General features: G+C 55.9%; 61 protein-coding genes and 1 tRNA gene. 34 read left to right on the top strand and 28 right to left on the bottom strand.

Translation table 11 applies throughout. From position 1 onward, the window contains the following. Positions 1–139: 139 nt before the first annotated feature. From ACESMW_RS10465 to ACESMW_RS10345, 25 genes are all read right to left on the bottom strand, one after another. A complete protein-coding gene (locus ACESMW_RS10465) occupies positions 140–1,420 on the bottom strand; it encodes an Arm DNA-binding domain-containing protein (RefSeq protein ID WP_372986988.1) in 1,281 nt (426 codons plus the stop codon). Next, positions 1,417–1,635, bottom strand: a complete 219-nt coding sequence (locus tag ACESMW_RS10460) for a DNA-binding protein (protein WP_372986987.1) — start codon at positions 1,633–1,635, stop codon at positions 1,417–1,419. The genes ACESMW_RS10465 and ACESMW_RS10460 overlap by 4 nt, the downstream gene beginning before the upstream one ends. Positions 1,636–1,648: 13 nt before the next feature. Continuing rightward, a complete protein-coding gene (locus ACESMW_RS10455) occupies positions 1,649–2,089 on the bottom strand; it encodes a hypothetical protein (RefSeq protein ID WP_372986986.1) in 441 nt (146 codons plus the stop codon). Continuing rightward, positions 2,086–2,460 carry a hypothetical protein gene (locus ACESMW_RS10450; RefSeq protein ID WP_372986985.1) on the bottom strand — a complete coding sequence of 125 codons (375 nt, stop codon included), beginning with the start codon at positions 2,458–2,460 and terminating at the stop codon, positions 2,086–2,088. The genes ACESMW_RS10455 and ACESMW_RS10450 overlap by 4 nt, the downstream gene beginning before the upstream one ends. After that, a complete protein-coding gene (locus ACESMW_RS10445) occupies positions 2,453–2,722 on the bottom strand; it encodes a hypothetical protein (RefSeq protein WP_372986984.1) in 270 nt (89 codons plus the stop codon). The genes ACESMW_RS10450 and ACESMW_RS10445 overlap by 8 nt, the downstream gene beginning before the upstream one ends. Further along, positions 2,722–3,651 (bottom strand): hypothetical protein, encoded by a 930-nt coding sequence (locus ACESMW_RS10440; protein WP_372986983.1) that lies wholly within the window; start codon positions 3,649–3,651, stop codon positions 2,722–2,724. Before ACESMW_RS10440 ends, ACESMW_RS10445 begins: the two co-directional genes overlap by 1 nt. Next, the gene (locus ACESMW_RS10435) at positions 3,651–4,148 is read right to left on the bottom strand and encodes a hypothetical protein (protein WP_219495804.1); all 498 of its coding nucleotides are present in this window, start codon (positions 4,146–4,148) and stop codon (positions 3,651–3,653) included. The genes ACESMW_RS10440 and ACESMW_RS10435 overlap by 1 nt, the downstream gene beginning before the upstream one ends. Then, positions 4,145–4,813, bottom strand: coding sequence for a hypothetical protein (locus ACESMW_RS10430; RefSeq protein WP_372986982.1), 669 nt, complete (start codon positions 4,811–4,813; stop codon positions 4,145–4,147). Before ACESMW_RS10430 ends, ACESMW_RS10435 begins: the two co-directional genes overlap by 4 nt. Further along, positions 4,810–5,262, bottom strand: a complete 453-nt coding sequence (locus tag ACESMW_RS10425; protein WP_372986981.1) for a hypothetical protein — start codon at positions 5,260–5,262, stop codon at positions 4,810–4,812. Before ACESMW_RS10425 ends, ACESMW_RS10430 begins: the two co-directional genes overlap by 4 nt. Continuing rightward, complete coding sequence (locus ACESMW_RS10420) at positions 5,259–6,305, bottom strand: DUF5131 family protein (protein ID WP_372986980.1); 1,047 nt, start codon at positions 6,303–6,305, stop codon at positions 5,259–5,261. The genes ACESMW_RS10425 and ACESMW_RS10420 overlap by 4 nt, the downstream gene beginning before the upstream one ends. Beyond that, positions 6,283–6,624 (bottom strand): hypothetical protein, encoded by a 342-nt coding sequence (locus ACESMW_RS10415; RefSeq protein ID WP_372986979.1) that lies wholly within the window; start codon positions 6,622–6,624, stop codon positions 6,283–6,285. Before ACESMW_RS10415 ends, ACESMW_RS10420 begins: the two co-directional genes overlap by 23 nt. 2 nt (positions 6,625–6,626) lie before the next feature. Further along, positions 6,627–7,022: a hypothetical protein gene (locus ACESMW_RS10410; protein WP_372986977.1), complete on the bottom strand. Its 396-nt coding sequence runs from the start codon at positions 7,020–7,022 to the stop codon at positions 6,627–6,629. A 17-nt stretch (positions 7,023–7,039) separates the two neighbouring features. Next, positions 7,040–7,612, bottom strand: a complete 573-nt coding sequence (locus ACESMW_RS10405) for an exonuclease domain-containing protein (protein ID WP_372986976.1) — start codon at positions 7,610–7,612, stop codon at positions 7,040–7,042. 2 nt (positions 7,613–7,614) lie between these two features. Then, positions 7,615–8,010, bottom strand: a complete 396-nt coding sequence (locus tag ACESMW_RS10400) for a helix-turn-helix transcriptional regulator (RefSeq protein ID WP_372986974.1) — start codon at positions 8,008–8,010, stop codon at positions 7,615–7,617. A gap of 77 nt (positions 8,011–8,087) precedes the next feature. Beyond that, positions 8,088–8,951: a DUF2303 family protein gene (locus ACESMW_RS10395; protein WP_372986972.1), complete on the bottom strand. Its 864-nt coding sequence runs from the start codon at positions 8,949–8,951 to the stop codon at positions 8,088–8,090. Between the two features lie 3 nt (positions 8,952–8,954). Then, positions 8,955–9,314, bottom strand: coding sequence for a hypothetical protein (locus ACESMW_RS10390; protein WP_372986971.1), 360 nt, complete (start codon positions 9,312–9,314; stop codon positions 8,955–8,957). Further along, positions 9,311–9,556 (bottom strand): hypothetical protein, encoded by a 246-nt coding sequence (locus ACESMW_RS10385; protein ID WP_372986970.1) that lies wholly within the window; start codon positions 9,554–9,556, stop codon positions 9,311–9,313. The genes ACESMW_RS10390 and ACESMW_RS10385 overlap by 4 nt, the downstream gene beginning before the upstream one ends. Beyond that, the gene (locus tag ACESMW_RS10380) at positions 9,556–9,867 is read right to left on the bottom strand and encodes a hypothetical protein (RefSeq protein ID WP_372986968.1); all 312 of its coding nucleotides are present in this window, start codon (positions 9,865–9,867) and stop codon (positions 9,556–9,558) included. The genes ACESMW_RS10385 and ACESMW_RS10380 overlap by 1 nt, the downstream gene beginning before the upstream one ends. Next, positions 9,864–10,205 carry a hypothetical protein gene (locus ACESMW_RS10375; protein WP_372986967.1) on the bottom strand — a complete coding sequence of 114 codons (342 nt, stop codon included), beginning with the start codon at positions 10,203–10,205 and terminating at the stop codon, positions 9,864–9,866. Before ACESMW_RS10375 ends, ACESMW_RS10380 begins: the two co-directional genes overlap by 4 nt. A 116-nt stretch (positions 10,206–10,321) precedes the next feature. Continuing rightward, a complete protein-coding gene (locus tag ACESMW_RS10370) occupies positions 10,322–10,504 on the bottom strand; it encodes a hypothetical protein (protein WP_372986966.1) in 183 nt (60 codons plus the stop codon). Positions 10,505–10,514: 10 nt separating this feature from the next. Continuing rightward, positions 10,515–10,763, bottom strand: coding sequence for a hypothetical protein (locus ACESMW_RS10365; protein WP_372986965.1), 249 nt, complete (start codon positions 10,761–10,763; stop codon positions 10,515–10,517). Further along, a complete protein-coding gene (locus ACESMW_RS10360) occupies positions 10,763–11,065 on the bottom strand; it encodes a phage antirepressor KilAC domain-containing protein (RefSeq protein WP_372986964.1) in 303 nt (100 codons plus the stop codon). The genes ACESMW_RS10365 and ACESMW_RS10360 overlap by 1 nt, the downstream gene beginning before the upstream one ends. Continuing rightward, complete coding sequence (locus ACESMW_RS10355; RefSeq protein WP_372986963.1) at positions 11,062–11,508, bottom strand: helix-turn-helix transcriptional regulator; 447 nt, start codon at positions 11,506–11,508, stop codon at positions 11,062–11,064. The genes ACESMW_RS10360 and ACESMW_RS10355 overlap by 4 nt, the downstream gene beginning before the upstream one ends. 92 nt (positions 11,509–11,600) lie before the next feature. After that, positions 11,601–12,401, bottom strand: a complete 801-nt coding sequence (locus ACESMW_RS10350; protein ID WP_372986962.1) for a hypothetical protein — start codon at positions 12,399–12,401, stop codon at positions 11,601–11,603. A gap of 26 nt (positions 12,402–12,427) precedes the next feature. Next, positions 12,428–12,844 carry a hypothetical protein gene (locus ACESMW_RS10345; protein WP_372986961.1) on the bottom strand — a complete coding sequence of 139 codons (417 nt, stop codon included), beginning with the start codon at positions 12,842–12,844 and terminating at the stop codon, positions 12,428–12,430. A gap of 87 nt (positions 12,845–12,931) precedes the next feature. On the opposite strand from ACESMW_RS10345, the gene ACESMW_RS10340 reads away from it, so the two are divergent. The 8 genes from ACESMW_RS10340 (at position 12,932) to ACESMW_RS10305 (ending at position 18,130) form a co-directional block, all read left to right on the top strand. Then, positions 12,932–13,168, top strand: coding sequence for a YdaS family helix-turn-helix protein (locus ACESMW_RS10340; RefSeq protein WP_014577335.1), 237 nt, complete (start codon positions 12,932–12,934; stop codon positions 13,166–13,168). Positions 13,169–13,234: 66 nt separating this feature from the next. Beyond that, positions 13,235–14,131 (top strand): toprim domain-containing protein, encoded by an 897-nt coding sequence (locus ACESMW_RS10335; RefSeq protein WP_372986960.1) that lies wholly within the window; start codon positions 13,235–13,237, stop codon positions 14,129–14,131. Next, positions 14,118–15,731 carry a DUF5906 domain-containing protein gene (locus ACESMW_RS10330; protein WP_372986958.1) on the top strand — a complete coding sequence of 538 codons (1,614 nt, stop codon included), beginning with the start codon at positions 14,118–14,120 and terminating at the stop codon, positions 15,729–15,731. Before ACESMW_RS10335 ends, ACESMW_RS10330 begins: the two co-directional genes overlap by 14 nt. Positions 15,732–16,060: 329 nt before the next feature. Continuing rightward, a complete protein-coding gene (locus ACESMW_RS10325; protein ID WP_372986956.1) occupies positions 16,061–16,381 on the top strand; it encodes an antiterminator Q family protein in 321 nt (106 codons plus the stop codon). A gap of 260 nt (positions 16,382–16,641) precedes the next feature. Continuing rightward, entirely contained in the window at positions 16,642–17,025 is a 384-nt protein-coding gene (locus tag ACESMW_RS10320; RefSeq protein ID WP_372986955.1) for a M15 family metallopeptidase, read from the top strand. A 12-nt stretch (positions 17,026–17,037) separates the two neighbouring features. Next, positions 17,038–17,418, top strand: a complete 381-nt coding sequence (locus ACESMW_RS10315; protein WP_372986953.1) for a hypothetical protein — start codon at positions 17,038–17,040, stop codon at positions 17,416–17,418. Further along, positions 17,418–17,663: a hypothetical protein gene (locus ACESMW_RS10310; RefSeq protein WP_372986952.1), complete on the top strand. Its 246-nt coding sequence runs from the start codon at positions 17,418–17,420 to the stop codon at positions 17,661–17,663. The genes ACESMW_RS10315 and ACESMW_RS10310 overlap by 1 nt, the downstream gene beginning before the upstream one ends. Then, on the top strand, positions 17,660–18,130 hold the full coding sequence (locus tag ACESMW_RS10305; RefSeq protein ID WP_372986951.1) for a hypothetical protein: 471 nt from the start codon (positions 17,660–17,662) through the stop codon (positions 18,128–18,130). Before ACESMW_RS10310 ends, ACESMW_RS10305 begins: the two co-directional genes overlap by 4 nt. A gap of 115 nt (positions 18,131–18,245) precedes the next feature. Here the strand turns inward: ACESMW_RS10305 and ACESMW_RS10300 are convergent, their stop codons facing one another. After that, positions 18,246–18,773 carry a hypothetical protein gene (locus tag ACESMW_RS10300; protein WP_372986950.1) on the bottom strand — a complete coding sequence of 176 codons (528 nt, stop codon included), beginning with the start codon at positions 18,771–18,773 and terminating at the stop codon, positions 18,246–18,248. A gap of 143 nt (positions 18,774–18,916) precedes the next feature. Between ACESMW_RS10300 and ACESMW_RS10295 the strand changes: the two genes are divergently transcribed. From ACESMW_RS10295 to ACESMW_RS10175, 25 genes are all read left to right on the top strand, one after another. After that, positions 18,917–19,843: a hypothetical protein gene (locus ACESMW_RS10295; RefSeq protein ID WP_372986948.1), complete on the top strand. Its 927-nt coding sequence runs from the start codon at positions 18,917–18,919 to the stop codon at positions 19,841–19,843. Between the two features lies 1 nt (position 19,844). Further along, on the top strand, positions 19,845–20,966 hold the full coding sequence (locus ACESMW_RS10290; RefSeq protein WP_372986946.1) for a hypothetical protein: 1,122 nt from the start codon (positions 19,845–19,847) through the stop codon (positions 20,964–20,966). Further along, the gene (locus ACESMW_RS10285; protein ID WP_372986944.1) at positions 20,966–22,027 is read left to right on the top strand and encodes an Ig-like domain-containing protein; all 1,062 of its coding nucleotides are present in this window, start codon (positions 20,966–20,968) and stop codon (positions 22,025–22,027) included. The genes ACESMW_RS10290 and ACESMW_RS10285 overlap by 1 nt, the downstream gene beginning before the upstream one ends. Positions 22,028–22,032: 5 nt before the next feature. Next, positions 22,033–22,383 (top strand): hypothetical protein, encoded by a 351-nt coding sequence (locus ACESMW_RS10280; RefSeq protein ID WP_372986942.1) that lies wholly within the window; start codon positions 22,033–22,035, stop codon positions 22,381–22,383. Between the two features lie 116 nt (positions 22,384–22,499). Further along, complete coding sequence (locus tag ACESMW_RS10275) at positions 22,500–23,018, top strand: terminase small subunit (RefSeq protein ID WP_372986941.1); 519 nt, start codon at positions 22,500–22,502, stop codon at positions 23,016–23,018. Beyond that, positions 22,903–24,930: a phage terminase large subunit family protein gene (locus tag ACESMW_RS10270; protein ID WP_372986940.1), complete on the top strand. Its 2,028-nt coding sequence runs from the start codon at positions 22,903–22,905 to the stop codon at positions 24,928–24,930. The genes ACESMW_RS10275 and ACESMW_RS10270 overlap by 116 nt, the downstream gene beginning before the upstream one ends. Further along, entirely contained in the window at positions 24,927–25,133 is a 207-nt protein-coding gene (locus ACESMW_RS10265; RefSeq protein ID WP_219495874.1) for a phage head-tail joining protein, read from the top strand. Before ACESMW_RS10270 ends, ACESMW_RS10265 begins: the two co-directional genes overlap by 4 nt. Continuing rightward, complete coding sequence (locus ACESMW_RS10260) at positions 25,130–26,725, top strand: phage portal protein (protein ID WP_372986939.1); 1,596 nt, start codon at positions 25,130–25,132, stop codon at positions 26,723–26,725. Before ACESMW_RS10265 ends, ACESMW_RS10260 begins: the two co-directional genes overlap by 4 nt. A 5-nt stretch (positions 26,726–26,730) precedes the next feature. Then, positions 26,731–26,806: transfer RNA gene (locus tag ACESMW_RS10255), tRNA-Met, on the top strand. 46 nt (positions 26,807–26,852) lie between these two features. Continuing rightward, positions 26,853–28,178 (top strand): S49 family peptidase, encoded by a 1,326-nt coding sequence (locus tag ACESMW_RS10250; RefSeq protein ID WP_372986938.1) that lies wholly within the window; start codon positions 26,853–26,855, stop codon positions 28,176–28,178. A gap of 63 nt (positions 28,179–28,241) precedes the next feature. Beyond that, positions 28,242–28,610: a head decoration protein gene (locus tag ACESMW_RS10245; RefSeq protein ID WP_372986937.1), complete on the top strand. Its 369-nt coding sequence runs from the start codon at positions 28,242–28,244 to the stop codon at positions 28,608–28,610. Between the two features lie 61 nt (positions 28,611–28,671). Next, on the top strand, positions 28,672–29,691 hold the full coding sequence (locus ACESMW_RS10240; RefSeq protein WP_372986936.1) for a major capsid protein: 1,020 nt from the start codon (positions 28,672–28,674) through the stop codon (positions 29,689–29,691). A 93-nt stretch (positions 29,692–29,784) separates the two neighbouring features. Next, positions 29,785–30,048, top strand: coding sequence for a hypothetical protein (locus ACESMW_RS10235; protein ID WP_372986935.1), 264 nt, complete (start codon positions 29,785–29,787; stop codon positions 30,046–30,048). Next, positions 30,048–30,362 (top strand): hypothetical protein, encoded by a 315-nt coding sequence (locus ACESMW_RS10230; RefSeq protein WP_372986933.1) that lies wholly within the window; start codon positions 30,048–30,050, stop codon positions 30,360–30,362. Before ACESMW_RS10235 ends, ACESMW_RS10230 begins: the two co-directional genes overlap by 1 nt. Further along, entirely contained in the window at positions 30,352–30,969 is a 618-nt protein-coding gene (locus ACESMW_RS10225) for a phage tail protein (protein WP_372986932.1), read from the top strand. The genes ACESMW_RS10230 and ACESMW_RS10225 overlap by 11 nt, the downstream gene beginning before the upstream one ends. Then, the gene (locus tag ACESMW_RS10220; protein ID WP_372986930.1) at positions 30,969–31,379 is read left to right on the top strand and encodes a hypothetical protein; all 411 of its coding nucleotides are present in this window, start codon (positions 30,969–30,971) and stop codon (positions 31,377–31,379) included. The genes ACESMW_RS10225 and ACESMW_RS10220 overlap by 1 nt, the downstream gene beginning before the upstream one ends. A 57-nt stretch (positions 31,380–31,436) precedes the next feature. Next, the gene (locus tag ACESMW_RS10215; protein ID WP_372986929.1) at positions 31,437–32,408 is read left to right on the top strand and encodes a hypothetical protein; all 972 of its coding nucleotides are present in this window, start codon (positions 31,437–31,439) and stop codon (positions 32,406–32,408) included. Continuing rightward, entirely contained in the window at positions 32,405–32,911 is a 507-nt protein-coding gene (locus ACESMW_RS10210) for a hypothetical protein (RefSeq protein WP_372986928.1), read from the top strand. Before ACESMW_RS10215 ends, ACESMW_RS10210 begins: the two co-directional genes overlap by 4 nt. Positions 32,912–33,075: 164 nt before the next feature. Next, positions 33,076–33,489 carry a DUF4124 domain-containing protein gene (locus tag ACESMW_RS10205; protein ID WP_372986927.1) on the top strand — a complete coding sequence of 138 codons (414 nt, stop codon included), beginning with the start codon at positions 33,076–33,078 and terminating at the stop codon, positions 33,487–33,489. A gap of 67 nt (positions 33,490–33,556) precedes the next feature. Then, positions 33,557–36,316, top strand: a complete 2,760-nt coding sequence (locus tag ACESMW_RS10200) for a phage tail tape measure protein (RefSeq protein WP_372986926.1) — start codon at positions 33,557–33,559, stop codon at positions 36,314–36,316. Next, a complete protein-coding gene (locus ACESMW_RS10195) occupies positions 36,313–36,666 on the top strand; it encodes a hypothetical protein (RefSeq protein WP_372986925.1) in 354 nt (117 codons plus the stop codon). The genes ACESMW_RS10200 and ACESMW_RS10195 overlap by 4 nt, the downstream gene beginning before the upstream one ends. Continuing rightward, positions 36,663–37,070, top strand: coding sequence for a hypothetical protein (locus ACESMW_RS10190; protein WP_372986924.1), 408 nt, complete (start codon positions 36,663–36,665; stop codon positions 37,068–37,070). The genes ACESMW_RS10195 and ACESMW_RS10190 overlap by 4 nt, the downstream gene beginning before the upstream one ends. A gap of 288 nt (positions 37,071–37,358) precedes the next feature. Next, positions 37,359–38,231, top strand: a complete 873-nt coding sequence (locus ACESMW_RS10185; protein ID WP_372986923.1) for a hypothetical protein — start codon at positions 37,359–37,361, stop codon at positions 38,229–38,231. Further along, positions 38,231–40,864 carry a hypothetical protein gene (locus tag ACESMW_RS10180; RefSeq protein WP_372986922.1) on the top strand — a complete coding sequence of 878 codons (2,634 nt, stop codon included), beginning with the start codon at positions 38,231–38,233 and terminating at the stop codon, positions 40,862–40,864. The genes ACESMW_RS10185 and ACESMW_RS10180 overlap by 1 nt, the downstream gene beginning before the upstream one ends. A 612-nt stretch (positions 40,865–41,476) precedes the next feature. Beyond that, entirely contained in the window at positions 41,477–41,659 is a 183-nt protein-coding gene (locus ACESMW_RS10175; protein ID WP_372986921.1) for a hypothetical protein, read from the top strand. A 30-nt stretch (positions 41,660–41,689) separates the two neighbouring features. On the opposite strand, the gene ACESMW_RS10170 is transcribed toward ACESMW_RS10175, so the two are convergent. Beyond that, positions 41,690–41,926 (bottom strand): hypothetical protein, encoded by a 237-nt coding sequence (locus ACESMW_RS10170; RefSeq protein ID WP_372986920.1) that lies wholly within the window; start codon positions 41,924–41,926, stop codon positions 41,690–41,692. Between the two features lie 499 nt (positions 41,927–42,425). After that, positions 42,426–42,770, bottom strand: coding sequence for a c-type cytochrome (locus ACESMW_RS10165; RefSeq protein ID WP_372986919.1), 345 nt, complete (start codon positions 42,768–42,770; stop codon positions 42,426–42,428). Positions 42,771–43,038: 268 nt separating this feature from the next. Between ACESMW_RS10165 and ACESMW_RS10160 the strand changes: the two genes are divergently transcribed. Continuing rightward, positions 43,039–43,746: DUF6639 family protein (locus ACESMW_RS10160; RefSeq protein WP_372986918.1), on the top strand; the 708-nt coding region annotated here is incomplete at its 3' end.

Below are 43,746 nucleotides of genomic sequence, written 5' to 3'. Positions count from 1 at the left end.
CGCTTATGTCCGGTGGAATTTTCATAACAATCTGATTTTACAGCATTGTCCTTTTATGTCCTGCTGTGTATGGGGGTTCGAATCCCTCCCTCTCCGCCATACCAGAGCCCTGATTTTCTTATAGAAAGTCGGGGCTTTTTTATTTTTGGGGCAAAATTGGGGCAGAATCCGGGGTTTTTTGTCCGCCTTTGTCCGTGTCATAGCCGAGCATTTTCGACACCTGGTCTGCCATATTTGGCGTGTCGGTGTGAATCCAGCGGCCATAGTGCTTTTTCACCATTGTGGTGTCGGTATGGCCCAGCTGCCTGGCTACCCATTCCATGCTGACAAAGTTGGAAAGCATCTGGCTGGCGAAGGTGTGGCGGCATTGGTTCGGGCCGCGGTGCCGGACTTTTGCCCTGGACAGGTGGCCCTTGAACCAGCGGCGAAGGCTGGCATCGTTCCAGGCCAGATTGCTGAGGCCGTTCCGGAATACCAGGCGTAGCGTGTCATCTTTGATGGTTACGTTGTCCCGCTGTTTCACCTGAATAATCATAGGCGGGAGCATAAAGCTTGCTGCTTGTTGGCGCTTCAGCCAGTACTTTGCCGGCTCAATCAGCTCAACCCTGCGAACCCGAGCACGCTCTTTCGGCACCTTGAACTGGCCATCCACCCGCGCCCGGCGCACATGAATCACCCATTCCACCGTGTCCACATCATCCCATGATAGAGCGATCAGCTCGGAAACCGATAGGCCGCACCAGCAGGCGAACATGATCATGTTGATGTCTTGCTGTCGCATTGTTTTCACACCCTGGATGCGTTCGAGCTCTCTCAGCGTGAACGGATCGGCGTAGTCTTTGATTTCATCCCGCTCTGCGTTGGCGATTCTGTCCAGTGGGTTGGTGCGAATGATGCCGTCTTCAAAAGCCGTGGCCCACACACCGCGAATTACGGTGAAGGTATCGTTGACGGTTTTCGGGCTCAGTCCCCGCCCGAGAAGTTCTGCCTGGAAGAGTTCAATTTCAGACTTGGGAATATCTGCGATGCGACGGTGAGGCCATTTATCCAGAACCGATTGGGCCTTTGACTTGTAGCCCCGGTAGGTGCTGGTGGCCTTTCGTTTCTGTTGAACAGCCAGCCACTCTTTCACGCCATCGGTAACAAGGCGACCCATATCTGGACCGCCCCAGCCTGAGAACCTGGCGGCATTCTTTGAATTGGGAAAGTGGGTGGCGTAATCAAATCGGCCCTCTTTGATCTCAGTAAGGATCAGCCGGCGCTTGTTCTCGGCGTAGGCGATGTTGGCCTTTGAGATTTTGGCCACACCTGGCACCGGTTCTCGGCACCGCTTGCCAGCGAAAGTGAACGATATCCGTATCTGTTTGCCATGGATCTCAACGCCCCTCGGCAATTTTTCGAGCCCTTTGGGTAGTGTCACATTTTGCCCTCAAACCAATTTTCGATCTCTGAGGGGTTGTATACGACGCGGCGGAGGGGGTCAAACCGCCAATGCTTGTCTTCCAGCCACACACCGCGTTCCCGGTACTTGCGGGCCATCTCTGGTGTGATGCCGAAGATAGGCATTAACAGGCGATCGCGCACCCACTTGCCGCGTTGAACGGGCATCTGTTCGATTTTCTCTGCAGCGCTCATGATTGGTTCCTCGCTACTTGCGAATTACAGGCAGGCCTTTCAGGCACTGGTGGTCTGGGCCCATGTCGAAGGGGCACTGGCAGTCTGGGTAGGTGCAGGTTTCTTCCTTGCCTTCCCGCCTGTTGCCTTTGATATCCAGTACTCGGTTCAGCTCATCCCAGATGCTGGCACTAAGGTTCACTACCTTCTGGCCGCTGCCGTCCCAGTCTGGTTCTGCTCGGAGCATGAGATCGCGTCGGACATCGGTGGCGACCTTCTCCAGTTCGGTGATTCGCTGCCGTAGTTTCCGGTTCTCGGATAAAAGCTCGGCGGATATCGCTGGATTCATTAATGCCGCTGAAGGACTGTCTTCCGGATACGGGTTGCACATGAGGCACCGATCCGTTTTCAGGTTCTTCCACTGCATTGGATGGCCGCAGGTGGGGCAGTCTTTTTCATTGGTAGATGCACTCATCTTGTAAGTCCTCTTTTCACCGATTGAGCTGCCCGCCTGGCTGCAATTCCGCGTGTGGTAATGGTCCATCGGTGGCCGCAATTATATTCGCGCTCGACAATCAGATCGGCTTCTTCGCACTTCCTGATTGCGGCCAACACTCGGGCCTCACTCCAGCTGCTTTTCGGGAGTTTGTCCGGGTGGGTGAAGACGCTGTGATACCTATGGCTGAGGCCAAAGAAATCCTGTGCAATGTCGTAGCCCCGGTAGTTGGTGAACAGCTGGAGCAGGACAGACATATCGGTTGTCAGCACAACGTCTTCGCCGAAAAGGGCGCTCTGTTTCATGTGGCCGCTGGCGTAAACCGACTGGGTCTGACATTGCTCAGCCATTGTCTGAGTCCTCGTGATCATCAACTCTCATGCCAGCTCTTTGTGGTAGATCTTTTTCATCTTCTTGCATTGCCTCGAAGAGCTCGTGTAATGCCATGACGGTTCTTCGGGATTGGCTGCCAGACATGCAGAACTGCACGCCTTTTGAGTAGATACCTCCTTCGGGTATTACCGAAACAATCACATCACCATCATCTTCAACGAAGAGCTGCAGAGCTTTTCCATCTCGCATATCGCAGATTCTTGCTATTGCTTTGGCCATCACTCGGCTCCCCTATCGGCTGGCGCTGATGGTCTTTCTGGGTAGACTCCAGGGAGCGGGCTCATCGACGGCTTTCGCTTCTGCTTTTCCCGGATGCGCTCCACCATTTCCGGCTGGGTGATTCGTGAAAGCTCGGCTTCGGCAGCGGCCTGGCCATCGATGTCCTGAGCCAGGCAGAGGGCAGCGAGAGTTACGTGTACACCGCCGACTTCCTGAGACTTCTCGCCAGCGGGTCTGCCGAACACATAGTCAACCAGCTTGTGGGCTTCGTCAGCGGTGCAATCGCATGCTTGGACCAGTTCCAGAGCCTCTTCCAGAAACCGGTGATTCCGCTCTTCCTTGTCCCGGGCAATCATTTCGCCGAAACATTCGAGCAGCCAAGGTGCAGCGCGATCTTGGAAGGGCTCCGCTTCGGATGTGTTGGTTGGTGCAGCACAGAGAGCGGCCCTGAACGCCTCAACATCGAGGTTCCTGGGAGGGCCTTCCGGCAGTGGTTCTGCTGGAAAATTGGTTCCATGGACGTTGTAAGCCAGAACCATTTCAGGAGTAGGCCAGCCAACCGGAATCTTGCTTTGGGGCTTGGCTGGGCGGTCTGTTTCCAGCTTTCTCGACAGCCAGCGGATCCGTTCTTTTGCGGCGGTCAGGTTCCCAATGTTTGGGTAGAGGTAAACTTCGTTGGCGAGCTCGTCATCTGTCATATCGCCTTTGCACAATGAAGCCCGCTCACCTTCGTACTTGCCGTCGTGAGGGTCGGGCTCTCCTGCTTCCCGCCAACGGGCCGCCGGTGTTTGGTCTGGTGCCTGTTGTGCGACGGCAGCCTCAGCCCTCAACCAATCCTGAATCACCCGAAGCTTGCGGATCGATCCCAGTGCCAGGTCTTCCACCCGGAGCACAGTCTCCAGATCCTGCCGTGCTGTTTTGTTGTCCATCACAGGGCCTCCAGTTCCAGGTCTGGGTTGAAGGCGTAGCGGTCCATGGCGACTTCGCGGATGATCCCTTCCTTTGCCAGCTTCTTGCAGCGGTGGGCGCTGATGGTTCGGCCGTTGCGGAAGTCTTTGTCTGGCAGGCCTTCGATGGCGGCGCGGCGCACTTTGGTGTGGATGCGCAGGTGGGCGCCGTCCTGCAGGGCGCTGATGATGTCCTTCATGGCCTTGTCGTCTTGCCGGCGGCTGCTGGCTGAGGGGGATTCGCCGGCGTCGTTTACTTCGGTTCGGTATGTCATGGCTTTCTCCTGTTTGAGGTTGGCGGCTCGGATGTGGGGGATGAAGCGCCTGACGAGGTTGATCTCGGCCCAGACCGCCATGCGCACTTTGTGGCACCAGCGGAACACCGGGCCGGGAACAACGCGGCCCTGGTTGGCTTCGCCGAATAGTTGCTTGGCGATGCGGTAGGCTTTTAGGAGTCGGTTGAGGCGGGCGGTGATCATGAGGTGGCCTCCTGGGGGATTCGTTTGAATTCGATTACCCATACCCAGGGGTTGGCTTCCCATGAATCGGGGCCGTTGATGGATTGCCACAGAAACTGAAACGCCCGGCGCGGCTTGTCGTACCATGCCAGTCCGGCACCGGCTGCTTCCTTCTCGCCAATCACACCCTCCGCCTTGGCATCTGCTTCGCTGATGTCCTGCAAGCGCTCCACCCGAACATTGGTGATCTCCAGCGTGATCCGGCTAGCCCAGCGGGGCATGTGGATGGAGGGCTTCCACCGACCCTCGGCGCCAGACTCCAGATCGGGTGCCCAGTTCGCATATTTCAAACGCCCAAAGGTTGCTGCGAAATTCGAGGTAACGTCCTTTCGTTCTTTGTCAGCGCGATAGCAAATGCAAAGACCATCGTCATAAGAGGCGTCTGCCCATGTCTCGCGCACCCACAGCCGGTCACCTGGCTGGCCGTATGGGCAGACATCGCCAAGCATCGCGCCCGGGGTGTCGATTGAGACTTCTGTGTGCTTGCAGACCGCCTTCCATTTGGCTCGATATTGCGAATCGTAGTAGACGTTAGTCGCTACACGCCGTGTCTGAGTCTTCCGGCCTTCCAGAATGGCGCGGACCATTTCGCAATTGAGCAGGATCGGCCTGGTGTTCGTGCTCATGATGCAGCCTCCTGGTGTTCCATACGTGCCACCACTGAGTTGCACCAGCCTCCACACGGGCGTTTTCCTTCCGGATCTTCATGGCACACAAACAGGCCAGGCAGGCGCACGGCGGTGGTGAAGTCTCGGCGGGTGTGCAGTGACTGGCTGGCGTCTGTGCCTTTGCGGGCGGCACAGCCTTGGCATGTGGCTGGGTTGGTTGCAGCGATTGCCCGGATCTCTGACGGCTGCAGCTGTTTGAGCGGTCGCGTTTGATAGCTCAGGCAGCTGATGCCGGCACCGGGATCAGTTACCCAGCCGCCAGTGGGCCAATCTCCGCCATCCTTGCACTCAATCATCTGGTCGATCAGAGAGCAGCTGCTCATGCGGGCGCACTGGAAGCAGAGCATGGTGACTGCCTCTTCCCACTCGTCTGGCTGCGGGCGGTAGGGTTGGCGTTCGGTGGTCATTGGGCTGGCTCCGGGTATTCATCCCAGGTGCGGCCATCGAGCATGCGCCCGGCAGATTTCTTGCCGACTCGAATCGCCCCGTTCGGATCGAAGGGCCCCGTCATTTTTCTGTTCTGGTTGTCGGGAAGAAATTCACCCCACTGTTTGAACAGGAATGGAACCTCAGCGGCTTGGCATCGATCGCGGAGATATCGGGCCCACTCGGGGTGCATAGGTCTTGCACCTGGACCGGATTCCCCGCCAACAACCACCCAATCAAGCGCTGGCCGTATCCATCCATGACCATCTGCCACAGATTCAGCAAGCATCGCGGCCGCCATTGGATCCGTTTCACGTAAGCTGTGATCGCCACGAAAAAGAAAGTCGTCCAGGATAATCGGACCTAGCAAAGGCTCTGCACTGATCCACCGAACAGCAGCCGGAGTTTCGAGGAGCTGCGGTATGCGCAAGTTCGCGGTTGCTTGGTCTTCAACGCTCACACCAAGCCATACGTTATCCAGGGGCCAACACCCCTTGATGTCGACGGTTAAGCCCGCGCCATTATCAGGCAAAAGTTCGGATGCCTTTTGAGCAAGGAAGAAGGGAATCCAGTGATTGTTTCCAAGTTGGGTTCGCGCTTGAGGGTTGTCGAAGTCTTTGCGCTCCGGGTGCTCTTCGATCCACTGGAAGAATTCCAGCATTCGTTCTGGCCGCTTGGTTAGCACCTGGAAGGTATGCCAGGAGGCTGCGGCCATGATTCCGAAAATGCCAGCGATGGTTTCGAATGAGACAGCGGGGTGAAACAGATCGCTCATGCTGTTCACGAATATCATTCGCGGCTTGCTCCATCGGCATGGCTCATCGAGCTTGTGCTCGACCAGTTTCACCTCTCCATTCCACTGGCCGCCCTTGGCGATCAGGCCCTCATAGGGTTCACCTCGCCCCTTGAACCGGTTGGCTACGGTTTCCGCGTAGCAGTTGCGGCAGCCTTCGCTGACTCGGGAACAGCCACGGATCGGGTTCCAGGTGGATTCGGTCCACTCAATTCCGGTTTTCTGTCCCATGGGGGAGCTCTCCAATCTTGTTCAATGCCTTGCGCGCGGCCTTGAGCATGGCGGTCCGGTGCGCTTTTCTTTCGATGCGCTTGTGGTTCATCACCATCAGGCAGTGGACGATTTCCACAAGGGTGGTCTCCGGGTGATTGGCTACAGCGCAATCAAGCGTGGATGCACAGTCAGCTGCGCTGCTGCCGAGGTATTTGTTGAGATACCCCTCAGCCTGAGCAAATACCTGGGGCCCGGTAGGCTCTGGCTTGGGCTGCTGAATCTCGTCTTCGCGCAGGGCCTCTTCAAAGTCCTGACGGCTAATCTGTTCTGTGGTCACGCTCAGGCCCTCCGGCGCTCGTGCATGTCGCCCCACACATCGATGATTTCGATGATCTGTTCCTGGGTGAGGTAGCGTTCCAGGTGGTGGCCCGGGCCGAGTGTGGCCAGCAGGGCGATCGCGGCTTCGGTGTTGTCGATGTCGAGGCTGCAGATAACGTCGCGCAGGTTGGCCACGTAGTTGTTGTTCCAGAGGGAGAGCAGCAGGGCGCTGGCTGCGCGGCCTCCGCCGGTGTCGCCCCGGGCGATCTGGTAGAGCTTGGTGGCGGCGGCCTGGGGGTTGTTCTGGTAGCGCTGCTGTGACTCTGCCTGTTTCTGGCGCTGCCTGGCTTCGTATTCCTCTGCGGTGCAGCGGACGGTGACGTTGCCGTTGTAGATTGGGTCCTGAATCTGTTCCATGGTTTTGTTCTCCTGGTTCAGGCCGCTGCCGGGTGGTAGGCGGCCATGGCTTTGATCACGCCGAGGGTGGTGTGGCAATCGGTGAGGGCGCGGTGAGCGTTGCCGTCTACGGTGACTCCGCACTGGCGGGCGGCTTTGTCGAGCGATTGCCATTTCCAGTTTTCGCGGTAGTCGTCCCATTGGCCGTAAAACTTGGCGTAGGTTTTCATCGCGCAGTGCGGGTAAAGGGTTGGCGCGATGCAGCCGCGTTTCATGGCGCTCTGCTGGATGAGGCGGGCATCGTAGGATGAGTTGTACATCACCACGGTTTTGCCCTGGATGACGCACAGCAGCTCTGGCAGCACCTGGTCAAACGTAGGGGAATCGGCGGTCTCTGCCAGGGTGATGCCGTGCACGGCCTGTGCCGCTGGGTTGATCTCGCCGGCAGGGCGCACCAACGTATCCAGCAGGGTGTTGCCATGGCAGTTGATGACGCTGATCTCTACGATCTCGTCTGTCTCGGTAAGGCCGGTGGTCTCTGTGTCGATAATTACCGCGTTGTCGTGGAGCCAGAATCTGGCTAATTCAGCGGCGTGTTGTTTCAGGTCCATGATCAGTCCTCAAGATGGTTGGGGAATTTGTCTGTCAGTTTCTTCAGGCGCTGCGCTAACTGGCATTCGATACCTGAGTTCGCGTTCGTGTAGGCCGCAAAAGCTCGGCGAATTGAATGCAGCTCAAACAAAAGTTGATTCGCCTGCTTTCTCTGGCTGGAATCCAGCGCTGCATTAACCGTGGTCCACAGGTTTTGATCTGATTCCTCCAGTGCAGTCAGATCGCGGTGTTCAATTCGTGACTGAATCCATTCGTCAATGTCGGATTCCAGCCAACCAACTGCCCTTTCCGAGAGCTTCATAGGTCTCGGAAACTCACCTCGGTTGATCATTTCGTAGAGCGCTGTGGTCTTAAGGCCGACTCGTTCTGACACTTCTTGTCTTCGCAGAATTTTCATAAGTAACTTCCTCTGTGGCATCTGGCAGGGCTCTCGGCGAAAGCCCTCTCAGATGCGCCCCGTGGGGCGCGGTTGGTTTATTTGCCGGGGTTGAAGCTGCCCACGAAGGTTTTCACGGGGGTGTCTTCAAAGCCGGTGCGGAGTTTTTCTTCCAGTTCCTGGGCCATTTCCTCTTGGGCGGTTTCAAGGCGCACGATTCGGGCGCTGATCATGGGATTTTCGCTGGTGATCAGGCTGAGGCGTACGGTGAAAGTGCGTTCTTCAAGGCCCTGGTAGGGTTCGCAGGTGAATTTCAGGAAGCAGGGGAACTGGTCTTTGTTCCTGGCTTCCACTTCCGCCATGGCGCTCTGGTGGGTGCTGAGTGATCGGGTTTCGCTGGTGGCTTCTGCCTTGGTGCCGATGGTGATCCGGCGCACTGCTGAGACGGCTGCGGCTAGAGGGATGCTTTTGGTGCCATCCTCGGCGATTGCTTCCAGGTGGTCTTTCCAGTCTTCCAGCCATTCGGCGAGGTTCTTCTGGTCGAACTTGCGGCCGTTGGTTTCCAGCAGCTGCTTGAAGGCTTCGGTTTTCTCCAGATGGAGATTCGCGTGGTGGTCACCATGGCCCGGGTTTTCGGCATCACCCAGGTTGAAGAAGGTCTTTGCGCTCATGGTCGAGGGGCTGACAAAGCAGGGAAAATCCCCAGCCGCCGGCACCCATCCGTAGTCCTCGGTTGTGGCGGTCACGTACTCCACGAACTCAGCGATGAGGCTGGTGGTCATAGACCCGCGATACCGGCGTCGCTGTTCCAGGTACTGCTCCAGATCGTTGACGGTTACGCCCACGGGCAGGGCCGCCACCGTTCCATCGGTCTGTTCCTGGATGAAACGCTGGATGGTTTCGGCCTGGATGTTTCGCAGCACGGTGGCCAGCGTGTTGTTGAGTTCTTGTTCGAGACTCATGGATTACTCCTGATCCTGTGGGTTTGGCTCGCCGGTTTTGGTCAGCAGCTGGTGCTGGTCCTCCGGCCAGACGGTTATGCGGCCACCCTTATTCACGTGCATCACGCTTTCGGTGGTGTTCTTCTGGCGGTAGCTGCCGTTGGCTTCGGGCACTTCGTAATCGATGGTGTGTTTGATGCCAACGCGGTAGCTGTTGCCGATGCGTTCGATCTTGAACTTGAGGGTTACTTCGCCGGCCTTGTTGTGGTCGACCACTCCGGCGGCCACATCGCTCAAGGCGCGGGAGACCTTTTCGGCGAACACGCCACCGTCCAGATCGTTGATGAATTCGGGCAGGTCGGTGCCCCGGTTCTGGTTGCTCACTTTATGTTCTCCGGTTTCTGGGTGAGGTGTTGGCCAATGCGCTCTACCTCCCGGCCCACCAGTTGGTTGAGGCCCCGGCGGGTGGGGTAGTACTGCTCGGCATTCAGCAGTTCGTGGCACAGGTGCAGGCCCTGTAGGGGGTCAGCCGTGGCGGCTGTCTGGATCTCTATCCGGAGCTCCAGATCGGACAGGCGCATCAGCGCTGCCAGGTTGTGGGTTTTGGTCATGCAGGCGCGGGCCATCAGTGGGCCCTCCGCATCTGCGTGGCTTCGTTCACGAACGCGCGGCGGCGTAGGTCCTGGATGATTCGGCACAGGTCCTGATGGCTGATGTCCGGGCCGGTGGCTCCGGCGGCGTGGCGAATGTCTCGCAGCCAGCCGATGGCTTCGCCCTGCTGTTGGCCCTGTTTGGCGATCAGCCTGGTGGCGTGTTCCAGGTGCGCCACGGTGCGATCGAAGTGGACCACCAGTTCATTCAGTGCCTGGCTCTGCTCTTCGTAAGCCTGTTGCAGCTCCTCGAAGGTGAGCTCTGGTTGCTTGGCGGCGGTGTTCATGGGTGCTCTTCTCCCCAGGCGGCGATGATGGGTTCCATATCGCTTTGGGTGACCAGCTGCCGGAAGCTCACCTGGCAGGCGATGATGAAGTTCGCCAGGTGACGGCAGGCGTAGTTGAGTTCGCGATCGAAATAGCCCAGGTCATTCAGGTCCAGGGGGTACTGGTCTGGACTCCATAGGCTCAGCAAAAAACGACCGGCGCGGTTGGCGTCGGTGCCGTCCTGCATAGCGGCGGAGAACATGGTGTTCAGGGCACGATTGACAACAGGCGCTCGGGTGTTGAGATCCAGCCAGCGCAGGCGGCCGTCCAGGGCCGTGAGCTGTGAAGGTGTGCTCATGGAGCCGAACCCGGCGCTTGCGCCCTGCGAAGGGAATGCAGAGCCAGAGGGTTTCGCGCTTGTGTGTTGTGCCATCGGTGATGTCATCGTGGTGCGTCCTTTCAATGGTTGCGTGTTTAATCAGCCAGACCAGGAACAGGCTGAAGATGAGCAGTGCGGCGGTTGTAGCCATGGGGCACGTCCTCCGGTTGGGGTTTGCTGTTGGGCCCCGGGCGGTACTGCAGGCTTTTGCCAACGGCGGCCAGGGCCTGCTTGAGGTCCGCTACCGGGGTGTTGTCTGGGAAGTTCACGGTTGCCATGGCTGTTGCCTCACACGGTGCGCAGGGTGGCTTTGCCGCGCTGGATCAATGCGCGGATGGCGGCGGGGTCTCCGCTGTAAGCTGCGACGGTTCGCCGGGTGCGTGCCTCCGTTTCGGCCTGGTTGCCCTTCGGAAACAGGTTCACGTGGCTGGCGATGGCCTCTTTCATTTCTTCCGGCTTGCCGTTGAGCTTGCGTTGCCAGATGAGTTGCCAGCTGGCGAGTAGCTGTTGGGCTGTGGGGCGGTTTTCGGAATGCATTAGTGCGTTGCTCCTTCAGGGGCTGTGTTGTTGGAGGCTTCGGTGATTTCCACTTCGAACTGTTCTGCCAGCCAGCGGATGCCTTTGTCGGTGACTTGTGGCGTGGCGTAGGTTTTCGGGCCCAGCGTTGGGTGCTCGTAGGATTTGAGCTCGCTGGTGAACAGGCCCTGCTGCACGTAGCTGCGATAGGGCAGGTTGTTGTTGTCCAGCACCTTGCGGTGACGCAATGCCCGGTAAAGTTTTTGCGGCCCGAGGTTGAGCATGCGGGCGGCTTCGTAGAGTGGGGTGGTTTGCTGGCTCATGAATTGGCGCCCCCGTGGTTGGCCGGCAGGACTTCTTCCCAGCGCACGCGGTGCACGCCCTGGCTGCGGCTGCTGGCTGTTCTGAGGAATGAATCACTGGTGCCGGTGCCGGCGGTGATGCCGCTGATCACAATCAGCACGCCGGCAATGGCCTTGGCGGCGTTGTTCCTGGCGGCATCGGCGGCTTTACGGGTGGCGGCTGCGGCCTTGAGGTAACCCAAAGCGAAGGCGCGGGAGACGGCCAGGCAGCGGTTGTTGCACTGGAGTTTGTGCATTACCTGGCAGGTGAGCTTCTTGGCACCGGGTTCGCCGTGGCCGCGTAGCAGGCCGATGGCGAAGTTCTCTTTCCCTTCCGCCATCCAGGCAAGCGTTTCCAACTGGCTCTTCGTGAAGAGGTTGTCTTTGTTGCAGGCTGTGAATTCGGTGGCGGTGAAGGTGTCCATTTAGTTCGCCTTAATTAGATTAAGATTAAGGCAAACTTAACCCCGATTTAGGGGTTAGTCAAGTAGATTTATAAAAACTTAATCCGGTTTGGTTAAGCTTTTTCGAGGTCGGGTTTTATGGAGAGAATTGTGTCGACAAGATCTTCTGCTATCAGGTCGTCCAGCTTCTCGCCTTGCGCAAGGTGCTGCTGGATTGCCTGACGGATAACAGGGAGGGAAGGCTTCTTCAGGTCGTAATCTTCACGGAAATCCTTATCCTGAAGCTCTTCAATCAATTCAGAGTAGGCAAACCATTCGTCATTTTGCTCGTCAGTCAGATCATCCGAGCCGATCCTCTCTTCTGCCTCTGATGCAGTGAGTCCTTTTGGCACAGGGATGCCAAAATAGCGGTAGTACTCTTTCTGGATGGGGGTAGCTGGTCTGTTGATCCATTTCTTTGCTTTTTCCGGATCGCTTAGAAGGCGGTCAATCTCAATCGCGGCTATGGAGCTGTGCTTCAGTGCAAGGCCGGACACTTTGAAGAATTTCAGCATTTCAAATTGGCCAGGATCCGGCGGTTCACCCAGCCCGATCAGATCAGAAGCCTGACCTTTTGAAATCGGGCGGCCTGGTAGCTTAATACCGTCATCCTTCAGCCGCGCCAGTTGATGCTCGGTTACGGGGTCATGGTACCAGGCAGGCACCGCTACCTCTTTCTGTTCAATCCTTTTCCAGTGATCGTAGAGGATAGAATAGGGGTCTGGCTTTGGTTCGCGATCTGCGATTCGTTTGGCGGGCTTCCTGGTACTGCTGCGTGTGGTACTGGATCGTGACTTTTTTCGGCCTTTGCCTTTGGCTGATCCAAACACGGCTATCAGGACTGCAAGGATAATTAACACGGTGAGAAGGTCCATTTTCTGCTCCGTTTTTTTGGGATTGTTCAGCGCCGGTTGTTGAGTGCGTTGATGAAGCTGGTCAGGTGAGTGATCGCCTGATCGCTAAGGACTCTATTGGCGTGCGCTTTTCGTATGGCCTCAACCAGCTGCTCAACGTCGTCTGACTGTTCTGTGTCCCTCGCGTAGTAGACCTTGGTGTTTTCGGCCTTCATGTATTCGCTGCGGTTTTTGCTGACTGAGGCTATGCGCTTTGGTTCCTCGCCATCTTTGATCCAGAGATAGCGATAACCGCTGATTTCACTGAGGGCTATCAAGTTCTCTTTGCTGATCTGGCCGGTGCGTTTCCACCTGGCAACTGCCTGTTCAGATACATCGCAATACTCTGCGATGCGAACCTGTTTGGCGTCGCCGTCTTTGATGGCTTCGTTAAGCCGATTAAGAAAATCTTCATGTGTGCTCATGGCGCAAAAGTAAATTCTTACCTTGTCAATGCACAGCAACGGGGTTAAGCTCGACTTAATTAAATTAAGTTCTGCGAGACCGGAGCGATGCACCTCGACACGATCTTCGAAAAACTGAAAGCTCATCCCAACATAAAAACCAAGCGCAAAGTTGCTGAAATCTGTGGCATTTCTCCGCCTGCGTTGAACTATTGGAAGCGGGTCCCTTCCGAACACTGCATTGAACTGGAGCGGGCGTCAGATGGCGCGGTTACGCGTTACGAAATGCGGCCCGATGTGTTCGGTGTTGCCCCTGATCATTCCAAAGAACACTCAGTTGCATAAGTAACCAACAAGATACTGGATCGAGGGCTCTTTCCATGTCACCTTTTCACGATTGCGGAGGCCGCAATGGATATTGATGCGGTGCTCACCCAGATGCGCGATCTCGGCCTCCTGGTCGACTCCATCGATACCTCGGGCAAGCTGGTCCGGGTTCCTGTCACTTATCCCCGCCCCGACAAAGGCAAGAATAAATCCGGCTGGTATGTCGTTCACGAGTTCCGGTTGAACTCTGGTGGCATTGGCCTGGCGGGTGCCTTTGGCAATTACAAGGCTGATGAAAAGCGCAAGGTGGGTATGCCTGCCGGTTCGCTGACTGAAGAGGACAGGAAAGAGTACCAGCGCAAGCGAAAGCAGGCTCAGGAGAAGGCCCGCAAAGAGGCAGAGGCTGCGGCCAAAGCCTGTAAGGAGCGGGCACAGCGCATCTGGAGCAAGCTGCCACAGGAAGGGCCCAGCAAGTACCTGGCTGCCAAAGGTGTTGCTTCCTTCGGGCTTCGTTACAGCCGGGGTAGTGTGGTTGTCCCTGTTTACAAGCCCGTTGCCTGCGATGGCCCCCAGCTGTTCGCGTTGGACCTGGTGAGCCTGCAGTGGATTGCGGAGGATGGTGAGAAAACCTTCCTCACCGGCACGCCGAAAGAGGGTTCTTTTCACTGGCTTACCGAGATTCCCGAGGCAGAGTGCCCGGTTGTAATCGTGGAGGGCTACGCCACGGGTGCCAGCGTGCACATGGCCACCGGCCTGGCGGTTGCGGTGGCCTTTGATTCCGGCAACCTGGTGCCCGTGGCGAAAGTGCTTCGCCAGTTCTTCCCTACAGCCCGGATCTGTATAGCCGGGGATGAAGACAAAGAGACTGAGAAACGCATCGGCAAGAACCCGGGCCGGTTGAAGGCAGAAGAGGCGGCCAAGGCTGTGAACGGTGTTTGGGTGGTTCCGGAATTTGCGGAGGCTGCCGATGGCGTTGACTGACTTTAACGATCTGCATAAGGCGCAAGGGCTTGAAGCGGTTCGCCATCAGGTGATGGCTGCTATCGAGGCCGGGCCTGCCAGCAATGATTCCCCGGGGAATGAATCTCCCCTGGCCCCCTCTGATTCAGGGGGTGCGGGGGAGGGCGATAGCCTTCAGAAGGCCCTGCAACGTTATGCGTTGATCCATGGTGAAACGAAGGTCTATGACTCGCATCAGCAGAATGTGTACAAGCAGGCCGGGATGAAGGCCACCATGGGCAATGAGCTGTTCAATGCCTGGATGAAGCACCCGAACCGGCGAACGATGACCTGGGTGGAGGTGAACGGGCAGCAGCAGAAGGATGCCTCGAACGATCCTCTATTCCGGATGATTGAGCGGTTCGTTTACATCTATCCCACAAAGAATGCCTGGGATAAGCAGCGGCAGGATGTGGTACCGCTGGAGGCGCTGAAGGCCTACATGCCAAACGATTACACGCGCTGGATGGAACATCGCAGGCGGAAGGTGATCGACCAGGACAACATTGTTTTTGACCCTACCCAGCAGGCCGATACGGAAACCACCATCAATACCTTCACCGGTATTCCCCTGGTACCGGATGAGATGGCCAAGGCTGAGAAGTACCAGAAGTGTAAGGGCATCTTTGATCTGTTGTGCCACCTGTGCAACCACGATCAGGAAACCATCGATTGGGTGGTGAGGTGGCTGGCGTACCCGCTTCAGAACGTGGGTGCCAAGCTGGATACGGCACTGCTGTTCCATTCGGATGTGCACGGCAGTGGTAAATCGCTGTTCTTCGGCGAAGTGATGCGGATGATCTACGGGCGGTATGCAGCGATCCTTGGCCAGCATCAGCTGGAATCCCAGTACACGGATTGGCGTAGCCGGTTGTTGTATGCGGTTTTTGAGGAAGTGCTTTCCCGATCAGAGAAGCACAACCAGATGGGCACCATCAAGCACATGATCACGGGGCAGACCCAGCGCATTGAACGGAAGTTCGTGAGCGGCTGGGAGGAAGCCAACCACATGAACGGGGTGTTTCTCAGTAATGAGATCCAGCCGTTCCCGTTGGAGCCTTCTGATCGGCGCTTCCTGGTGGTTTGGCCCAAGGGCACGCTGAGTACGGAGCTGCAGAACCGAGTGTCTTTCGAGCTGGCCAACGGTGGGCCGGCGGCCTTCTACCAGCTGCTGCTGGATTATCCCTTGGGTGATTTTTCGCCCCATACCAAACCTCTGGACACGATTGCCAGGCAGCGTGTGATTGAGTTCAGCCTGCCGAACTTTGAGGTGTTCTTTCGGGACTGGGAAGCCGGAGACCTGGAAGCGCCTTTCATCAGCTGTACCACTCGGGATCTCTACCTGTATTACCGGCGCTGGTGTAACGAAACCGGCAACCGGCCGCTCACTGAGACGAAGCTGATTACGATCTTTTCAAGCCGGCTGGAGAAGTCCAGAGAGTGGTTCAAGATCAAGGGCGTGAAATACCAGTCCATGATGTTTGTGGTTAATGAACCCCCTCCAGAGAAGCCGAAAATGGATGTGCTGGGTAGTTGCGTGGAAGAGTTCCGGCGCAAGACCGCAAAAATGGAGTTGGACTGATGCCTGGGTTAACTGCGTGCAGAGATGTGCAGGGTATGTGCAGGGTTGAAAACCAACCCTGCACACGTTCAGGCCATGGGGCAGAACGGATGTGCAGGGTATGCAGGGTGTGCAGGGTTTCTCGCGCACGTGCGCGTGTGTAATACGTGCGTTGTGTGTGGGCCGGTAAGGCCCTAATAAAAAAATTCTCGCGCGTGAGGCAAATAACCATGCACACCCTGCACACCCTGCACATGCGTTGGGAGAGTAGGTCTAAACATGTGCAGGGTTGAAAACTAACCCTGCACATACCCTGCACATAATCAAAAAACCGGAAAATGGAGACAGCTATGCTGGATGAAACAAGGCGGAGACTGCAGGACTGGGGCATGTGGGTTCGCAGTGGTGGGGTTAACTCAGGCTATGCGGCGGTTCAGCTCACGGCTGGTGTGGGTGGCTGTACGGTGCCGGATGACGAGGCCCTGGCGGTGGACCGGGCGGTGGCCTGCCTGAAGAAGCGTGAGCCAGACCTGGGTAAGGTGGTGCTGGCCTACTACGTTCGGCGCTGGGACTATTCGATGATTGGCCTGGAAGTGAAAATGAGCCGGGAGAAGGTGCGGGTGCTCTTGCGCAGTGCGGAGGCCTGGGTGGATGGTCGGCTCTTCCAGTAAGCAGATTAAAAAATACTAAAGTAGATTGACTTTGTGCATGCACGAATATAGCCTGAATCACGTACAGTCGCAGAAGTATGGCTGAACACCAAAAGAGCCCTTAAAACCCGGTCAGCGATGGCCGGGTTTTTCTTTTGGGGTTTTGGTGGGTTTGGCCGGCTGCGGTTCTGATCATCGGAAGTGTCTCTACGGTCCAACATGCCGGGACCTTTGCCCGAGTTTTGTTGTCTCGGGCTGTTTTCCAATTCTGGGAGAGCGTTATGGGCTTCAAGCTGAGCAGCCGATCACTGGCCAGGCTTTCTGGCGTGCATAACGATCTCTTTTCTGTGGTTGAGCGGGCCATCCAGATCACTGATGTAGATTTCACGGTTCTGGAAGGTCTGCGTTCCAGGTCTCGCCAGAAGGAACTGTTCGACTCTGGCGCATCCACCACCATGAACAGCCGGCACCTGACTGGCCATGCGGTGGATCTGGGTGCCTGGGTTACCGGCGGTGTGCGCTGGGACTGGCCACTGTATTACAAGATCGCTGATGCGATGAAACAGGCCGCTGAGGAGCTTGGCGTGCCTATCGAGTGGGGCGGTGACTGGGATACTTTCAAGGATGGGCCTCATTTCCAGCTGCCCTGGTACCAATATCCATAACCCCGAGCCCAAATGACCCGGAATGATCGGATGCCTTTCAGCGCCATAGTCGACAGTTTTAGCCAGGGTGGCGGCGTTTGGGCCTTCATCGGTGGCCTGTTCATGACCCTGTGCTATGTGGTTGTTGGTCTGTTTGGGATCAACACCAAAGGCAAGATTGCCCGGGATGAGAACCTGGCCCAGCGGGAAAACGCATTGATTCAGCACCTGGTGGACGAAGTGAGCCGGCTGAATGAGCAGGTACGTGATCTGGATATTGCCCTGAAGGCCCAGGCCAATCAGCACGCCACAGAGCTTCGCCGGGAGAGGGAAGAGTGCAACGCCAAGATGGCAGCCCTGAAGGCAGAGCTGGAGCTGCTGAAGCGCCGAATGACCAGCGAGGAACAGCGGTAATGCCGGACGACAGCCACCCAGATCCGAACCGCTGGTGGAAACATCGGCGCCGTGGTTATTACGCGGGGATGTGGTGGGCCTTTTTGCAGACCTTTCTGTGGTCCGCGGTTGAGCTTTGGAAGCCCGGTACGTTGGTAGCTATGGCCGCTGTGATCGGCTGGTCTTACGGCGTGTGCGTAACGCTGATCGTGAGCTACTTCGGCAACAACATTGCCGAGGCCTGGGCAGGGAAGGTGAAGCAGTGATTCTGGAAGCCGCCAAGGCAAAGCTGGCGCCGTACCTGGTTCCGATTATCGGAACACTGGTGGTTGCTTTGCTTGGTGCCTTCTGGTGGCTCTGGAGCGATCGCGAGCAGCTGCTCAAGGAAAACAGCAACCTCACCCAGGCCATGGATCAGGCCAAGGTCACCAACCAGGAAAACCTCAACGAAATTGCTCGCCTCGAGGCAGACATTGCTTGGCGCGATCAGCAGGCTGTGATCCGCTCCGAGCGTGAGCGATCCCTTAACGACCAGCTGGCCGTTGCTGAGGCTGAGCTGAAGGAGCTGGTGAAAGATGCGCCTTGTAGTGGCCCTGAGTATGTGTGGCCTGATGCTGTTTATGACCGGATGCGGGCCGGCACAGTGGCTGACCCGAACCGAGTACGTGAAGCAACGCGTGCCAGCGGATTACCTGGTGCAGCGAACTCTGCCAGCTCCCCCCAGGCGGATTGATTGGTGCCCTGTGTGGGCTGAGCAACTGAAGAAAACGTTCCAGGCCTGCGAAGGCGACAAGGACGACATCCGGGCTTGGGATGAGCGCCCGGTTGATCATCAGGCGCAAGATTGATTAACGAAGCCTTCGCCTGATGCCGATAGCGGCCAGGCTGAGAGCCAGAAGGCTGAGCGTTAAAGGCTCTGTAACTTTGGACACATTTATATTTCTGGTACTGCTCCCAAATCCTGTTCCTTCAGGACTGTAGACATCAAGGATGTTGTAATACCAGCCGCCTGAAACGAGAGATCCAAAGAACCCTTGGTTGCCAACCATTTCAACATTTATGTCATAAAGACTAAGTGACCAGCCGTTATTAAGCGTCACGAAAGAGTGCCCAAGCCATTCATCGAAATAAGGGCTGTACGGGACTGGCCGATGCCCCTGGTATTGACCAAAAGCCTGACCGTCTTTGGTTACAGTCCAACCGAAGAAAGTCTCAGTCTCTGTATCCGCAAAGAATGTCGCTTCTAGCGTAAAGTCTGGCTCGGTCTGACCGGGGACGTACCCCCCATAAAGGCCATAGGCCTGCTCTATTTTGTAGATCGTTGCCTGGGCGCTGACTGAGATAGAGAAAAGCAAGGTTATCCATAAAATTTTCATTGTTATATCCCTTTTGAGTATGTCGGAAGTCAGCTAAAGCATGAGTTGTGCCACGCCTACTTGGGCGCGACTTTCCGTCACCTCCTACCTTAATCGGCACTGTATTTGTAAAAATTTCCGACACTATCCCGGAGCTAAACGTAATGGCTACCTCTGACTCGCCGCTAAATGTTCCGAATGTGACGCTGGCTGTGGCACGTCTCGAGCCAGGTGGTGGCGGAGTGTCACCGCCATCTGGAACTGACGACGGTACTGGGGCTGAGTTTTTCGAGGACTTTGAGGGGCTCACGGTTGGTGATGACATAACCAACACCGTCTTTGATTCGGGCTTTCAGGTTTACGCTGCTGATGATCAGGCAAGCGTCGGAACAAAATCGGCGCGTTTTGATAATAACGATGGCGGGAGCCAGACCGGAATTCAAAAAAACCTGTCTTCAATGCTAGGTCAAGGTGACGAGATATGGGTAAGACTTGATGCTCGATGGCAAGAAGGCTGGCTGTTCAATAACAATATCGGCTGGAAATTCATGCGGGTTCACACGCGCCCAGTTGGTCAATCGAATGCAGGATATGTGGATTGGTACAACTGTGGAGGCAGGAGAGACCAAGGGCTTGACTCTGTTGCGTGGTATCACCGCTCAGAGCCAGAAGCTGATTACGACATTAGAGCAGCCGGCAGCAGCAGGGCCGCCGACCAGATTATTCCCGGCGAATGGCATACCTACGAAATGTACGTCAAATTCGACACTGAAGGTGTTGATAATGGCGGAACTGCGCTAATTAGGTCATGGATTGATGGGGTTTTACTGGAAGAGGTCAGGGATATTGGCACTATGGCGGATGCCGCCCACGAGGTTGACAGAGTTCATATATGCACATTTTTTAATCCGCCAACCAGCGCCCCTTTTGAGTCCTTTGATCCGGTAACCGAGCAAACGGCAGCCAGTGCTGGCGCAGAAACAGGGTCGCCGCAGGCTCAGTCAATGTGGATTGACCGAATGATGATCAGAACCAATGCAAACCCTCCGGTCAACACCGATTCCGCCGGCAATCTCTGCATAGGGGTATAAGATGGCAATTATAGGAAGTTCGGCAGGATTAAATGCTACAGCCGATTTCACGCTGGCGAACGGGTCTACTCCCGGCAGGGCTCTGGTTGTGGTCGCGGTACAAGATCGAAACCCTCCCAACATTTCAGCAGCATCCTTCACCTATAAAGGCGTAACCCCTAGCGGCTCCATTGGGCCTTACGACGATCCGGGGTCTGCGGCTAGAGCACTTTTGCTGTACTGGTCTGATTCCGATCTGCCGGAAGACGCAGGGGCGTACTCTCTTGCATACACTGGCAGTTTTGGTGCAACGTTTGTGGCCCACGAGATCAGCGAGTGGGATGGCGTGACGCCTGAAGATGCATCGGCATCTTTGACTTCAGGCTGGAGCGCCCCAGTTAACCCGACTTTCAATACAAATGCAGGCGCGGCCCTGTTCATCGGTTACATTCAGACTGCCAACTGGGGGGCGACAATTGATGACGGCACCAGTGCCGATGCCGAGCAAATTGTCGATGCCGCAACAAATGATTACTTGCTGGGTCATGAGCAAGATGATTCTGGCGATCAGCAACTTATCATCGAAGACAACCTGCGAACTGAAAATGCGGTATATGTTGCTGTTGGGTTTAACGTTGGCGCATCAGGCGCGCAAGAAATCCGAAAATCTTCCACCTTCGACATAGAGACCACCCTCGGCACCATCACCACTGCCACCCTGAACGGCGTCAACGTGTTCGACCACATCAGCCAAGCCGGAACAACGGTGAGCTTTGCCGGTGCCGCTACCGATGAGATCACCACTTCTGGCGAATACGATCTGGTCCTTGGCGATGGCACAGGCACCGAGACGATTACGGTGCAGGTGAATGTGGTCGGAGTAGCACCAAGCAACAACCCGCTGCAAAAGGACGGTTCTGCTCTGGCCAGCCTAAGCAATGTGGAAGTGCGAGTCACCGATGGCGAGAACATCAACGGCGCTGAGCTGTACTACTCCGGCACAGCCACCACGGATGCATCGGGCAACCTTGGCAACATTGATCTATCCAGTACGGCAGCGGCAGACGCCGATCCGGTTCTGCTTCATCTGAGAACCGCAGCCGGTGACAGCATTATCGCCAGCGAGACAGTGGGGCTGATCTGATGGCTTATAACCTGGGGTCAGTTGGCACGGCTTATGATCTGGGGTATACCGGCACCTACACGGGCGGCGGGATCACCTATTCCTATGTGCTGACCAGCCACGGTGACGCCCACCCGAATAGCATTATGGCCAACGCCAACTTTGCCACCACTGGCACGGTTGAACTTGCAGTCATCTCAGATACCGATCAGGCCAAGGTCCAGATTGACTGGCAGGCCATTTCAGACGGTCAGCTCTGGCGGCAGGATGTGAATACGCTGGACGCGGTGACAGTGACGGCCAGCGGCGACACAACCACCACCTTCACTCTGGCCTGGCGCACCCCTAATTCCAGCACTGGCCAGTTCACCGGCACTCTGAACATTGACGGCACCGGAGCAATCACCCTGTCAGTGGACGTCCCTACGGCGGACAGCTACACCCCAGGCGACACTCTCAGCTTCACACCGAACTGGAATGAAACGGTCAACGTCACTGGAACGCCGGCCATTAACTTCACCATCGGCGGCTCAGCCAGGCAGGCCAATTACGCTTCAGGTGACGGGACAGCTGAAACCGTATTCAGCTATACCGTTCAATCAGGTGATGAAGGCGCAGTATCGGTTGGCACGCTGACTCTGGACGGCGGCACGATCAAGGACGCGGCTGGTAATGATGCGGATCTGACGCTGAACAGCATCGGTGACACCTCCGGCGTGCTGGTCGATGGAGTTTCTCCGGCAATCACCATCAATGCTCTGACCACACTTGATACCACCCCCATCGCCTCAGGCAGTGCAGGGGATGCATCCGCAATCACGCTTCAGGTTGAGGGTGTGGATGTCACTCATGGCTCAAGTTACACCCCGACCCTATCGAATGGCGCCTGGACTCAACAGCTGAATGAGCTCGCGCTTGGCACCTACACAATGACAGCGACAGGTGTTGACGATGCCGGCAACGAAAGTGTGGTGACAGCAACGCTAAAGGTGGTCGATGAAATCATCACCTCCCCCAGGGGTCTGTTCCAGCCTCTGTTCCGTTCACTGACTGGATCCGTTAACCAAACACTCTTCAGGTGACCACTATGCCTAAAACTCTTTCTCCCGATCAGAATGATCAGCAGTTCCAGCAGAACCGCACGATTCCCCGGCAGCGCTTCATCCATAAAGAAACAGTGACCAGTGCCACGGGTGAGTGGCTGTTCCTACCGGCTGGGGTTGGTGATGTCCTGGTGAGTGTGGCGCCAGCAGCTGGTACCGCCCGGGTTGAATACACTCAGGATGATGTGACTGCAGTCGAAGATGGGTCTGCAGAAGGAAAGCCCTGGTCTGAAGGCGATGTCAGCGGCTACACCGATTCGCTGATGGTGAACGCTGTAACTGCAATCCGTTGTGTTGCTGAAGATGGTGCCACGGAGTTCAAGGTCACAGCCTGATGGGCACGGGTCCTTCTGGCGGCTGGCTCCACTGAGGGGGCGCAGACTCGCGGTTTTTTCGCAGACTTGGCGCAACCTTGGCCTTCCTTCCTTGGTTTTGAATCAGAGAGTTAGCAATGGGTAAGCGAGTAAACAAGCGAGAGCTTGCTGAGATCTTCGGTATTTCCGAAAGGTCTTTCACGGCTTACCAGAAAGACGGTTCGTTCCCGATTGCCAAAGCTGGCGGTCGGGGTCAGGCGAATGAGTACGACACCCAGGATGTTCACGAATGGCTGATGGAGCGTGCGGTTAACGGCGCGCGCCATGAGTCGGCCCGTGAGCGCCTGGAGCGCATTAAAGGCAACCGGGCAGAGTTGGCCTATGCGCAGGATCTGAAAGAACTGGTGCCGGCGGCACTGGTGGGGGCTCGATTGGAACAGGTGGTGTTGGCTATCCGCACAGGTGTGCTGACTGGCAACCCTAAACTCAAGACTGAGATCGATACGTTGTACGACATCGATCTCGATATCGAGCTTCTGAATGAGCATTCTCGATCAATCCTCCGACAGCTGGCAGGCCTTGGCTGCGAACCTGGAGCTGGTGATAGCCCAGGCTCTGGCCAAGTTCGAGCCGCCGGAGAAGATCAGCTCAACTGATTGGGCGAACCAGTACCGGTACCTTGCCCAGGAGAGCAGCCCGATGCCGGGCAAATACTCCACGGATCTCACGCCGTGGGTGCCTGGCATGCTGGATGCCCTGGACGATCCCACCGTGAAAGAGGTGGTCTGCCGGAAGTCTGCGCAGGTGGCGTGGACGGATGGTGTCTGGAACAACTACCTGGCGCGCCGGATTCACAACGATCCTTGCCCGATCGTCCTTTTGTTTCCGAAGGACAAGACGATCCGGAAGTACCTGGATCAAAAGTTCGTGCCGATGATCGAATCCTCACCGGTGCTTCGGCCACTGGTGGATGTCTCCACTTCCAGGAGCACCGGCAACCGAACGGACTTCAAGAAGTTCCCGGGCGGCTTTCTGGCACTGGTGGCGTCCAACGCACCGGACAACGTGAAGTCACTTTCTGCCCCGGTGGTCTGTGTAGAAGAGCCGGACGACTGCAACACCAACGTCAAAGGGCAGGGGGATTCAGTAAAGCTCCTCGAGGAGCGCGCGAAAACCTACGAATACCGGAAGGTGATCTTCGGGGGCACGCCCACTGTGAAGGGCCTGTCCCGGGTAGACAAAGCCTACCAGGCCAGCGACCAGCGGGTGTTCATGGTGCCTTGCCATGAGTGCGGCGATGAGCACGTGTTGTCCTGGGAAAACGTGATCTGGGATGAGGGCGCCGAGGTGCCCGATGAGATCCTGGGTACCGCCCAGCCCAGCACGGCCCGTTACGTCTGCCCCCATTGCGGGGTGCCCTGGCGGGATGTCGACAAGAACCGGAACGTGCGCAAAGGCTACTGGAAAGCCCAGAAGCCGTTCCGGGGCGTGGCCGGTTTCTACATCAATGAGCTCTACAGCCCGTTCCCGGGCTCCAAGCTCGCCATGCTGGTTGAGCGTTATCTGAAGGCCCGCAAGGAACTGGATCAGGGCGACGAAAGCGACATGATCGTTTTCGAGAACAGCTGTCTCGGCCTGGCCTATGAGTACCGCACTGATGTACCCGGCGAAGATGCGCTGAGAGAGCGGGCCCTGGAGTACCAGGAGCTCACTGTTCCGGCAGGTGGTTTGGAACTCACCGTTGGTGTCGACGTTCAGCACGATCGCTTGGCCATCGTGGTCCGTGCTTGGGGGCGGGGCGAAGAAAGCTGGCTGGTGTACTGGGGTGAGATATCCGCGGCACGCACCTGCATCGATCCGAAAGACCCGGTTTACGATGAGCTGGACCGCTTCATTTTCGGCGTGTACCAGCATGAACTGGGCTTCCCGATCCACGTGTCTGCGGCAACCTTGGACTCCTCCGACGGCCAGACCAACGACGCCATCTACCAGTATGTGCGATCGCGCCGGCGCCGGGGCGTGAAAATCATGGCCGGCAAGGGTGAATCCAACAACCTGAACCGTGAGATTGTCAGCCCACCGAAGAAAGTGGATCTGAACAATAAGACCACGAAGGCCAGCAAGTACGGCCTGCAGGTGCACATTGTTGGTGTCCACAAAGCCAAAGACCTGTTCTTCGGGCGCCTGAAACTGGAGGGCCATGGGCCCGGGCGGATCCACTTCTATGAGCAGGTGAGATCGGACTACTTCACCCAGGTGCTGAGTGAGATCAAAGCACCCTCACGCCAGCGTGGCGGGAGAAAGGTCTACCAGAAGAAATCAGGCGTCCGAAACGAGGCTCTGGATTGCGAGATCTACTCCCTGCACGCGGCCCGTGTGCTGAAGCTGCATGTGCGAAAGCCAGACCAGTGGGATGCCCGCGAGGCCTCACTGAAGCAGGGCGATTTGCTGGCACCGGCAGCGCCTGAACGGGCTGCTGAAGAGCGGCCTGCAGCAAAGCCTGTTCAAACTTCCAAAGCCAATTCCGAAAGCGGAAGCCTGGCTGATATTGCCCGGAGAATGCGATGAGTCTTGAAACCCAGCTGCTGGAGGCCCGCAATGCCTACCACAACCTGCTGACCGGGCAGGCCGTGGTTCGCATTCAGCGGGACGGCAAAACCGTTGAATTCTCCCAGGCCAGCAAGAAAGACCTGGCGGCCTACATTGCCAGCCTGGAAAGCCAGCTTGGTGGCGCTGGCCGTCGCCGTGGTCCTGCGAGGTTCATTCTGTGAAGACTCCAGAAATCAGCTTTGTAGATAGTTCCGGCCAGCCGATCCGGAAGGCTGAGAGCTACACCGGAACCGGTACCGGCTTTGGTGGCCAGCTGCAGCGCTGGAATCCGCGCGCCAAAACGGCGGATGCGGCCCTGCTGCCAGACCTGAAGCGTGGCAACGCACGTGCTGAAGACCTGGTGCGCAACCATGCACTGGCCAAAAACGGCGTGCAGCTGCACGTGGATAACATCGTTGGCCACATGTTCCGGCTCAGCTACAAGCCGAAATGGCGGGCGCTGGGCATGAGCGAAGAGGATGCCCGGGCCTTTGCGAAAGAGGTGGAGGACGCCTTCACCGAATACGCGGAAGACCCGATCAACTGCTATGTGGATGCCGAGCGCAAGCGCACCCTGACGATGATGTGCCGGGAAATCACGGCCAACCACACCAGCGCCGGCGAGGGCATGGCTTCCGCCGAATGGATCACGGGCCGGCCCGGTGCGCTGTTCAACACGGCCATTAAGCTGGTGAACCACCACCGGGTGTGCAACCCGAACAATCGTCCGGACACTAACAATCTTCGGGGCGGAGTGATGGTGGACCGCTTCGGAGCTGCCACCGGCTACTTCGTGCGCAACCATGACATCACCGGCTACGGGCTGTCCGATGGTATGGGCAACACTTGGAGCTTCGTGCCCCGGGAAACCGACTGGGGCCGGCAGCAGTTCCTGCATGTGTTCGAGCCCCGTGGCGATGGCCAGACCCGAGGGGAAAACCAGTTCCTGAGCGTGATGGAACAGCTGCCCCAGCTGAGCAAGCTTCAACAGACTAAGCTGCAGAACGCCATTGTTAACGCCATGTACGCGGCGGTGATTGAAAGCGAGCTGGGCAGTGAAGCCGCCATGCAGATTATTGGCGGTGAGGTCAGCGATACCGACCTGAAAAAGTATCTGAGCACCGTTGCCGATTATCACGAGGGCGCAGATGTTCGCCTGAATGGCGTGAAGATTCCGCACCTGATGCCGGGTGAAGAGCTCAAGTTGCTCACCAGCGCCAATGCCGATAACGGTTTCAGCGAACTGGAATCCTCAATCACCCGCTGGATTGCCGCCGGCACCAACACCTCCAGCGAATCACTGACCAAGGATTACCGGCAGCTGAGCTATAGCACCGCCCGGGCCAGCATGATGGAGAGCTGGCGTTACTTCATGGGCCGCCGGAAGATCATCCCGAGTCGCTTTGCCTCCATGGTGTTTGCGCTGTGGCTCGAGGAAGCGATCGACAGCGGGCGCATCCGCCTGCCGAGATCCGCCACCCGTGGCTTCTACGAAGCGAAGGCTTCCTGGTGCAACTGCGAGTGGATCGGCTCCGGCCGCATCGCCATCGACGGCCTCAAGGAAGTGAAGGAATCCATCCTGCTGATTGAATCCGGCCTTTCCACCTATGAGAAAGAGCTGGCGAAGATGGGCGAGGATTACCAGGAAGTGTTTGCCCAGCAGGTGCGGGAGATGGACGAGCGGAAAAAAGCCGGCCTGCCGCCACCCAGCTGGGTGAAAGCGTTGGCCCTTGCTCCCGAACAGGAGGAGCCGGAGGCAGTCGCCGAAAACTGAGTTTTAGCAGGGTAGAGCAGTTGGCAGCTCATCGGGCTCATATCCCGAAGGTCGCTGGTTCGAGTCCAGCCCCTGCTACCAAACACCACCCCGCCACGGCGGGGTTTTTTAATGCCCGGAGAAAACTATGCGAAACCAGAACATTGCAGCCCGTGTGCTGAATCAGCCGCTGTTGCTGGAGCCTGGCTATGCCCGGGTATTTCTTGGCGCCTTGGCGCCCCGGTTGGGGATTGCCAGCCTGCAGGATGAGTTCGGCCTGATTGAATCGCAGGAAAAGCTGCGGATGCGGGCGGATTCGTTCGGTTCCGATCGGCCACGTAATCGGCCTTATGAAGTACTCGGGGGCGTTGCTCTGATTCCGGTCTCCGGCACGCTGGTTCACAAGTTCGGGCACCTGCAGCCGTATTCCGGAATGACCGGTTACGACGGGATCATTGCCCGGGTAGAGGAAGCCCTGGCGGATCCAACCGTGAACGGCATCCTGCTGGATATGGACACCCCGGGTGGAGAGGTTGCTGGCTGCTTTGATACGGCCCGCCGGCTGAATGAGCTGCGTGGCCAGAAGCCGATCGCCTCCATCTCCTACGACATGGCCTGCAGCGCCGGCATGGCCCTGCACAGCGCCACCGATTACCGATACACCACCACCAGCGCCCGGACCGGTTCCGTGGGTGTGGTGATGATGCACGCCAGCTTTGAAGAGCAGCTGAAGGCCAACGGCATTGATGTGACGTTGATTCACTCCGGCGCCTTCAAAGTGGATGGCAACCCCTACGAGAACCTGCCTGAGCAGGTGCTCGCCAGATTCCAGGCCGAATCAGACCGGCTCCGCAATGAATTCGCGGAGATGGTTGGTACCCATATCGGCCTTTCTGCATCGGATGTGCTTGCCACTGAGGCGGCCATCTATACCGGGCAAGACGCAATCGATGTTGGATTTGCGGACGAGCTCATCAATGGCCACGACATGCTGGCCGCCTTCTCTGACTACATCCAAACCACCACGACAATCGGAGTTAGCACTATGACGGTTGAATCAAAGACCAAGCCGGCGGCCACTGCACCGGCACCCGCCCCGGAAGCCAGCACTGAGCAACCGGACACCGTGGATACCACCAAGCTGGCTGCTGATGCTGCCGCCACAGAGCAGGCCCGCATTGCCGGCATCCTGCAGTGTGAGGAAGCCGAAGGCCGGGGCAAGCTGGCCCAGCACCTGGCGTTCAAAACCACGATGTCTGTGGAAGAAGCCAAAGAGATGTTGGCAGCTGCTGACCAGCACACCACCGTAGCCGCTGGCCCGCAAGGCCTGTTGGACGCAGCCATGGGTAACACCAAGCAGCCGGAAATCGCAGCGGACGCTGGTGGCAGCGAACAGGGCGGCGAGCTCAAAGGCGGCGCCAAGCTGGCCGCTGCTCATGCCAAGGCCACCGGCGGCAGCAACAAAGTCCACTAACCCGGAACGGCTCGCCACTGGCGGGCGGTTTGAGAACCTGTTTTTAACCGAGAGGAAACAACCATGTCTGATATCTACGCAGGCTCTTCATACGTGCCTTACCAGCCGGCGCCGTTCATTCTGGGCGGCCTGGTGGCATTCGACAGCGGCACTTTGGCCAGTGGCCAGAACTTGCCCCGAGGTCGGGCGATTGGGCGTGTTGCCGCAACTGGCAAGCTCGTGGAGTCTCAGGAAGACGCAACTGACGGCTCCGAAAAGCCGATCGGCTTCCTGAACCACGATGCAGATGCCAGCGGTGGTGATATGAACGTGGTGTATGCCAAAGGCGGCGACCTGGACAAAACCCAGGTGAGCTTCCACAGCACCTGGAGCGACATCGAGCAATTGGCCGCCTTCGACGGCACGCCCATTTCACTTGTAACCCCGGAGTGATCGCCCGGTAGCCCTGCGTTACCAGCATCACCTGATTAACCAGATCTGAGGAGATCACCCCATGACCTACAGCACCACTGAGTTGCTGGACGGTACCCGCCGTCTGGATCCGTTCATGCCGTTCCTGCTGAACCTGCTTTGCCCGGGGTTCGTGACTTTCGGCACCAAAGAAATTGCCTTTGATGCCTGGGATGAAGACTTCAAACTGGCTCCGTTCGTGAGTCCCTACGTGCCTGGCCAGGTGAGCCAGCAGCCGGGCGGCGAACTTCGAAAGTTCATTCCGCCGTACCTGAAACCGAAGGATGTAGTGGATCCCTCAAGGGTTCTTGAGCGCCGCCCTGGCGAAGGCTTCAATGGTCCCCTGACGCCAGAGGAACGTGCCGATGCTATTCGCGTGGATCTGTTGGCCACTCACCGCAAAAAGATCCGCCGGCGGGAAGAGTGGATGCTGGCCCAGGAGCTTCTGACGGGCCAGGTAGTTGTCTCTGGGCCGAAGTATCCCGAGAAGCTGTTGGACTTCCGCCGTGATCCAAACCTCACCGTCGATATCTCTGCTGGTGCTGGGGCATGGAACCAGAGCACCGCGAAGCCGGCGGAAGACGTCGAGGACTGGTTCGGGGATGTTGAAGCGCCAGCCACTCACGTGATCTTCGGTCCTGGTACCTTCCGCGCAGCCATTGGCAACGAAGAGTTCAAAGAACTGGCCAGCACTCGCCGCGGCTCCGAAACCACCTTTGAGATGGCGCCTGCTGAAACTGATGCCTTCTATCGCGGCCGCTTCGGTGAGACTGGGCCGGAACTCTGGGAGTACAAAGGTTGGTACAAGGATGCCCAGGGTAACAAGCAGTACTTCATTCCCTACGGCCATGTTGTGATCGTGAGTGCCGCGGGCGCAAGCGGTGTTCGTGCCTATGGTGCGATTCTGGACGCCAACGCGCAGTACCAGGAAGCGGAAATGTGGCCGAAGAACTTCACCACAGACGACCCCGGTATTGAGTACATCATGACTCAATCTGGCCCGCTGCCGATCCTTCGCCGGATCGACGCCACCCTGTGTGCGAAGGTGCTGCCGACTCCGTAACCGGTGCACTGAAATGATGAATTAAGCCGGTCTTTTTCACCTGAAATGGGCCGGCTTTTTCATATCTAAATCGAATCCTGAAAGGTGAATGACATGGCTGCAAAGAAAACCAAAGTGGTGTTTATCAAGCGGGTTGAAGACCGCGATAAAAACACCCGTCAGAAGACAGTGATCAAAGCTGGGACCAAAACTGAGCTGACCGCTGCTGAGCTCAAGACCTATGAAAGCTGTGTTCGTGTGATCAAGGACGATGGCGAAGTAGGTGAGCGGCCTGTGCTGGCCTCTGGCGCTGCACCAGACGCCAGCGGTAGCGCATCGGACGATGACGAAACCGGCGACGGCGCCAGCGGCGACTGATGGCCAGCAAGTTCGATTCAATGGCGGACCGGCTTGAGTCCGCCATTGATGAAAAGTTCGCCGTGGATGCGGTGTACACCGATGCTCAGGGCGCCAGCTTTGAGATCCGCTGCATTCTGGATCGCGATGTGGAACAGCGCCAGGTGTATGACACCAACCTGCCCACCTTCCGGAATCAGATCGAAATCCGGAAGAGCTACGTTGACCGGCCCCGGCGCGGTGATCGGGTGACCATCGAGCAAACCGAATGGGTGCTGGATGGGCTGATCACGGATGACGGGCATGTGACGAGGCACTACGCAAATGCAAGTTGAAGTTGATCGCTCCAGCCTGCAGGAAGTGCGGGCACTGTTGGCGAAGTTTTCGGATGGGGCCACTCGTGCGCATGCCAGATCCCTCAACAAAACCATTACAAAGAGCCGCACTGAGTCCAGTAAAGAGATTCGGAAACAGGTTCGCCTGAATGCGGCTTATGTGAAGAGCCTGATGACGATCACCAAGGCCTCACAGAAAAAGCTCCAGGCAAAGATTTCGACACCTTCCCGGGGCCTTCTGCTTTCGCGCTTCTCAACGGATACAAGCATTGCCGGTGACAAAACCAGCTGGCTCAAACCGCCCGCGATTCCGAAGCGTGGAATCCGAGTGAAGGTGAAGCCAACGGGTGGCGCCAAGGTTTTTGAAGGTGACAGCGAGATTGAGGGCAAGCCTTTCTACATGGTTCTGCCTGGCACCAATGGCCGTGTTGCGATCGCCGGACGGCGTTCGAAGATCGGTTCTGACGGCGGAAGGATCAAAGTCTTCTACGGGCCCTCGCTTTCCCAGGTGTTCACGGATGTGAAAGAAGACATCGCTGAGCCCCTGGCGCTGTACCAGATGCAGCAATTCGAAAAAGAAATCGACGCCATTATTAGGGGCTACTGATGCCAGATAGCATTCGAGAACAGGTTGTTCAGGCCTTTGCGGCCAGAGTGGGAGCGGAACGCGGCAAACAGCTGGACAACAGGGAAGAGCTGCCATCACGGGTTATCTGGGATCCTTCCGAAACTGCCGAGAAGCTGAAGTACCGGAAGTATGAAATGACCCTGACGCTCAACGTCGGGGAGATGGCGAAGCGTGACCACAGCATCAACTCGAGTGTTCAGGGTAATCAGATGTTGGCGGCAATGCTTGATGATGCCCTGGCCAGCGATCAGACCCTTGGCGGGCTCTGCAAGCACATCAGCTACACAGATTCGGTTCTGGATTCCCCAGATCCGGGCCAGAACGAAATGATCATTCTGGTGACTTTCCAGATCGTTTACGAAACCAGCAATACCAGCCCTTACCAGTAACACCTCCAGTCAGACAAACCCCGCGCCCGGTGGCGCTTGAAAACCAGGAGAAACCCTATGTCTACAGACAACGCGCTGCTCGAATTTGAAGGCGGGCAGAACGCCTTTCCTATGACTGCATTGTCCGATTCTGGCGATGCGCAAATCTTTGAATCCGGCGAAGAGCTGTGGTCGCAGGCTGCCGGCTTTGCGCCAGTGGTTCGGGCTGATGGTGTGGTAACCGGTGGTGCCTGCTCTCCGGCATCTGGCAGTGATGCGGTAGCGATTGCAGCCTTCACCGCCTTTGTGTCGGGCGAAGAACTGGCTGTGGCTGCTCAGTCCAGCATTTCTGTAACTCGAGCCTCCACCCAAACCCACATGATCAACAGTATTGTTTGTGATAGCGCTGGCGATGTGACTGCTGTTCCTGGAACGGAAGGCGCGTCTTTCACTGAAGTCCGAGGCGATGCCGGTGGACCGCCTTTGATTCCGGTTGGTTCCATTGAACTTGCCCAGGTTCGCCTGAGCAGCGATACCGCTGCTGCAGTGACAGAAGGCGAGATCTTCCAGCTGGTGAACGTGCACATGGAAAGCGCTGTGTTCCCGATCGCCACCATCGATTATGTGAATGGTGAGGTGAGCTTCAGCTCCGCTTTGAAAAAGATCCACACTGGCGATGTGACCAAAGGCGTTTATGCCAGCTTTGCCACACCGGAGTTTATCGAAGCGTTCGATGCTTACGACTTCGTGCCTTCCGAGGTGGGCTATTCTTCTTCCAGTAAGCAGACCTACACCCGGGTTAAGAACTCCCGTTCCCAGAGCCTGAACAACGCCAGCTTCAGCGTGGATCTCACGGATGGGATCAGCGACACCATTGCGAGTGTTCAGGGCCAGAACCTGTACTTCCGTTTCTATCCAGACAAGAATCGGCCCCAGCACTTCATCGAGCAGGGCGTGCTGTCCATTGCCCGGACCTTCCCGGCTGGTGGCGATATCGTGGCCAGCTGCACCATCAACGTGGATGAGAAGGGCAAAGAGGTATCGCTGTGAGTAATTTTGACCTTGCCGCTTTCCGCAAGGCGAAGTTTCAGGAGCGGGCACAGGATGTCCCGCTCTCTGGTCTCACCGCTGCTGGCTTTGGTGGCTATGAAGGTGAGGGCGATGATGCCACGCCCAAGCCGGTCGTTTACCGGGTGCGCGGCCTGACAGCTCAGGAGCTGGCAAAAGCAGACCAGGAAGCGGACAACAGCAAAGTGCTGCTGAAGGTGGCAGAGCAACTGGCCGGCACCGAATCCGAAAGGGCTCAGGGCTTGCTCTCTGGCCTGGGGCTTGGTGATGACACACCCAAGGCACTGGCGAAAAAGCTCTCTCACGTTCAGATGGCGGTGGTCTCTCCGCAGCTGAAGATTCAGGATGTGGTGCGCATTGCGGATGCCTACCCCATGGACTTCCTGGAACTGTCCGTTCATATCTATGACCTGACCGGCCAGGGCAAGGTTGCCCAGGTAAAGCGAAAGCCCTCTGGAAAGAGCCAGACATCCAAGCCAGCCTAGCCCTGGCGGATCGCAAGGGCCGGTTTCTGTTTGAGATCCGGCCTGATGTGTTTCCAGAGGGCTACCTTACGGAAACTGAAGTGAGCTTGTGGAGCCGTTGGTTTGAAGCGCAGAGCAAAAAGTAATGTGCTATGGTTTTACAACCTGTTACACGGAGGTAATCCATGCGCTTTTTATTCCTGCTGTTAGCCACCCTTTCATTCTCCGCCGTTGCCCAAGTCTACAAGTGGACCGATGAGAACGGCAATGTTCACTTCGGGAATCAGCCTCCACCTGGTCAGCAGGAAGAAGTGCATATCCGGGAAAGCAAGACCGGCTCCATGGTTACGGAAAAGCAAAAGCAATTGGTTGACCGGATTGATCGAGAGAGAGCAGCTCGGCATCAGGAACGGATGGCGGAAGCCAGGGCTGAGCGAAACCAAACCAACTACGCCTGCGAATCCGCTCAATCTGACCTCGATTACTATCAAGAGACCCGGGACGACATCGGCAGTGCGGGATACAGCGCTGGTGATATGCGGTACGTGAAAGCCAAGATCGCGGACGCTCGGCGCCGAATTCAGCAAAACTGCAGATAGACCTCACAGCTAGATTTGATCCCACAGAACCCCGCTCCGGCGGGGTTTTTTAATGCCCGGAGAAAACATGGCAGACCTCAAGAAAACGGTAGAGCTGATCTTCGGCGGCGTTGATAACACCGGCGGCGCCATCAGTTCTGTTGGCCGCGGGCTGGATGGCCTGGTGAACAAAACCGGCAACGTGACCGGCGTTCTGGCTGATATCACAGACAGCATCGTGAAGCTGGATCTTGCCCTGGCTGCAGCTGGTGTGGGTATCACCGCCTTCGCCGTAAAGCTGTCGGATGATTTCGATACCGCATTCGGCGAGATCGCCACCCTGATCGGGCAGCCAGCGGACAACCTGCGGGATTTTCAAGATCAGATTCTTTCCTATTCGGAAACGTCAACCGCATCACTCGATGCCATAACCAGCGCCACCTACAGCGCGATCTCTGCCGGCGTTGATTACAAGGATTCGCTGGAGTTGCTGGCTGCCGCTGAGACGCTTTCGGTTGCAGGTCGTGCTGATCTTGGCGAAACCACTGTTGCTCTCGTTAGCACCCTAAATGCGTTTGGCGCATCGGCAGATCAGGCCAGCGCATTCGCTGACGACTTCTTTACAACGGTTCAACTTGGCCAAACGACGATACCGGAACTGGCGTCTACAATCGGTAGGCTAGCCCCTATCGCTGACGCGGCAGGGCTTTCGTTCAAAGAGGTTGGCGCAGCCATTGCCACCATTACTTCCGGGACCGGCACCAGTACCGCCGAAACAATTACTGGCATAAGGGCTGCTCTTAACTCAATTATAGGCCCCTCAAAGCAGGCAACTGAACTGGCCAATGAGCTTGGTATTGAGTTCAACGCCAGCGCCCTTGCAAGCAAGGGGTTTGCAGGTTTCTTGCAAGAGGTCACAGATAAGACTGGCGGCAATGTGACCGTTCTCAGAGAGCTTTTCGGCACACAAGAGGCACTCGTTCCAGTGCTTGCCTTGACTGGCGAAAACTCCGAGAGACTTTCGGAAAGTCTTGAAAAATACGGCAGCAACGCAGGTGATGCGGTAACTGCCTCAAAGGAATTGACCAATACTCTTGGGCTGCTTGGACAAACCCTTCAGAACAACGTTAATTCAGCGCTAATCGAACTGGGCTCAAACCTCACGGACGAGACCCGCTCGGTTGTTCAGTCGATCACCAGCATCTTCAATTCCCTGGGCAATGAGATAAAGCTGGATGATGGCGCGTTCGCACCGATACTGAACGGCCTGGAAGGGCTTGCTCAGGACATCGACCAAAAGCTTCAGGTTATCGCCCAAAACTTCCCTGAAGCGCTCTCAGGGCTGGACTTCTCTGACCTTCTTGAATCGTTTGGTGATTTGGGTGGAGAGCTCGATGATTTGTTTGTGGGCCTGTTTGGTAACGTGGATCTTTCCACTGTTGAAGGCCTTCAGTCCGCAATGCAGCGTGTGGTGGATGCGTTTACTGCGTTGGTTCAGGTCTCCAGCGGAATTGCTGAAGGGCTTGAGCCCCTGTTCATTGCGCTGGGTAAAGGTATCGAGGGCTTTGAGAATCTGGATTCTCAGACCAAACAGAGCATCGGCGAGCTGCTGGGTGTTGGCAAAGCAATTGACACCGTGCTCCCAGCCATCGGCGGGCTTGCCGGCGGCCTCGAATCTATCGGTACTGGTCTCACAGCATTGGCCGGTGCGCAGGGATTTAAGGCTCTGATCGGAAACCTGAACAGCGTGAAAACCATTGCGGCTGGTGCCGGCAAGTTCGGCCTGGTTGGTCTGGCTCTGGCCGGTGGCTATGGGCTTGGCACGCTGATCAATGAATACATCATCGGGCCTATCGAAGAAGAGTTTGGGCAATCCATTGGTGGCTGGCTGTATGAGAAGTTCAATGCCGATGAGATCGCCAAGATCAACGGCAGTCTTGAGGGTGTCGGCAACCAGGTAGAAGCCACTGCCCGCGAAACCGATGAGCTGCGGGATCTGAACGACCGCCTGGCCGAATCCCTCGACAATACTAAACAGGCGGCAGAGCTGGATATCGAAGCTTTGAACAACCGTGCTGCAGAGCTGGTCAAAAACTCCGCCGAACAGAAGGCCCTTAACGACTCCCTCTCTGACTACAGCGGCAACCAGCGGGAAGTGACCACCGCCCTGGATGAGCTGAGTGATTCTGTCACGAAGAGCGGCGGGGCGCTTGGTGAGGTCTCTCGCACCACCAAAGAGCTTTCCGACAATAACCAATCGCTGCAACTGGGCTATGACGAAGCCACCGGCAAGATCAATTCCTTCTCCGGTACCATCGTCAAGTCCGGCGATGCCATGGAGGATACCGCCAAGAAAACCGAAAAGGCGGTGGAGAAATCCGAAGAGTTCTTCATTGAGATGGAGAAGATCGCCAGCAATGAGCGGATAAAGAACATTGAGGCGAACATTTCGCTGGACATTGCTGAGGTGGAGGCGAACGCCAAGAAAGTAGAGGCAATTGCAGACACCATCAGCGATACGTTCGCGAACACGGGGAAGGTGATCACCGACCTCTTCGGCGGGTTTGATGACGCCAGCCGCTCCACCCAGATCGACCTATCCAAACAGATCCGCCAGGAGAATGAGTTCCGGCAACAGGCGCTGAATGACCAGAGTAAGTTAACACAGGCGCAGGTGGATCTGATCAAGGAAAAGACACGGCAGATTTCAAGGGGTGACTCTGTGCTCACCGTGAATGCTCCGGGCCTCGAGCCTCACCTGGAAGCAATTTGGTACCAGATACTCGAAAACTTGCAGGTGAAAGTTAACGCTGAGGGCGAGGAAATGCTTTTGGGACTTAGAACATGAACGTATCGATCGCCGCCCCACTGTTCGACCTTGATGGTTACGTGCAGCTTTTCGACCTGGATCCGGACGGTTTGTTGGGTTTTGAGCGCCGGAATAATCGGATACCGACGCTGGATGGCAAAGCTGCTATTCCTGACTTTGGATACTCAGATGCTGATCGCACTTTGGATATTCGCTGGCGGGCGCGAGATCGGGATGTCATTGAGAACGTTCGCAGGCTTGCCAAAACCTACAGCCGCCTGATTGTTGCTACCGACGAAGGCTGCTTTCTCGGTGCACCCGGGCCGTTCTCGCTAAGCGGGGATGAAGCCCGCATTCAGATACTGGTTGAAAAGAGGATTGACCAATGAAAATCACTACTGCCCGCCGTACCGCCATTGCCCAGGACCTGGTTCAGGATATGGCAGCCGGCTCTGTAAACCCCAATCCTGTGATTGAAATTTATGACGGCACCATCCCGGCGTCTATGGGCGGGACGATCACAAGCACCTTGTTGGGCACCCTCACCTTGACCCCTGGCGTTGGCACGGTTAGCGCTGGGGTTCTGACTTTCGACACCATTACTGATGACAGCTCTGCAGATGCGTCAGGAGAGGCTGGATGGTGCCGGGTTCTTGACCGGAATGGCGATGAGGCCGCCTATTTCACGATAGCAGATGACGGTTCTGGAGAAATCAACTTCAACGAGGCCACCATTGTAGTCGGCGCTCCTATTTCCATCACCTCGCTGTCGCTGGTCGTTGGGGGCCAATAATATGGCCTTTTACGAGTTCTCGGGTGGGATTTCTAACCCGATACCAAACACGACCGACTTGGATCTCGTCATGCGATTCTCATCCGGTCAGCAAGTTAGTCGAATTGCCTTTTTCATTCCTGGGGGTAATGACATCCCGATTTATATCAACACGGACCCAGAGGTGAGCCTTACGGGCTCAGAAAGCGCCTGGCTGACAATGGTTAGCAAAGATAGCTCAGGGGATGTAATCGGGGTTCACACCATCGGCCCTTACTTGGTTTCTGATATTGGAACAGAGGTCACGTAATGCCGGCGCCAGACTTTAATAATATAGATCTGGTGCTTCTTCCCGCTCCAGCCCCGGATTTTAACAACATAGACCTTCCTGCCCTTGAAAACATAGACACTACCGTAACCCTAGATTTTTCAGTTTCAGGGACTGGAGAGACCCCGCTTGCAGGTACCGGGGCAGTAACGCTTCCGTTCATCGTGACTGGCGCTGGCCTAAAGGTTTCAGGCGGCGAACTGGGCCTTGATCTGACAGCCAGCGGTACGGCGAAAAATGGATTCGAGGGTCAGGGGTCTTCATCCCTTAGTTTGTCGGCTTCGGGCGGAGGGTTTTCAGATTGGCTTTCATTACTTCCAGCCATTCAGTTGCAGGAGCTCTATCGCCTCAAGATAAGTGGTGATGCCAACGGCCTGGATGATCTCTATATCGGGCAGATATCCAGTTGGCAGGCCACGAACCAGGCAGGCACCCGATCGTCTTACGTTCAAGCAGTGATCCCGGATGCTGAAGCCTTCATCTCCGATATCGATGCTAGAAAGGATGGCTCTCTGTCAATCCAGAAAGGCTACCGGCTCGCTGACGGTTCCGAGCGGTATGAAGAAATCCTGAGTTCACGGTTCGATTTGCTCAGGCCAGACCGGGGCGGCAGGGCTTTGACACTGACGGTATCAGGTTACATCGCAGGAAAGCCAATCTCGAAAGGTTATCGGAAGCTCACTGGTGTTCGCTCTATCAGCTCCCCATCTGGGAAGCGACGGGTGCGCTGTGATATCGATATGTTTCTTCAGCCCGGAATGACGGTTGATGCTCTTGGCGAAGTCTTCACCGCTGGATACATCAATTACTACGTTAATGAAACAGGTAAATTCTGCGAAGTTGGTGAACGATAATGTCCAAGGGCGAAATTGTTAGCTCTCTGGGAGAAGGGAAGTATGTTGTCCGTCAGTTTTTGTCAGTTGACAGCATAAAGGTTGAGATTCAGTCACTCACCAAACGGCTTGCAGAACTGGCCGTTCAGATACCAGAAAAGAAGACTGAAGTACTCCAGAAAGAAAGCGAGATTGAGCAGGTAAAGTCAGAGATCGATGATTGGCTCGGCCTCTACCTCACAGACCAGGAGGCTGCACGGGCGGGCCTGAGAAACAGCCAGAGCCAGTTGGTTCGCCTGAACTCCCAGCTTCGGCTTCTCAATATTTATCTGACCCAACTCATTGCTGAAAACCTTTCCAAACTCAAGCGGAGAAACCTGCTCGAGGGTATCCCTGAGTATCGTCAGTTTGAAGCCTGGTGTGCAGACTATTCCCCGGAAATGGCAGGTGAGGTTGGGCTCATCGATATCAATGATGAGGGTGGCCAGGGCATTTTGGTCCAGCCCGGCTATCTGGGTGGAGCTGTATACGATGCGGCGCGGGATGGCGGGCTGTTCCCGTACCTAGCACAATCTGGGCCCCAGATATTTTTCAATGCCGCCATTCTTCCAGGCGTTCAGAAATGGCTGCCAAGATATCGAGTTGGCACGATTACACAGTTGACCATCGACGGCGCGAGCGTTGACCTTGATCCCGCTGAGTCCTCGGCCCAAGGGTTGCCGATCAATCAGAATCAAACCCTGGAAAACATTCCTGTTGTGTATATGGACTGCAATTCTGCGGCCTTTGAGGAAGGTGACAGGGTTGTCGTTCGCTTTACCAAGTCCGGCCCGCTTGTAATTGGCTTTGAGAGTGAACCAAAAGCCTGCTCCGCGAAAATCATCTGCACGCCAATGAAGTCAACTGGCGTTTGGGCGGCTGACTATTTCGGCGCGCCATTTGAGGATGAAAACGGCCAGGAGATCAACCCGCCTCTGGGCACGATCTATGGCGCTGGTGGCGCATGGGTGTTCACGACAGTTCCAGATAAGTATTTGCGAGGCGTAGAGCAGAACTATGGCCTGCGCAACTGGATCGGGCGCGGGCCTTCGGATGTTCTTAGCTGGCACGGCCCTGCCAGCAGAATCTGCGGCCTTAGTCACGAACTGGAGGGGATTGACAGTCTGAACAAGTATTCGGATGAGCGCCCCGCCTATGACAGCAGGGTGTTCTACAAAGGCAAGGTGATATGTGATCTGTATTTTGTGAATATCCATCCGGATTTTCGGACGGTGGACGGTGCCGCCATTGTCTATGGAGCGGATAGAAGCCAGCGATGGCTCCGTGTTTGCGCCAGCAATATGCGGTACGGCATCTTCAGCCAATGGCAAGACCCTGCTGACCGCTACAGTTGCCGGATAATCGATATCCCATGGAATGGCGATATGCCAGACTTGGCCGGCGCCGAAATTATAGACTCCTACGATTCCGAATATTTGATTCCGCCATCTCAAGGAATGTATTTCTCAGAATCCGGCGCCAAAGCTGTCATCTGCTTTAGTCGTGAAATCTTCAGCATTTTGGCCGTTCATTGGAGCAGTGCAACAAGTTTCACTGAGGAGCCGATTTTTCTGCCGGGGCCAGACGGTGAGGGGTCATACAATTACTCGCTTACTGGCGATGTATATTCTGGAGTAATAGAAACGGACACGCGCTCGGGGTTTTATCCGGACTACACCCAGATCATCGGCTACGAATTTGTGGGCGAGACCGCCACAAGATTGGAATATCGCAGGGGGTCGGTTCAGGAGTCCGTGTTCAGCTCTAATCGCCAGGATTTCCAGCTGACTAGTCTGACCTATGTGAATTCCGGGACTGCTTCAAACCCGAATAATTACTGGGAGCAATGTTGGAAGGCCACAAACACAACCGTAACCTTGCAGCGGCAGAGAACGGTGGGGGCGGCAAGTGTTTGGTTCGGCGCTGAAAAGCTCGTAGGAGCGGAGCGCCCACTTACCTCCTCAACCCAGTCCGAGACCGTGCGATCTGGCTCGTTTGGCTCTCTGCAAGTGAACGGCAGTTCTACTTCTACCACTACGTCCGATGACTTTCTAAGGACTGGAGCGCTAATCGATGCGCGATTCGGGCTTTTTGCGTGCGAATATCAATCAATAGATGACCAAACCCAGACAGCATTCAACGGAACATCCTCCACGCAGACCCGTGTTACAACCAAGGATATCAGGTATCGGCTCTACCAGAATGGTCAGGTTGTGCAAGAAATTGCACCGGACCCGTACACAAATACGGTCGTCACTGTTAATCCAATATCAGGAGACTTTGACAATGGTGAGCGGTGCGACCAAACGCCCCTCGATTCCGCTAACGAATCCCAGTCTGGCGCCTGGACTCCGAATTATGGGTCAGGAGGGGCTACTTTCCACATAAATGCACCGAATAGCGCCCTTTCTAAGAACACAAGAATTCAACAGGCGTCTATGATTAGTTTTGGGACCGGGGTTGCAGCGAGCTTTGAGTGGTTTTACCCATTGGGGGATAACGAATACGAACTTCACCGATTCACTTACATGGATGGCGCCGGCGACCCTGTTCAATACATTCTTAATAAGAGTGCTGATGACGGGTATATGATCGGAAATTTTAGTTTGTACTAAGAGCCTTCTCCCCGAATTCCTGAAGTCTCTGGTCGTCGGTTCAGATCCCCCTTTTCAGGTGATTTTTTAGCCCAGGAATCCCTGTATTCTCTTTGAAGTGGACTTGGGTATGGCCGCTTTGAGGAATCCGGATCTGTGTTTTAATGGTTTCGGTGCTGACAATTCCTGGAAGTGCATTATTAATATGCAATTATTAGGAGTCAGGGGGTTGCAGTTTGAAAAAGCGTGGTTTCATAGAGTGTAGACCCATTTAGTGGAGCCGGTGGAATTTCGATTTGAGTAGTAAGTGTCGCTTTTTTAAACGGATTAGTTACCGTTTTTGCAAAATCTAACTAGAATCCAGAGCGAGGAGCATAAATTAGAGGGGTAAAGATTACTTTCCTAATTTCACTTCGGCCGTAATTTAAGTCCAGCAAAAGCAAGGAGGTGATGAGACGAACAGAGCTGTGAACGCAGAAACTAAAAAGCAGGCCTCGGGAGGCCTGCCTGGAGCTAGCGGTTTGAGTTTGCCGACTTCGTTACCGCACTATCTAGGATACACCATGCAAGGTGTATTTCCAGCACTCCCGTGTGCCTGTTTGTGTGCAACTGATCCACGATAAGGAGAGAAGTATGGATCTGAAAGCCGCAAAGGCACTACTCGAAACGCTCATATTTGCCATTGAGCAGGCAGTACACCTGAATGACAAGAATGCTCTGCTTCTTGTTACTGAGTTCTTCAGGGTGATTTTTGCCCAGGAGAAAGAGCTCGTGCTTCAGGTGTTGCACCAGATCCTTGGTGCTTTCGAGGAGTGAAAAAAGGGAGGGGCTTCCGGCCCCTCCCTATCAATATCTCGGCTTCATATCCCGTAACCCCTGGAACTTGGCAATCAGCTTGTCCCAGGCCTGCCGCATTTTCTCTTCCCGAAACTCTTCGATCTGGGCCAGCTGCTCCGCGCCCAAGTTCTGATTGGCCTCTCTCAATCCTTTGTTCCAGCGCACGCGGATATCGCACCCGCCGGCATAGATTCGGATCTCCGCCTGGGCATCTGGCGCTATCGATCGCTCCAACTCTTGGAGCATTTGTGTGGTGATTCGCAAGGGTGTCCACTCCACCTGGTTGAAGTGCTGGAGGATACGCGAAAAGCAGGTGAGAGCGACCACTGTATAAGCGATTCGTTTCGGGAAAATATCGGGAAAATATCGGGAAAGAAAAAAAGCCAGTTCTCACGGTGCGCGTAAGTAACTGACTTTATTTGCAGAATTGGTAGGACCACCCAGATTCGAACTGGGGACCTCTACCATGTCAATGTAGCGCTTTAAGTCTGATTACTTTGGGGCAGAATTGGGGCAGAAACAGAGCCTAAGTTGTCCGCTTATGTCCGGTGGAATTTTCATAACAATCTGATTTTACAGCATTGTCCTTTTATGTCCTGCTGTGTATGGGGGTTCGAATCCCTCCCTCTCCGCCAATATAAAACCCCAGCAGCAATGCTGGGGTTTTTTATTGGCCGATTGGCAGGGTATGAGGAACCCTCGCTGGTTCGACCGAAGCCTTTTCTTGAATCCGAGGGTTTCTCACTTAATTAGATCGCATCTCCAGTATCCAGTTAACCAGTTTTGTTGCTTCCTGTTCGCTGACCTCAGGTCGATCATCCATTTCGGGCATCTTCGCCGAGCCCCAGTGGTCTTCTCCACCTGTCAGAACGACCTCAACCAGCCTGTCAGCATCATCCCTCGTATATTTCTGGGCGATGCTGTTAAAAGATGGTGATCGAGGCACGTCATCGCTTCTGGTATGACACACCGTGCACTGTTTATCTTCGGCAAGTTTCATAATGTCTTTACCGTGGGAGTCTGCCAGTGCTGTTACCGAGCCAAGGCTGAGGCAGCCTGCAAGCGCTGTTGGCACAATGATCCTTTTCATGGCGGCATCCTTTCATTCGATCATCGATTGATGGTGCGAGAGTACTGCCAATGGTCGTAACCAATACTGCCAACTCTTAAACAAATCTAGACCAAGAAGCGCTGCATTTATAGTAATACAGACGATAAAACTCCCCCTTGATCTGATCATGGCCTTCTGGTCTTTGTCGGATACTTCGCATTTTGCATTTTGTGTTTCCGAGGAGCAGTCTTTGGATGTAGCCAAGCGTCGCCCATGCTCGTGAGCATAGGGCGCATAGGTCGGAACAATGAAGGGATATCTGTTGTGCAGAATCGCCGAGGTTGCCGTCAAGCTAAGCACGTCAGTAATAGCGTGCTGCCTGCTGTTTGCATCTATCTGGCTGATACATTCTCAGGGCTATGGCGCTACCGCTGTCGTGTGCACGGTTCCGGGCGTTACCGTAAACAGTGACCGGGCAGAGGATGGGGAGCTGGCGTGCAAAGCGGCTGGCAAAGCACTAGCGTTCATGCGTCATCAAGGTTTTGAAGTTAATACCCGGTTTACACTCGATCTGGTAGATCGTTCTCTGAGCCTTCATGGCGCAGAGGTCAAGGGTACCTACGATTCCAAGAGATTTCGCATTGAGGTTCCCAGTTTCAGCCAGGCCCAAGTAATGGCGCAACGCCATCCGCCTTTCGGGATGAATATGTGCGAAGAAATGTGGCAAAGTTTCGTGGTTCACGAGGTGGCTCACGCTGTTGCACAGGCTAACTTTAAAGTGCGAAAGCCTTCATTGGAGGCACATGAGTACATTGCCTATGTGGTACAAATCGCGACTCTTCCCGAACCGCTAAGAACTCGGCTGCTGGCGAAATTCGATAATCTGGCGTTTCAACATGAGAGGCAGATAAGTCGGACTTTCCTACAGTTGGAACCTGAAGTTTTTGCGGTAAAGGCCTATAGACATTTTTCTGCGCATCCCGATCCTCAAGCCTTTTTTCAGCGTCTTCTGAAC

This window comes from Marinobacter sp. (assembly GCF_041690455.1).
In the GTDB taxonomy this organism is placed as follows: Bacteria; Pseudomonadota; Gammaproteobacteria; order Pseudomonadales; family Oleiphilaceae; genus Marinobacter.
Note: the sequence above shows the minus strand (reverse complement) of the source record. Positions and strands in the feature narration are given on the sequence as shown.

Bases quoted from the DNA above. Each gene is read 5' to 3' on its own strand.
- ACESMW_RS10405 (WP_372986976.1), bottom strand. From the start codon at position 7,612: ATGGACCTGAAACAACACGCCGCTGAATTAGCCAGATTCTGGCTCCAC.
- ACESMW_RS10270 (WP_372986940.1), top strand. From the start codon at position 22,903: ATGAGCATTCTCGATCAATCCTCCGACAGCTGGCAGGCCTTGGCTGCG.
- ACESMW_RS10425 (WP_372986981.1), bottom strand. From the start codon at position 5,262: ATGACCACCGAACGCCAACCCTACCGCCCGCAGCCAGACGAGTGGGAA.
- ACESMW_RS10360 (WP_372986964.1), bottom strand. From the start codon at position 11,065: ATGAGCCAGCAAACCACCCCACTCTACGAAGCCGCCCGCATGCTCAAC.
- ACESMW_RS10195 (WP_372986925.1), top strand. From the start codon at position 36,313: ATGAACGTATCGATCGCCGCCCCACTGTTCGACCTTGATGGTTACGTG.
- ACESMW_RS10180 (WP_372986922.1), top strand. From the start codon at position 38,231: ATGTCCAAGGGCGAAATTGTTAGCTCTCTGGGAGAAGGGAAGTATGTT.
- ACESMW_RS10345 (WP_372986961.1), bottom strand. From the start codon at position 12,844: ATGAGCACACATGAAGATTTTCTTAATCGGCTTAACGAAGCCATCAAA.
- ACESMW_RS10335 (WP_372986960.1), top strand. From the start codon at position 13,235: ATGGATATTGATGCGGTGCTCACCCAGATGCGCGATCTCGGCCTCCTG.
- ACESMW_RS10170 (WP_372986920.1), bottom strand. From the start codon at position 41,926: ATGCTCCAAGAGTTGGAGCGATCGATAGCGCCAGATGCCCAGGCGGAG.
- ACESMW_RS10220 (WP_372986930.1), top strand. From the start codon at position 30,969: ATGCCAGATAGCATTCGAGAACAGGTTGTTCAGGCCTTTGCGGCCAGA.
- ACESMW_RS10350 (WP_372986962.1), bottom strand. From the start codon at position 12,401: ATGGACCTTCTCACCGTGTTAATTATCCTTGCAGTCCTGATAGCCGTG.
- ACESMW_RS10430 (WP_372986982.1), bottom strand. From the start codon at position 4,813: ATGAGCACGAACACCAGGCCGATCCTGCTCAATTGCGAAATGGTCCGC.
- ACESMW_RS10380 (WP_372986968.1), bottom strand. From the start codon at position 9,867: ATGAACACCGCCGCCAAGCAACCAGAGCTCACCTTCGAGGAGCTGCAA.
- ACESMW_RS10355 (WP_372986963.1), bottom strand. From the start codon at position 11,508: ATGGACACCTTCACCGCCACCGAATTCACAGCCTGCAACAAAGACAAC.
- ACESMW_RS10285 (WP_372986944.1), top strand. From the start codon at position 20,966: ATGGCTTATAACCTGGGGTCAGTTGGCACGGCTTATGATCTGGGGTAT.
- ACESMW_RS10280 (WP_372986942.1), top strand. From the start codon at position 22,033: ATGCCTAAAACTCTTTCTCCCGATCAGAATGATCAGCAGTTCCAGCAG.
- ACESMW_RS10440 (WP_372986983.1), bottom strand. From the start codon at position 3,651: ATGGACAACAAAACAGCACGGCAGGATCTGGAGACTGTGCTCCGGGTG.
- ACESMW_RS10245 (WP_372986937.1), top strand. From the start codon at position 28,242: ATGTCTGATATCTACGCAGGCTCTTCATACGTGCCTTACCAGCCGGCG.
- ACESMW_RS10310 (WP_372986952.1), top strand. From the start codon at position 17,418: ATGCCGGACGACAGCCACCCAGATCCGAACCGCTGGTGGAAACATCGG.
- ACESMW_RS10330 (WP_372986958.1), top strand. From the start codon at position 14,118: ATGGCGTTGACTGACTTTAACGATCTGCATAAGGCGCAAGGGCTTGAA.
- ACESMW_RS10290 (WP_372986946.1), top strand. From the start codon at position 19,845: ATGGCAATTATAGGAAGTTCGGCAGGATTAAATGCTACAGCCGATTTC.
- ACESMW_RS10205 (WP_372986927.1), top strand. From the start codon at position 33,076: ATGCGCTTTTTATTCCTGCTGTTAGCCACCCTTTCATTCTCCGCCGTT.
- ACESMW_RS10300 (WP_372986950.1), bottom strand. From the start codon at position 18,773: ATGAAAATTTTATGGATAACCTTGCTTTTCTCTATCTCAGTCAGCGCC.
- ACESMW_RS10315 (WP_372986953.1), top strand. From the start codon at position 17,038: ATGACCCGGAATGATCGGATGCCTTTCAGCGCCATAGTCGACAGTTTT.
- ACESMW_RS10455 (WP_372986986.1), bottom strand. From the start codon at position 2,089: ATGAGTGCATCTACCAATGAAAAAGACTGCCCCACCTGCGGCCATCCA.
- ACESMW_RS10375 (WP_372986967.1), bottom strand. From the start codon at position 10,205: ATGAGCACACCTTCACAGCTCACGGCCCTGGACGGCCGCCTGCGCTGG.
- ACESMW_RS10370 (WP_372986966.1), bottom strand. From the start codon at position 10,504: ATGGCAACCGTGAACTTCCCAGACAACACCCCGGTAGCGGACCTCAAG.
- ACESMW_RS10460 (WP_372986987.1), bottom strand. From the start codon at position 1,635: ATGAGCGCTGCAGAGAAAATCGAACAGATGCCCGTTCAACGCGGCAAG.
- ACESMW_RS10225 (WP_372986932.1), top strand. From the start codon at position 30,352: ATGCAAGTTGAAGTTGATCGCTCCAGCCTGCAGGAAGTGCGGGCACTG.
- ACESMW_RS10340 (WP_014577335.1), top strand. From the start codon at position 12,932: ATGCACCTCGACACGATCTTCGAAAAACTGAAAGCTCATCCCAACATA.
- ACESMW_RS10190 (WP_372986924.1), top strand. From the start codon at position 36,663: ATGAAAATCACTACTGCCCGCCGTACCGCCATTGCCCAGGACCTGGTT.
- ACESMW_RS10400 (WP_372986974.1), bottom strand. From the start codon at position 8,010: ATGAAAATTCTGCGAAGACAAGAAGTGTCAGAACGAGTCGGCCTTAAG.
- ACESMW_RS10250 (WP_372986938.1), top strand. From the start codon at position 26,853: ATGCGAAACCAGAACATTGCAGCCCGTGTGCTGAATCAGCCGCTGTTG.
- ACESMW_RS10435 (WP_219495804.1), bottom strand. From the start codon at position 4,148: ATGATCACCGCCCGCCTCAACCGACTCCTAAAAGCCTACCGCATCGCC.
- ACESMW_RS10175 (WP_372986921.1), top strand. From the start codon at position 41,477: ATGGATCTGAAAGCCGCAAAGGCACTACTCGAAACGCTCATATTTGCC.
- ACESMW_RS10395 (WP_372986972.1), bottom strand. From the start codon at position 8,951: ATGAGTCTCGAACAAGAACTCAACAACACGCTGGCCACCGTGCTGCGA.
- ACESMW_RS10230 (WP_372986933.1), top strand. From the start codon at position 30,048: ATGGCCAGCAAGTTCGATTCAATGGCGGACCGGCTTGAGTCCGCCATT.
- ACESMW_RS10265 (WP_219495874.1), top strand. From the start codon at position 24,927: ATGAGTCTTGAAACCCAGCTGCTGGAGGCCCGCAATGCCTACCACAAC.
- ACESMW_RS10295 (WP_372986948.1), top strand. From the start codon at position 18,917: ATGGCTACCTCTGACTCGCCGCTAAATGTTCCGAATGTGACGCTGGCT.
- ACESMW_RS10325 (WP_372986956.1), top strand. From the start codon at position 16,061: ATGCTGGATGAAACAAGGCGGAGACTGCAGGACTGGGGCATGTGGGTT.
- ACESMW_RS10320 (WP_372986955.1), top strand. From the start codon at position 16,642: ATGGGCTTCAAGCTGAGCAGCCGATCACTGGCCAGGCTTTCTGGCGTG.
- ACESMW_RS10445 (WP_372986984.1), bottom strand. From the start codon at position 2,722: ATGGCCAAAGCAATAGCAAGAATCTGCGATATGCGAGATGGAAAAGCT.
- ACESMW_RS10365 (WP_372986965.1), bottom strand. From the start codon at position 10,763: ATGCATTCCGAAAACCGCCCCACAGCCCAACAGCTACTCGCCAGCTGG.
- ACESMW_RS10275 (WP_372986941.1), top strand. From the start codon at position 22,500: ATGGGTAAGCGAGTAAACAAGCGAGAGCTTGCTGAGATCTTCGGTATT.
- ACESMW_RS10235 (WP_372986935.1), top strand. From the start codon at position 29,785: ATGGCTGCAAAGAAAACCAAAGTGGTGTTTATCAAGCGGGTTGAAGAC.
- ACESMW_RS10165 (WP_372986919.1), bottom strand. From the start codon at position 42,770: ATGAAAAGGATCATTGTGCCAACAGCGCTTGCAGGCTGCCTCAGCCTT.
- ACESMW_RS10420 (WP_372986980.1), bottom strand. From the start codon at position 6,305: ATGGGACAGAAAACCGGAATTGAGTGGACCGAATCCACCTGGAACCCG.
- ACESMW_RS10410 (WP_372986977.1), bottom strand. From the start codon at position 7,022: ATGGAACAGATTCAGGACCCAATCTACAACGGCAACGTCACCGTCCGC.
- ACESMW_RS10240 (WP_372986936.1), top strand. From the start codon at position 28,672: ATGACCTACAGCACCACTGAGTTGCTGGACGGTACCCGCCGTCTGGAT.
- ACESMW_RS10185 (WP_372986923.1), top strand. From the start codon at position 37,359: ATGCCGGCGCCAGACTTTAATAATATAGATCTGGTGCTTCTTCCCGCT.
- ACESMW_RS10200 (WP_372986926.1), top strand. From the start codon at position 33,557: ATGGCAGACCTCAAGAAAACGGTAGAGCTGATCTTCGGCGGCGTTGAT.
- ACESMW_RS10450 (WP_372986985.1), bottom strand. From the start codon at position 2,460: ATGGCTGAGCAATGTCAGACCCAGTCGGTTTACGCCAGCGGCCACATG.
- ACESMW_RS10215 (WP_372986929.1), top strand. From the start codon at position 31,437: ATGTCTACAGACAACGCGCTGCTCGAATTTGAAGGCGGGCAGAACGCC.
- ACESMW_RS10385 (WP_372986970.1), bottom strand. From the start codon at position 9,556: ATGGCCCGCGCCTGCATGACCAAAACCCACAACCTGGCAGCGCTGATG.